The organism is Methylocaldum gracile (assembly GCF_053646815.1).
The window spans coordinates 3,605,620-3,663,290 of record NZ_CM132196.1; the positions used below are offsets into that span (position 1 = coordinate 3,605,620).

The 57,671-nt window shown below is 57.7% G+C and carries 50 protein-coding genes (1 of these 50 running past the window's edge); 28 read left to right on the forward strand and 22 right to left on the reverse strand.

Features of this window, described 5'->3' with window-relative positions; genetic code table 11:
• The 5 genes from ACWJJK_RS15940 to ACWJJK_RS15960 form a co-directional block, all read left to right on the forward strand.
• Window positions 1–589, forward strand: the 3' portion of a protein-coding gene (locus tag ACWJJK_RS15940) for an enoyl-ACP reductase FabI (protein ID WP_077731210.1). 194 nt of this gene lie to the left of the window's left edge; the window shows 589 of its 783 coding nt (coding positions 195–783); its start codon lies off the left edge, out of view; it ends in the stop codon at window positions 587–589.
• 377 nt (window positions 590–966) lie between these two features.
• Window positions 967–2,343: a cytochrome B6 gene (locus ACWJJK_RS15945; RefSeq protein ID WP_454128282.1), complete on the forward strand. Its 1,377-nt coding sequence runs from the start codon at window positions 967–969 to the stop codon at window positions 2,341–2,343.
• 87 nt (window positions 2,344–2,430) lie between these two features.
• Window positions 2,431–3,042: a transcriptional repressor LexA gene (gene lexA / locus ACWJJK_RS15950; protein WP_077731208.1), complete on the forward strand. Its 612-nt coding sequence runs from the start codon at window positions 2,431–2,433 to the stop codon at window positions 3,040–3,042.
• Window positions 3,042–3,689 (forward strand): translesion DNA synthesis-associated protein ImuA, encoded by a 648-nt coding sequence (imuA, locus tag ACWJJK_RS15955; RefSeq protein WP_156879577.1) that lies wholly within the window; start codon window positions 3,042–3,044, stop codon window positions 3,687–3,689. Before lexA ends, imuA begins: the two co-directional genes overlap by 1 nt.
• Before the next feature lie 554 nt (window positions 3,690–4,243).
• Window positions 4,244–5,851, forward strand: a complete 1,608-nt coding sequence (locus ACWJJK_RS15960) for a Y-family DNA polymerase (RefSeq protein ID WP_454128283.1) — start codon at window positions 4,244–4,246, stop codon at window positions 5,849–5,851.
• Between the two features lie 13 nt (window positions 5,852–5,864).
• Here ACWJJK_RS15960 and ACWJJK_RS15965 read toward each other — a convergent pair whose 3' ends face one another.
• Both ACWJJK_RS15965 and mobA read right to left on the reverse strand, forming a co-directional pair.
• Complete coding sequence (locus ACWJJK_RS15965; protein ID WP_454128284.1) at window positions 5,865–6,608, reverse strand: flagellar brake protein; 744 nt, start codon at window positions 6,606–6,608, stop codon at window positions 5,865–5,867.
• An 86-nt stretch (window positions 6,609–6,694) separates the two neighbouring features.
• The gene (gene mobA / locus ACWJJK_RS15970; protein WP_086135298.1) at window positions 6,695–8,176 is read right to left on the reverse strand and encodes a molybdenum cofactor guanylyltransferase MobA; all 1,482 of its coding nucleotides are present in this window, start codon (window positions 8,174–8,176) and stop codon (window positions 6,695–6,697) included.
• 45 nt (window positions 8,177–8,221) lie between these two features.
• Here mobA and ACWJJK_RS15975 point away from each other — a divergent pair, with 45 nt between their 5' ends.
• The gene (locus ACWJJK_RS15975; RefSeq protein ID WP_077731203.1) at window positions 8,222–8,680 is read left to right on the forward strand and encodes a DUF302 domain-containing protein; all 459 of its coding nucleotides are present in this window, start codon (window positions 8,222–8,224) and stop codon (window positions 8,678–8,680) included.
• Window positions 8,681–8,758: 78 nt separating this feature from the next.
• A complete protein-coding gene (locus ACWJJK_RS15980; protein WP_077731202.1) occupies window positions 8,759–9,181 on the forward strand; it encodes a hypothetical protein in 423 nt (140 codons plus the stop codon).
• A gap of 116 nt (window positions 9,182–9,297) precedes the next feature.
• Here the strand turns inward: ACWJJK_RS15980 and gloB are convergent, their stop codons facing one another.
• Entirely contained in the window at window positions 9,298–10,062 is a 765-nt protein-coding gene (gloB, locus tag ACWJJK_RS15985; RefSeq protein ID WP_156879574.1) for a hydroxyacylglutathione hydrolase, read from the reverse strand.
• A 9-nt stretch (window positions 10,063–10,071) separates the two neighbouring features.
• On the reverse strand, window positions 10,072–11,670 hold the full coding sequence (locus ACWJJK_RS15990; RefSeq protein ID WP_077731200.1) for a MutS-related protein: 1,599 nt from the start codon (window positions 11,668–11,670) through the stop codon (window positions 10,072–10,074).
• Window positions 11,671–11,917: 247 nt separating this feature from the next.
• On the opposite strand from ACWJJK_RS15990, the gene ACWJJK_RS15995 reads away from it, so the two are divergent.
• Together ACWJJK_RS15995 and ACWJJK_RS16000 are read left to right on the forward strand one after the other, a co-directional pair.
• The gene (locus ACWJJK_RS15995; RefSeq protein ID WP_086135296.1) at window positions 11,918–15,631 is read left to right on the forward strand and encodes an FAD-dependent oxidoreductase; all 3,714 of its coding nucleotides are present in this window, start codon (window positions 11,918–11,920) and stop codon (window positions 15,629–15,631) included.
• Between the two features lie 234 nt (window positions 15,632–15,865).
• Complete coding sequence (locus tag ACWJJK_RS16000) at window positions 15,866–16,228, forward strand: hypothetical protein (protein WP_077731198.1); 363 nt, start codon at window positions 15,866–15,868, stop codon at window positions 16,226–16,228.
• An 85-nt stretch (window positions 16,229–16,313) separates the two neighbouring features.
• On the opposite strand, the gene icd is transcribed toward ACWJJK_RS16000, so the two are convergent.
• The 3 genes from icd to ACWJJK_RS16015 all read right to left on the reverse strand — a co-directional run bounded on the left by icd (window position 16,314) and on the right by ACWJJK_RS16015 (window position 20,029).
• Window positions 16,314–17,558, reverse strand: coding sequence for an isocitrate dehydrogenase (NADP(+)) (gene icd, locus ACWJJK_RS16005; protein WP_086135295.1), 1,245 nt, complete (start codon window positions 17,556–17,558; stop codon window positions 16,314–16,316).
• A gap of 399 nt (window positions 17,559–17,957) precedes the next feature.
• The gene (gene gshA / locus ACWJJK_RS16010; protein ID WP_156879573.1) at window positions 17,958–19,535 is read right to left on the reverse strand and encodes a glutamate--cysteine ligase; all 1,578 of its coding nucleotides are present in this window, start codon (window positions 19,533–19,535) and stop codon (window positions 17,958–17,960) included.
• A 164-nt stretch (window positions 19,536–19,699) separates the two neighbouring features.
• Entirely contained in the window at window positions 19,700–20,029 is a 330-nt protein-coding gene (locus ACWJJK_RS16015; protein WP_077731195.1) for a DUF2782 domain-containing protein, read from the reverse strand.
• Window positions 20,030–20,324: 295 nt separating this feature from the next.
• Between ACWJJK_RS16015 and ACWJJK_RS16020 the strand changes: the two genes are divergently transcribed.
• From ACWJJK_RS16020 to pqqE, 7 genes are all read left to right on the forward strand, one after another.
• Window positions 20,325–20,930 (forward strand): TetR/AcrR family transcriptional regulator, encoded by a 606-nt coding sequence (locus tag ACWJJK_RS16020; RefSeq protein ID WP_086135292.1) that lies wholly within the window; start codon window positions 20,325–20,327, stop codon window positions 20,928–20,930.
• Between the two features lie 135 nt (window positions 20,931–21,065).
• Window positions 21,066–21,815, forward strand: a complete 750-nt coding sequence (locus tag ACWJJK_RS16025) for a HesA/MoeB/ThiF family protein (protein ID WP_077731193.1) — start codon at window positions 21,066–21,068, stop codon at window positions 21,813–21,815.
• Between the two features lie 148 nt (window positions 21,816–21,963).
• Entirely contained in the window at window positions 21,964–22,038 is a 75-nt protein-coding gene (gene pqqA / locus ACWJJK_RS16030) for a pyrroloquinoline quinone precursor peptide PqqA (protein WP_077731218.1), read from the forward strand.
• A 100-nt stretch (window positions 22,039–22,138) separates the two neighbouring features.
• The gene (gene pqqB / locus ACWJJK_RS16035) at window positions 22,139–23,053 is read left to right on the forward strand and encodes a pyrroloquinoline quinone biosynthesis protein PqqB (protein ID WP_133716623.1); all 915 of its coding nucleotides are present in this window, start codon (window positions 22,139–22,141) and stop codon (window positions 23,051–23,053) included.
• Window positions 23,054–23,061: 8 nt separating this feature from the next.
• Entirely contained in the window at window positions 23,062–23,787 is a 726-nt protein-coding gene (pqqC, locus tag ACWJJK_RS16040; RefSeq protein WP_077731191.1) for a pyrroloquinoline-quinone synthase PqqC, read from the forward strand.
• Between the two features lie 4 nt (window positions 23,788–23,791).
• A complete protein-coding gene (gene pqqD, locus ACWJJK_RS16045; protein ID WP_133716621.1) occupies window positions 23,792–24,073 on the forward strand; it encodes a pyrroloquinoline quinone biosynthesis peptide chaperone PqqD in 282 nt (93 codons plus the stop codon).
• The gene (gene pqqE / locus ACWJJK_RS16050) at window positions 24,042–25,172 is read left to right on the forward strand and encodes a pyrroloquinoline quinone biosynthesis protein PqqE (RefSeq protein ID WP_156879572.1); all 1,131 of its coding nucleotides are present in this window, start codon (window positions 24,042–24,044) and stop codon (window positions 25,170–25,172) included. The genes pqqD and pqqE overlap by 32 nt, the downstream gene beginning before the upstream one ends.
• A gap of 70 nt (window positions 25,173–25,242) precedes the next feature.
• Here the strand turns inward: pqqE and ACWJJK_RS16055 are convergent, their stop codons facing one another.
• From ACWJJK_RS16055 to ACWJJK_RS16075, 5 genes are all read right to left on the reverse strand, one after another.
• Complete coding sequence (locus ACWJJK_RS16055) at window positions 25,243–25,602, reverse strand: hypothetical protein (protein ID WP_077731188.1); 360 nt, start codon at window positions 25,600–25,602, stop codon at window positions 25,243–25,245.
• 141 nt (window positions 25,603–25,743) lie between these two features.
• The gene (locus tag ACWJJK_RS16060; protein WP_156879571.1) at window positions 25,744–26,442 is read right to left on the reverse strand and encodes a hypothetical protein; all 699 of its coding nucleotides are present in this window, start codon (window positions 26,440–26,442) and stop codon (window positions 25,744–25,746) included.
• Between the two features lie 129 nt (window positions 26,443–26,571).
• Entirely contained in the window at window positions 26,572–27,156 is a 585-nt protein-coding gene (locus tag ACWJJK_RS16065; RefSeq protein WP_077731186.1) for a UbiX family flavin prenyltransferase, read from the reverse strand.
• The gene (pip, locus tag ACWJJK_RS16070) at window positions 27,153–28,103 is read right to left on the reverse strand and encodes a prolyl aminopeptidase (protein ID WP_454128285.1); all 951 of its coding nucleotides are present in this window, start codon (window positions 28,101–28,103) and stop codon (window positions 27,153–27,155) included. The genes ACWJJK_RS16065 and pip overlap by 4 nt, the downstream gene beginning before the upstream one ends.
• A gap of 254 nt (window positions 28,104–28,357) precedes the next feature.
• Window positions 28,358–29,224, reverse strand: coding sequence for a hypothetical protein (locus ACWJJK_RS16075; protein ID WP_434111927.1), 867 nt, complete (start codon window positions 29,222–29,224; stop codon window positions 28,358–28,360).
• Window positions 29,225–29,674: 450 nt separating this feature from the next.
• Here ACWJJK_RS16075 and ACWJJK_RS16080 point away from each other — a divergent pair, with 450 nt between their 5' ends.
• The 5 genes from ACWJJK_RS16080 (at window position 29,675) to dtd (ending at window position 33,729) form a co-directional block, all read left to right on the forward strand.
• A complete protein-coding gene (locus ACWJJK_RS16080) occupies window positions 29,675–30,640 on the forward strand; it encodes an HpcH/HpaI aldolase/citrate lyase family protein (protein WP_077731183.1) in 966 nt (321 codons plus the stop codon).
• 105 nt (window positions 30,641–30,745) lie between these two features.
• Window positions 30,746–31,915 carry an ADP-forming succinate--CoA ligase subunit beta gene (gene sucC, locus ACWJJK_RS16085; protein ID WP_077731182.1) on the forward strand — a complete coding sequence of 390 codons (1,170 nt, stop codon included), beginning with the start codon at window positions 30,746–30,748 and terminating at the stop codon, window positions 31,913–31,915.
• A 6-nt stretch (window positions 31,916–31,921) separates the two neighbouring features.
• The gene (sucD, locus tag ACWJJK_RS16090; RefSeq protein WP_077731181.1) at window positions 31,922–32,812 is read left to right on the forward strand and encodes a succinate--CoA ligase subunit alpha; all 891 of its coding nucleotides are present in this window, start codon (window positions 31,922–31,924) and stop codon (window positions 32,810–32,812) included.
• Window positions 32,813–32,947: 135 nt separating this feature from the next.
• Window positions 32,948–33,271 carry a rhodanese-like domain-containing protein gene (locus ACWJJK_RS16095; protein ID WP_245245445.1) on the forward strand — a complete coding sequence of 108 codons (324 nt, stop codon included), beginning with the start codon at window positions 32,948–32,950 and terminating at the stop codon, window positions 33,269–33,271.
• A 2-nt stretch (window positions 33,272–33,273) separates the two neighbouring features.
• Window positions 33,274–33,729, forward strand: coding sequence for a D-aminoacyl-tRNA deacylase (dtd, locus tag ACWJJK_RS16100; RefSeq protein ID WP_454128286.1), 456 nt, complete (start codon window positions 33,274–33,276; stop codon window positions 33,727–33,729).
• Window positions 33,730–33,923: 194 nt separating this feature from the next.
• Here dtd and ACWJJK_RS16105 read toward each other — a convergent pair whose 3' ends face one another.
• From ACWJJK_RS16105 to cysM, 3 genes are read right to left on the reverse strand one after another with little or no spacing between them, the layout of a single operon-like run.
• Complete coding sequence (locus tag ACWJJK_RS16105) at window positions 33,924–34,427, reverse strand: L,D-transpeptidase family protein (protein ID WP_086135284.1); 504 nt, start codon at window positions 34,425–34,427, stop codon at window positions 33,924–33,926.
• 7 nt (window positions 34,428–34,434) lie between these two features.
• Entirely contained in the window at window positions 34,435–35,769 is a 1,335-nt protein-coding gene (gene rlmD / locus ACWJJK_RS16110; protein ID WP_156879566.1) for a 23S rRNA (uracil(1939)-C(5))-methyltransferase RlmD, read from the reverse strand.
• Between the two features lie 2 nt (window positions 35,770–35,771).
• Window positions 35,772–36,662, reverse strand: a complete 891-nt coding sequence (cysM, locus tag ACWJJK_RS16115) for a cysteine synthase CysM (protein WP_156879565.1) — start codon at window positions 36,660–36,662, stop codon at window positions 35,772–35,774.
• A gap of 92 nt (window positions 36,663–36,754) precedes the next feature.
• Here cysM and trhP point away from each other — a divergent pair, with 92 nt between their 5' ends.
• From trhP to ACWJJK_RS16140, 5 genes are all read left to right on the forward strand, one after another.
• Window positions 36,755–38,101, forward strand: a complete 1,347-nt coding sequence (gene trhP / locus ACWJJK_RS16120; protein ID WP_086135282.1) for a prephenate-dependent tRNA uridine(34) hydroxylase TrhP — start codon at window positions 36,755–36,757, stop codon at window positions 38,099–38,101.
• Between the two features lie 103 nt (window positions 38,102–38,204).
• Complete coding sequence (gene rraA, locus ACWJJK_RS16125; protein ID WP_077731177.1) at window positions 38,205–38,690, forward strand: ribonuclease E activity regulator RraA; 486 nt, start codon at window positions 38,205–38,207, stop codon at window positions 38,688–38,690.
• Window positions 38,691–38,692: 2 nt separating this feature from the next.
• On the forward strand, window positions 38,693–39,259 hold the full coding sequence (locus ACWJJK_RS16130; RefSeq protein WP_156879564.1) for a cob(I)yrinic acid a,c-diamide adenosyltransferase: 567 nt from the start codon (window positions 38,693–38,695) through the stop codon (window positions 39,257–39,259).
• A gap of 61 nt (window positions 39,260–39,320) precedes the next feature.
• Window positions 39,321–40,259, forward strand: coding sequence for a 4-hydroxy-3-methylbut-2-enyl diphosphate reductase (ispH, locus tag ACWJJK_RS16135; RefSeq protein ID WP_077731175.1), 939 nt, complete (start codon window positions 39,321–39,323; stop codon window positions 40,257–40,259).
• A 335-nt stretch (window positions 40,260–40,594) separates the two neighbouring features.
• Complete coding sequence (locus tag ACWJJK_RS16140) at window positions 40,595–42,496, forward strand: diguanylate cyclase (protein ID WP_139841148.1); 1,902 nt, start codon at window positions 40,595–40,597, stop codon at window positions 42,494–42,496.
• Window positions 42,497–42,721: 225 nt separating this feature from the next.
• Here the strand turns inward: ACWJJK_RS16140 and ACWJJK_RS16145 are convergent, their stop codons facing one another.
• The 6 genes from ACWJJK_RS16145 to ACWJJK_RS16170 all read right to left on the reverse strand — a co-directional run bounded on the left by ACWJJK_RS16145 (window position 42,722) and on the right by ACWJJK_RS16170 (window position 52,513).
• The gene (locus tag ACWJJK_RS16145) at window positions 42,722–43,996 is read right to left on the reverse strand and encodes an ATP-binding response regulator (RefSeq protein ID WP_156879563.1); all 1,275 of its coding nucleotides are present in this window, start codon (window positions 43,994–43,996) and stop codon (window positions 42,722–42,724) included.
• Between the two features lie 8 nt (window positions 43,997–44,004).
• Window positions 44,005–44,433: a response regulator gene (locus ACWJJK_RS16150; protein ID WP_077731172.1), complete on the reverse strand. Its 429-nt coding sequence runs from the start codon at window positions 44,431–44,433 to the stop codon at window positions 44,005–44,007.
• The gene (locus ACWJJK_RS16155; protein ID WP_077731171.1) at window positions 44,430–45,944 is read right to left on the reverse strand and encodes a PAS domain S-box protein; all 1,515 of its coding nucleotides are present in this window, start codon (window positions 45,942–45,944) and stop codon (window positions 44,430–44,432) included. The genes ACWJJK_RS16150 and ACWJJK_RS16155 overlap by 4 nt, the downstream gene beginning before the upstream one ends.
• A 619-nt stretch (window positions 45,945–46,563) precedes the next feature.
• A complete protein-coding gene (gene cysI / locus ACWJJK_RS16160; RefSeq protein ID WP_454128287.1) occupies window positions 46,564–48,321 on the reverse strand; it encodes an assimilatory sulfite reductase (NADPH) hemoprotein subunit in 1,758 nt (585 codons plus the stop codon).
• The gene (locus ACWJJK_RS16165) at window positions 48,272–50,059 is read right to left on the reverse strand and encodes an assimilatory sulfite reductase (NADPH) flavoprotein subunit (protein WP_454128288.1); all 1,788 of its coding nucleotides are present in this window, start codon (window positions 50,057–50,059) and stop codon (window positions 48,272–48,274) included. The genes cysI and ACWJJK_RS16165 overlap by 50 nt, the downstream gene beginning before the upstream one ends.
• Window positions 50,060–50,431: 372 nt before the next feature.
• Complete coding sequence (locus ACWJJK_RS16170; RefSeq protein WP_086135280.1) at window positions 50,432–52,513, reverse strand: carbon starvation CstA family protein; 2,082 nt, start codon at window positions 52,511–52,513, stop codon at window positions 50,432–50,434.
• A 300-nt stretch (window positions 52,514–52,813) separates the two neighbouring features.
• Between ACWJJK_RS16170 and ACWJJK_RS16175 the strand changes: the two genes are divergently transcribed.
• A complete protein-coding gene (locus tag ACWJJK_RS16175; RefSeq protein ID WP_454128289.1) occupies window positions 52,814–54,430 on the forward strand; it encodes a methyl-accepting chemotaxis protein in 1,617 nt (538 codons plus the stop codon).
• A 127-nt stretch (window positions 54,431–54,557) separates the two neighbouring features.
• A complete protein-coding gene (locus ACWJJK_RS16180) occupies window positions 54,558–56,378 on the forward strand; it encodes an EAL domain-containing protein (protein ID WP_086135278.1) in 1,821 nt (606 codons plus the stop codon).
• A gap of 22 nt (window positions 56,379–56,400) precedes the next feature.
• On the opposite strand, the gene ACWJJK_RS16185 is transcribed toward ACWJJK_RS16180, so the two are convergent.
• Window positions 56,401–57,579 carry a pyridoxal phosphate-dependent aminotransferase gene (locus ACWJJK_RS16185; protein ID WP_454128290.1) on the reverse strand — a complete coding sequence of 393 codons (1,179 nt, stop codon included), beginning with the start codon at window positions 57,577–57,579 and terminating at the stop codon, window positions 56,401–56,403.
• Window positions 57,580–57,671: the final 92 nt, after the last annotated feature.

Consider the following 57,671-nt stretch of genomic DNA (forward strand, 5'->3'; position numbering starts at 1 on the left):
GGCGAGCGATGAGCAGATCGACGCGCTTTTCGACGAATTGGGCAAACGCTGGGACGGGCTCGATTGCATCGTCCATTCCGTCGCCTTCGCCCCTCGCGAAGCCCTGGAAGGCTCTTATCTCGACGCGGTAACCCGCGAAAATTTCCGTATCGCCCACGACATCAGTTCCTACAGCTTCGCCGCGCTCGCGAAAGCCGGCCGCAAGCTGATGGCGGGACGCAAGGGTTCGTTGCTGACGCTGAGCTATCTCGGTGCCGAACGGGCCATTCCGAATTACAACGTGATGGGCGTCGCCAAAGCCAGCCTCGAAGCCAATGTCCGTTATCTGGCGGCTTCCCTCGGCCCCGAAGGGATCCGCGTCAATGCCGTCTCCGCCGGAGCCATCCGTACCCTCGCCGCCTCCGGCATCGCCAATTTCCGCGAGATGCTGGCCAAAGGCGAACAAGCGGCTCCCTTGCGCAAGAACGTCACCATCGAGGAAGTGGGCAACGCCGCCGCGTTTCTATGCTCCGATCTCGCATCCGGCATCACCGGGGAAATCCTGTACGTGGACGCCGGCTACAACATCGTCGGCCTCTCCGGGATCTGATCTTCGTCATCGGCGGGCCGGGACGATCGTCCCGGCTTGCCCCTCGCCCCTTCACCGCGGCTTCTTGCGGGTCTCCGACCGCCCTGCTTGCCCTGGAATCGAACTCATTCCATTGGGCATTCGAGTGACCATTATGTAGGGTGGGTTAGCGGAGCGTAACCCACCGATTCGAGGTCGCTCGGCGGGTTACGGCCTCGCGGCCTAACCCACCCTACAAAAATTAATTCCTCATCGAAAGCGACTTTGAATGGGTCCGTATTCGTACGGCTATCGCTATCGAGATGACTGCCATTTAATTAAACATTTCGTCTACGGACTTCAACCATCGCGGCTTTCGAGGCTGCATTCAGCAAAGTGCCGATAGGGAGGAACGGACGATGCCAGAAAAAGCACTCGAAACGGTTCTGCGTGGATTCGCAATCCTGGGCCTGACCTTCACCGGCCTCGCGATGTGTCCCGCTCCGGCGAGGAGCGCCGAGGAATTTCAGCAGTTCATGGCGCGCATGAAGACCGCAAAGCTGGATGCCATGGAGCGCCATTTGAAGGCTCTCGACGAACGTTACGATCTCAGCGACAACCCCTCCAAAACAGTGACGATGACCCATGGCAAACCCATTCAGGAAGGCGTGCGGGTCAAACTGCGGGAGGTCATAACCTGGGAAGAATTAGTGGAAATGTCCCCTGAGGACATTCGAAAGCAAGACTTGTTTCCGAAGGGGTTCATGCCTCTGCCCCACCCCAATCCCGCCGAGGGCGGCATCGTGTTCAGCAAAAATTTCATAGAAGCCGTCGAGGAGCAAGAAGGCCGGGATCTCACCCGTTTCGACGTGGGCTTCGACATTCCGGATCGCTTCCAACCGGAACTCCCGTCTCCGCTCTTTCTCAAGACACGGCCGGACCTGGGCGATGTCTCTCGAAGCCGCTTGATAACGCTATCCAACTACCGCGAACTTTTCGACGGCATCATCAATGCGGAACAGCTGGAAGGGCTGCGGCTCTTGCTCACACCTTTTCCCCAGCAGCAGTTCAACGCCACCGATGACCGCCGTACCGAAGATCCTTCTCCCGGCATTGCCTGTTTCGACTGCCATGTCAACGGCCACACCGGCGCGGCCATACAGACGGCATCGAGCACCCGGCCGCGGGAACCCGGCCGTCGCATCGACACGCGGAGCCTCAGGGGCGTCGACGTCCAGCAGTTGTTCGACACCCAGGGCCGACTGAAAAGCATCGAGGACCGCTCGGAATTCGAACTGGAGACGGCTTATTTCGACGGAGACGCTGAAGCCGCCAAAAGAAAGGAAGCCCACATGGTCGAACGAGCCGACGAAGTGCGCCTCATGGCCGAGTTTCAAAAACTCATCGATTTTCCGCCGGCGCCCAGGCTCGATACGTCGGGCAAGCTGGACCCGCAAAAAAACAACGACGAGGCCGCGCTCCGAGGGCAGGAACTTTTTTTCGGCAAAGCCCGGTGCGCGACTTGCCACACACCGCCCCACTATACCGACAACCAGACCCATGACCTGAAGGTGGAACGGTTTTACCGACCCGGAATCACCACCAGCCAAACGACTTCGACGGACGGTTCCGTCAAGACTCCTCCTCTGCGCGGCATCAAGGATTCGCCGCCCTATCTGCACGACGGCCGCTTGCTGACGCTGGAAGACACGGTGGAATTCTTCAACCTGGTACTCGGACTGAAACTCACCAAGTCCGAGAAAGAGGATTTGCTCGCGTTTCTGCTAACGCTGTAAAGCATTCGTCGCATCCTCCATATCGATGCTTGCGCATTTCTCGAAAGCCCAACTATACTGCTTATAAAAGCACTGCTTTTATAAGCCATGAAGAACACGACTCCGCGCCAACAGGAAATACTCGACCATATCCGCCAAACCCTGCGCCAGAGCGGCGTACCGCCGACCATCGCGGAAATTGCCGATGCGCTGGGTCTCAAATCCACGAATGCCGTGCGCGGCCATCTTCAGGCATTGGCCCGAAAAGGTCTGATCGAGCTCATGCCCTCTCTGGCGCGGGGTATCCGGCTGCTGGAATACCAGGCTCCGGCCGACGCCCTGCCCGTCATCGGCAGAGTCGCCGCCGGCCGGCCGGTACTGACAGAAGCCCATATCGAGAAATATTGCCGCCTCGGCCCGGAATTGTTCCAGGGCAAAGCGGATTACCTGCTCCGCGTGCGCGGTCTCAGCATGCGCGATGCGGGCATTCTGGAAGGCGATCTTCTGGCGGTGCAGCGCACCGACCAGACCCGCAGCGGCCAAATCGTGATCGCCCGCATCGGCGACGAAGTCACGGTAAAACGGCTGCGGCTCGAAGGCTCCGTGGCCTATCTGGAACCGGCCAATCCCGACTTCGAAACCCTGGCGGTCGACCTAGAGCGCCAGGAGTTGTGCATCGAAGGCGTGGTAGTCGGCGTCATCCGCAGCGAGTGGGTGTGATGAACAGCCCAAATGGACTTGATGAACTGCTCCGCACGACGCCGCTTCTGTGGCGCGGCCGCCGGCCTCAACCTGCCGAGAATGCTGCGATTCCCACCGGCTTTCAGGAATTGGACCGCGCATTACCGGAAGTAGGCTGGCCTTTTGCGGCATTGATGGAAGTTTCCGTTCCCGCCTGGGGCATCGGCGAACTGCATCTCTTGCTTCCCGCCATGCGGCACGTGCAAGGATCGGGAAAACGCCTGGCCTGGATCGCGCCGCCTTATCTGCCATATGCACCGGCCCTGGCGGATGCCGGCATCGATTTGGGCCGCCTGCTCCTGCTGGACAAGCTCTCGAACGACAAGGACATCTGGTGGAGCGCGGAAAAACTGTTGCGCAGCACCGCCTGCGGCATGGTCCTGGCCTGGCCCCGCAAACCGTCTCCTTTTCCGGTATTGCGCCGCTTGCAACTGGCGGCGACGGAAGGCCATTGCCTCGGTGTACTGCTTTTGTCCGACCTGCCCGCCGGCACCCCGGCCGCCCTGCGTCTTCGCCTCGAAGCGGGAGAGCAAGGGCTTTGGGTTCACATTCTCAAGACGCGCGGCATGCCGGTCGTGAATGCCGTACTGATTGGCGGGGCGGACGATATGTTTCCCAATTATTAATCAGGCCCGTAAATACCCTCCTGGTATTTCGGGCCGCCGCCCAGGCCGGTACACGCCCGGCCTGGGCTCACGCGGCTTGTCGCCGCGCCGGGGCATCCCTGCCCCGGATTAACCCGGCCTATATTTATAGGCCGGGTTAATAGGCAGCATGCAGAAGCAGCCACGTAAGTCGGGAATCCTTTCCCGACGCAGCCGGATGTAGGCCAGGATAAGCCTGTCCTGAGCGAAGTCGAAGGGGCGGTAGCCGTTCCCGGCACAATGTTATGTCCCACTGAGTTTTGCCGGACCAAGCGGCCGGGAGCCGATTGGCATGCGCAGCGCCCACAGGGGACGGCACACGGTGTGCCGTATGAAACGCTTTGCTTATTCCGGCCTACAACTCAAACGAAGCTATCGCGCAACGATTCCTTCTTTGATCGACTTATGTAGATACCTCTGCCCGGAAAGAAGGAGCAAATTGGGCAAGAGCATTTTCAGTTCGAATTTATGGTGTAGGGGCGAATGAATTCGCCCCTACACCCGATATAAAAATGCCCTAAACATTGGAACACCCCATGGCTTTGCAGGCTTTTCCGACAGTTCCGGCAGCCCAGCTCACATTGTCGGCCACGCAAGTCTCCGCTACTTCGCAGCCGGCGCCGGCGGCACTTTGGCTGTGCTGTTATCTGCCGCGTTTGCCGCTGGAGGTCTTCAAGCTCGAAGACGACTGTCCCGCCGCCGTATGGGTGGACAGCGGCGGGCGTTCCCTTATTTCTGCCGCCACCCCTGCCGCCGGGGCTTTCGGCATCCATCCCGGCTTACCTACGAACGCGGCCCTGGCCTTATGCGCCGGTCTGCAACTGCATCGCCGCGACGAACGGATGGAACGCGAAGCGCTGGAAAAGTTGGCGGAAGCCGGGCTCGGCTTCACGCCTTGGGTGAGCCTCGATTATCCGGCCGCCCTGGTCCTTGAAATCCGCGGCAGCCTGACCCTGTTCGGCGGCTTGAATGCCTTGACGCAGCGGCTGCGTGCCAAGCTCGAAAACCTGGGCCATTGCAACATTCTCGCGGCGGCACCGGCACCTTTTCCGGCCTGGCTCATGGCCTCCTCCGGGCTGGAGCGGACGGTGGAGAACCCGGCGGCACTCCGCTCCGGGCTCGGCGATCTGGCCATCGCCCGCTTGCCCCTGGAACGGAATACGGCGAACCGGCTCGCCAAGGCCGGTCTCCACACCCTGCGCGATCTCTGGCGTTTGCCGCGGGACGGCCTAGCTCGGCGTTACGGTCTTGCCGTGCTACGCCAACTCGACCGAGCCGCAGGGCGGGAAAAGGAAATGCCCGGGCTCTTCCGAACGCCGCCTGTCTTTCAAGCTTATCGGGAACTCGCCGCGGAAACCGAGAACCTGGCTCACCTGCGCCCCGTGTGCGCGGTTCTGCTGGAAAATTTGGCTGCCTTTTTGCGCCAGCACGACGCCACCACGGACCGGCTGGAACTGGAGCTTTTCCACTTCCGCCGGCCAGCCACGCGCCTGGAACTGAAGCTTCGCTACGCCAGCCGCGATCCGGAGAGAATTTCGATGCTGCTGAACGAGCGTCTGGAGCGAACGCCCCTGCCTGACGCCGTTACCGCCCTTCGCCTGCGTTGCGGCGCGCTACAACCCTATCGGGCGCACGAGGCGGATCTATTCGCTGCCAAAACTCCGGGCGTTTTGGACTGGGAGACCTTGCTGGAACAATTGCAGCAGCGCCTGGGACGCGATGCCTTGCGCTTTCTGGACACTCCGGCCGATCACCGCCCTGAGCTCGCCTGGAAGGGGGTCTCCGGCGCCCCCGAAGACGCCGTTTGCGATTGGAAGGGCGGCTTCGGCGCTCCCGAAGACGCCGTTTGCGATTGGAAGGGCGGCTTCGGTGCTCCCGGAGACGCCGTTTGCGATTGGACGCGGAACGAATCGCCCATCGGCAAGGAACGCCGGCCGTTGTGGCTGCTGCCCAAGCCTCGACCGTGCGATCCGACCCGTTACCGATTGCTGCCGGAGCGGGAGCGCATCGAGAGCGGCTGGTGGGACGGCGCTTCGATCCGGCGGGATTACCGCGTGGCGGTGAGCCCGGAAGGCGTCCGCGCCTGGATATACCGGGAACTCGATGGGAACGGCGGGTGGTACCTCCATGGTTTCTTTGCTTAGGACTTGGTCGCCCTCAGCGCGATACGCTTTCCTGCCGCTTTTTCTGCAGTTCGATTTCGTAAATGAATTTCTGAAGGCTGATTTCGAAATTTCGGCTGGCGCCACGAAAAACACACCCCACCCGCTGACCGACCGGCGGGTTAGCCCAGGTCATCGCGACTTTATTGCGCACTTCGAGACCCAGCATCATTTCGCCATGGCCGGGCAGGATCAGCCTGCATTCTTCGAGAATATGCCCTATGGCGAACAAATCTCCTAACTGATTAGTCTTGTCGATCAGGGCCAAGCCCGAAAGACTGATGTCGGCAATACCGAACTCTGCGGGCTTGTCGTCGAGCCTGACCACGCATTTGGCCGGCATGGCTACCGGAATCGCCACCCGGTAGAACGTCCGCTGCTGCCGCCAGTACAAGGAATCCGGAATCGGGGCCGCAAGCACGGTTTGCCCGTTCAAGGTCGCCTCGGTAAGTTTGGTCAGGGCGAAGCGGCACTGGATGCCGTCGACTTGTCCGCGAAATGCGACTTGCTGCGCCGCCAGCAACTGCCGATTGACGCTGGCGTTCTCGCTCAAATCCATGACCACCAATCCTTTTTCCGCCATCACCTGCACGACCGTGGTCACGAAACTCAGGCCACTACCGTCCGGCAGAGTGCTTAAAAGACACTTCTTCGTCTGCATGAGCTTGAGCTTTTCGATGATTTCGCCCCGGCTTTTCAGAACGTATCCGCCTTGACTTTCACTGGTATCGGCTGGCATAGGTCGCAATAGAACTAAGGATCACTTGACATTAAAGCTTAGCAGGGCAACGCACCGAAAAACGTGATCGGAATTGCCTGCGGTTGTTAATCATCCGTCGTTTCGGGCGAAGGCCGCTTCGGCAAAGGCACGTCGAAAACGATATTTTCGCCGCCATTGAGAACCAGGAAGTGCCGTCCCTTCGCGCGGGCGAGCATGGTCACGCCCGCCTGCCGCGCCAGCTCGAATCCCATGTGGGTGGCCCCCGAACGCGACAGCAGCACCGGGATCCCCATTTGCGTGACCTTGATCACCATTTCCGAGGTGAGGCGTCCGGTGGTATAGAAAATCTTGTCCCCGCCTTCCATGCCGGTGAGCCACATGTAGCCGGCGATCGCATCCACGGCATTATGGCGTCCGACATCTTCGACGAAGATTTCGATCTTGCCGTCTTTGCACAGCGCGCAGCCATGCACCGCCCCGGCCCGCTTGTATACCTCGTTGTAATCCCTGAGCGCATTGAAAACGCCGTAGATCTCCGATTGGCGGACGGTCACCTTGGGTACGCGAATTTCGCGGAGCTGGTCCATCAACCGGCCGAACACCGTGCCCTGACCGCACCCCGTGGTGACGGTACGGCTGCCCAGCCTTTCGAGAAAGGCGTGTTCGGTGAGCCGGGTAGTCACCGCGACCGCCTCGGTCTCCCAATCGACCTGCACCGACCGGATGTCGGCGATGTTCTCGATGAATCCCTGGTTGCGGAGATAACCGAGCGTCAAAAGTTCCGGATGGGTTCCGATCGTCATCAAGGTGACGATTTCGTACTTGTCCACATAGACGGTCAGAGCGCGTTCGCCCACCAGTTCCAATTCGCGGCGTTCACCGTACTCGTCGAGCGCGGTGGCGGCATAGCAGGAGGCGCGTCCCGCATTCGTCATTCGGATATCGTAAGGATTGGCCTGAAGATCGATCGGAGCCGCTGCCGTTGCATCCGCCGTTTCCATGCCCTCCAGCGCCGCCAACTCCCCCGGCGTGTTGACGTTGGCGAACAGCTCGGGATGATCGCTGAAATCGACCAAGGCCAGCCTGTGCTGCTCGAGCCAGAGGTCGATCTTCCGCTGACCGCCGGCCAGATAACGTTCCAGGCTGTCCGCCAGGCGGCGTTCAGCCAGCAGGAAAACCGGGTGCAAACGCTCGCCGTCGTGGGCGGCGCAAAGCTCGGCTCCGGTCTCCTGCATCACCCGGCACAGTCTTTCCAGAAGACGCCCCGTCACCAGCGGCGAATCGCATGGCACGGTTAGGACATAGGGCGTTTCCGCGGCACGCATGGCGCTGAGCAGCCCGGCCAGAGGCCCGTCGAAAGTGTCGGTCTGATCGGATATCACGGGATAACCGAAACGCGCGTATGCGTCCCGATTCCGGTTGGCGTTGATCAGAATGTGCGCGGCGACCGAATCCAGGGCTTCCAGAGCGTAGCTCGCCAGTGGTCTGCCTTTGAAGCGAATCAGCCCTTTGTCTTCGCCGCCCATCCGTCGTGCGCGTCCGCCGGCCAGAATCACGCCGGTTATTTTTGCCCTCTCTAAAATCATGGTGATAAGCTAAAAATCGAGTTTCGATATGTTTCTATTTAGTGTATGCGCTTATTTCTTGGTTCGATTGTCGCACTGCTGCTGATTATCCTGCCAGGGTGCTCCGCTCCAAAGAATCCCGAACCGCTCTACTATCAAGCCGAGACTACCAAACCTTATCAGGACGTTCTGTCCGAGTTGGAGCTCGCGATCACCGAGCGGAATTTCCGCATCACCGGCCACAACAAGATCGGCAGCGTGATCCGGGAGCGCGAGAACATCAGCTTCCCCGATTACGACACCATTCAGTTCTGCAATCTCACGCTGGCCCGCGAGATGCTGGAAATTTCGCCGGAATCCGTCATCTACATGCCCTGCAATGTGGCCGTCCGTTCCGAGAACGGCAAAGTTATCGTGACCACGCATTTGCTGCCGACCCGTTCGCCTAACCCGAAAATGAACGAATTCGCTCGGCAAATGAACGAAAAGCTCAAACAAATCGTGGACTTTGCGGTCGAAAACTGAATTTCACAAATTGCGCCTTCCGCTTTCGCTGCACTATCATGTAGCGATTTTGAGACAGGCTTACGAGAACGATTGAGCATGAAAATACCCGCTTTTCCCTTGAATATCCGGTGGCCCGCAACGGCCGCCGTTCTGATCCTGGCAGCCGGCTGCACGTCCGCTCCGCCCTCCCCCGAAACAGAAGCAAAGGAAACCAACGATTTTCCCACGCTGGCCAGGGTCGAATATGTCCTGCAATGCATGCAGGAGCATGGCGGCCAGAATTACAACAATCTCTATCACTGCACGTGCAGCGTCGACAAGATCGCGAGCCGGATGAGCCACGATGAATTCGTCCAGGCGCAGACTTTCACCTACGGATTCAGCATGGCCGGCGAGCGCGGCGCGGAATTCCGCGATCCGCCGGAATCCGCGAAACTGCGCGAGAAGTACAAGGAAGCGAAGAAATACGCTCAGGAAGCTTGCTTTCCGGCGGGTGCGGATAAGGACGTGAAGAAATAAGGGGGACAACAAACTCCGTTTCGGTGGGTTACGCCCTTCGGCTTCGCTAACGCTACGCTCAGGGCTAACCCACCCTACCAAGTCGTAGGTCGGCAATCCTTTGCCGACAAGGACTCTTAAAACATATCCTTCCGCCGGCGCGTTTCCGCAAACACCTCCAAGGGGTCGGCGTTCATCATTCCCAAGTTGCTCCGGATTTCCTCGCTTTCGGGGCGGAGGAACGGATTGGTCGCCAATTCCTCTTTCAACGTCGAAGGAACCGTAGGCGTGTTCTGCCGCCGCAGATCATCGACTTGCGCCATCCGTTGCTGAAGCGCCACATTACCGGGCTCTACCGTCAAGGCGAATCGGCCGTTCGCCTGGGTGTATTCGTGGGCGCAGTAAACCCTGGTCTCGGGAGGCAAGGCGCGCAGCTTCGAGAGCGAGCGCCACATTTCTTCCGGCGTGCCTTCGAACAACCGTCCGCATCCCAGGGCGAACAGCGTATCACCGCAAAATAGCGCATCGGCCCCGGCGAACCAGAACGCGATGTGCGCACGCGTGTGTCCCGGAACATCGAGCACGCGAGCCTCGGAGCTTCCAACTTTCAAAACCGTCGTCTCGCCCACGGCTATATCGATACCTGGAATGCGCTTGAGGTCCCGCTCCGAACCCACTATCCGACAGCCCGTCCGCCGCTTGAGCTCAAGGTTGCCGCCCACGTGATCGCCGTGATGATGGGTGTTCAGGACATGAGTCAGCGTCCATCCGTAAGCGGCGAGCGCCTCCAAAACCGGATCGGCCTCGGCGGGATCGACCGCCGCCGTCTCGCCGGTTTGGCTGTCGTGGATCAGGTAAACGTAGTTGTCCTTGAGTACGGGGATTTGAAGGATTTCCAGCATAATGCGTCCTTATCTGCCACCGGATAAATACCGGGCGATATCCTCTTTCGAAAAACCGATCTTGCGAGCCACCCGATCCGCGTGGCTGACCCTCGAAATGCCTTCGACCACCCGGTAAGTCGGCTGCTCGTTCTTGAACTCGACCTGCCTCGCCAATCCGATTTCTTTCTGCTGATAAGCATCGACCAGTTCGTGGTTGTGGGTGATCAAAATGGTGTTGCTGCCTTTCTGATAGAACCCGTCCAGGATATTCATGGAAATCTCGATCTTTTCCTCGTGGGTCGTGCCTTCCGAGAGTTCGTCCATGATCACCAGGCTTTTCGGCGTCGTTGCGAGGAAAATGTCCTTGGTCCGCTTGAGTTCGGTGCCGAAGCGCCCTTCACCGTCGGCGAGGTGGCTGATTTCGGGGACCTGGTAAAAGATGCGGTCCGCGACGGTCAGTTCCGCTTCCTGAGCCGGCACATAGCATCCGATTTGCGCGAGCAACTGGCTCTGCGCCAGGGTTTTACAGAACGCCGTCTTGCCGCCGCTGTTCGGTCCGGTGATGAAGGTCAGCCGCGTGTTTTTCAGGCTGATGTCGTTGGGCACGTAGTCGGGATTGTCCTTGCTCAGCACCGGATTCCGCACGCCTTTGAGCACCAGCGAATGGCGCTCGGCCTCGACGATCTTGGGCAAGACCACGGAGTGGTGGAAGGATTCCTTGAGGCGGACGAAGCTCAAGAGCTCGTCCAGCTTGCCCAGCGAATCCAGCGTGTTTTGCACGTCCTCGGACCGTTTGAAGATGTCGCGGAGCGGATAGATGCAGCCATCGCGATCGAAACCGCCGACGATGGGGATGTAAACGAAGCTGATGGGAAGCAGGAACAGCCAAAATACCGGCGCGATCGAAACCGCCAGATCGAGCAGCAACGGCACGAATTCCAAAGTCAGCACCAGGAGGATGGCCGCGACCGCGAGCCCCACCGGCTTGAACAGTGACGGCCGAAAGCGGATCGCCGGGGTATACCAGGGTTTCTCCGCCTTGGAGCGGACATCTTTCTCGGTCCGGTACACCGGCCCCTTCATCAGGGCATAGGCGCGCGAATGGGCAAAGCGCCGCAAGTCGTCGATCAATAGGCCCAGGTACTCGCTGTTCGGCTTCGGAAACCGGTTTGCCGCCTCCACCAGATTGAGCATGAACCGAGTGCCTTTTTTATAGGTCTCATAACCGTAGCCCTCGATTTCCAGCTTGTGCGCGGGCGAACTCATGAGCCCCATGAACGTGCCGAATAATAAACCGTAAAAGTCATCTTCCAGCGACTTCGCCTGTTTGATCAGGGTTTCCAACGAGTCTCGAAGCGCCTTGTCGGATTCGATTTCCCGAACCGCGTCCTGCTTGGCCCGGATAAGGTCCGCCGACGCCAGCGGCTGGACCAGCGAGCGATAAAGGGTTGCCTGACCGGTGATCGTGGCGGCGTGATTGATGCTGTCGAACAGCTTATCGACTTCGATGGCCTGAAACGTCGAAACATCGATGACACCCTCTCCGGTTGCGCCCGGCGCGGCGGAACGAACGACCGGCGGTTCCTTGGAATCGGATTGCAGAAGAGTCTGGTATAGGGAATTCATGGAGCGAGGACCTGGCAATGATAGTTCGGCGCCTAACCTACACCTTAGCGGCGCCCGCTTCAACCTGGAAGGAAACGGGGGCGATACCTATGTTTCTTAATGACCCTGTAATGTCTCGAACAGTGCCCATGATCGACTCGACCATCGATTCAGCATAAAATTTCACACATTTTTCACGAAAATCCGTCCGTCTTCTGGCAACGCTGACGAAAAAGAAGTTTCATCAACCCACGCGATCTCGACAATCATGACCGATCACTCCGTTCGCTCCGATACGGGCCTAAGCGCCGCATCCGTTTTGACCCTAGGCATATCCGGCTTTAACTATGCTGATTTGTACGAACCGGAACGGCTCAAGGACTTGTCAGACGTCTTCGACGCAACGGTCCGCAACCACGATCCGGCCCTATTCGCCGAATTCGAGCGTTATCGCGCATGCCAAGGCGAAGGCATGCCGCCCGAAAAGATTTCGGATGTCCTGGTCAAAATGGCGCCCTATGTCGGTACTTTCGTGGCGCGGCTGTTCGGCGTATCGTCCGAACGGGACACGCAAATACAGGCGATCCGCGACGAGTTCGACAGCATCTTCCTGTACCGCAACGAGATCGTCGGGAAGGTCGCGGGACTGTTCAAGAATCAGGCGCTGGAAAGCTGGAATATCGCCGGTATCCAGGCGGACTTCGAGTCCTTGCTCCGAATCGCCGAACCCGTGTTGATCGAATCGGACCGGGAAAAAGCGGTTGCCGTCTTAGGCGCACGCTTGCACCGCTGGCATCAAGATGCGTCGGTGAGCGGAAGGGAAATCGCCGAATTGCGCCGTACTCTTGCCACCGATCCGGATACCGAGGCGCGCTTTGCCGGTCTGCTGGGCAAGAGCGACGAAGACCTGGTGAAGGCGCTGCTGGATCTGGTCCAACGCTGGACCTATGCAGCTACGCAAATTCCCGAGCTCAAAGCCCAAGTCCAAGGGTGGGCCAGCTTCAAGTTCCCGGCCAAGACCGATTTCAATCATCTGGTTCATCACGAGACGCGCTCGGCGGACGGCTACAGCGTATGGGCGGCCCCCGAGGAACACCACAGGAGGCGCGAAGGATTCGGCCTTACCGATCCACGTTTTCCCGAACGGCGCGTGTTGTACGAAGTCGACCACTGCATTTATTGCCACGACCGGGATACCGACTCGTGCTCCAAGGGCATGCGCAACAAGAAGGACGGCACGTACAAGACCAATCCGCTCGGCGTGACCATTACCGGCTGCCCGCTGGAGGAAAAGATTTCCGAGATGCACGTCGTCAAGCGTCAAGGCGACAACATCGGCGCGCTGGCGTTGATCACCATCGACAACCCGCTCTGCCCCGGCACCGGCCACCGCATCTGCAACGACTGCATGAAGGGCTGCATCTATCAGAAAACCGAGCCGGTCAATATTCCGCAGATCGAGACCAACGTCCTCACCGACGTTTTGTTCATGCCGTGGGGCTTCGAGATTTACAGCCTCCTGACCCGCTGGAATCCGCTCAACGTCAAGCGGCCGTACGCCCTTCCCTACAACGGCAAGAACGTGCTGGTGGCCGGCATGGGGCCCGCCGGCTACACGCTGGCTCATTATTTGACCAACGAAGGCTTCGGCGTGGTCGGTATCGACGGCCTCAAGATCGAACCGCTGCCCAAAGACATCGTCGGAGACGAGACCCATCCGCCCCGCCCCATCCATGATTTCCGAGAGTTGTACGAGGATTTGGACAAACGCATCATGCTGGGCTTCGGCGGCGTGGCCGAATACGGCATCACGGTGCGCTGGGACAAGAACTTCCTGAAAGTCATTTATCTGACCCTGTTGCGGCGTCACAGCTTCCGCTGCTACGGCGGCGTGCGCTTCGGCGGCACTCTCACGATCAACGAAGCCTGGGATCTCGGTTTCGACCACATTGCCATCGCTTCGGGCGCCGGCAAACCCACGCTCATCGACATCAAGAACAATTTGATTCGCGGCATCCGCAAGGCGTCGGACTTCTTGATGGCGCTGCAATTGACCGGGGCCGCCAAGGAGTCGTCGCTGGCCAATCTGCAAGTGCGCCTCCCGGCCGGCGTGATCGGCGGCGGCTTGACCGCCATCGACACCGCCACCGAGCTTTTGGCCTACTATCCGGTGCAGGTCGAAAAGATCATGCAACGCTACGAAAAGCTGTGCGCCGCCTTCGGCGAGGAAACCGTACGCGCCCGCTACGACGAGGAAGAATTGCTGATCCTCGACGAGTTTTTGGGTCATGCCAAGGCCGTGCAGGCAGAACGCCAAAGGGCACAAGCCGCCGGGGAAAAGCCCGATTTCCTCCCCTTGCTGAATGCCTGGGGAGGCGTCACGCTGTTCTACCGCAAGGGCATGAAGGATTCACCCGCTTACCGGCAGAATCACGAGGAAATCAAGGAAGCCATGGACGAAGGCATTCTGCTGGCCGAGGGCATGAACCCGCTCGAGGCCCTGGAGGACAAATACGGACATCTCCGCGCCGTGCGCTTCGAAAAACTGGAGGAACAGGATGGCCGCTGGCAAAAGGCCGGCAACCTCGAAGTCCCGTTGCGCAGCCTGTTCGTCGCCGCGGGAACCTCGCCCAATACCATCTACGAATCCGAGCATCCGGATTCCTTCGAGATGGACCAGAAGTTCTATCAGCGCTACGAACCCAATTGGCTGAGCGAAATTCCGGAGCTGGAACCGGTCAAAGACACCGCCGTTCCCAAGATCGGCAAGCCTGCGCCGTTCACCTCGTACCGCCGCCACGGCAAGTTCATCACGTTCTACGGCGACAACCACCCGGTCTATGCCGGCAACGTGGTGAAAGCCATGGCCAGCGCCAAGGACGGATATCCTTACATCGTCAAACTGTACGAAAAGGAGCTCGCCGCGCTCGATCGAGCCCAGCAGCCCCAGCGCCTTGCGAATCTGCGAGAGTTCCAGCACAGGCTCGACGACATGCTGCTGGCGCGTATCGTAGAAATCAATCGGGTCACCCCGAACATCGTCGAAGTCATCGTAAGGGCTCCGCTGGCCGCGAAGCACTTCTGCCCGGGCCAGTTCTACCGCGTTCAAAACTTCGAAGCGCTCGCACCCGTCGTGGACGATACGGTGCTGGTCGCCGAAGGCCTGGCATTGACCGGCGCCTGGGTCGACAAGGAACAAGGCCTCATATCCCTGATCGCTCTGGAAATGGGTTCGTCGTCCAAGCTCTGCGCGATGTGGAAGCCCGGCGACCCCATCGTGGTGATGGGGGTCACCGGCGCCCCCACTGAAATTCACGCCGGGCAAACGGTCCTCCTCGCCGGCGGCGGCCTGGGCAATGCGGTGCTGTTCTCCATCGGCAAAGCGCTGCGCGCGGCGGGCAGCCATGTCATCTATTTCGCCGGCTATCGGAAGCGCGAAGACGTGTTCAAGATTCGGGAAATCGAAGCGGCCTCGGATGTGGTGGTCTGGTCGGTCGATAATCTCCCAGGAGCAGAGCCCATACCGCCGCTGCGCCCCCAGGACAAAACCTTCGTCGGCAACATCGTCGAAGCGATGCTGGCTTACGCGAAGGGCGAACTGGGTCCGACTCCGATCCACATGGACGACGTCGACCACATGATCGTCATCGGCTCCGACCGCATGATGGCGGCGGTCAAAGCAGCCCGTTACGGCGTCCTCCAGCCGTATCTCAAGGCTCATCACTCCGCCATTGGCTCGATCAACTCGCCGATGCAGTGCATGATGAAGGGCGTCTGCGCGCAGTGTCTGTGCAAGCATGTGGAACCGGACAGCGGCAAGGAGTATTTCGTGTACTCCTGCTACAACCAGGATCAAGACCTGGACCGGGTCGATTTTCCCAACTTGTACGCACGCCTGCGCCAGAACTCGGTACAGGAGAAACTGTCGACGATGTGGCTGGACTATCTACTTTCGAAAAACGGCGATCGACGGGTAGGCTGAAAAATTTCCAAAGACGAAAGCATGACAATATCCGGAAAGTCTTTTACCATTGACGCCCGTTGACTGCATGGACGGCTTTACGCCTTTCCTCGATCGACGCCATCGCAGGAGCTCGCGACCTGGAAGCTTCCGCGAAACGCGGTATGGCAATGGCGGCGTATGCATCAGCACTCAATAAGCAATCGTGACATTTGTTTGGTTATTCCAGGAATAGCCAGAGGAGAACGCAAGAGAATGAAAATGAACAAAACCTTAGTTCTGGGCGCTTTGTTGTTGACCGGCACGATGGGTAGCGCCATTGCCGCCGAAAACGCCGCTGGCGTAAAGGAATTCATGGTCAAGACCGTCCAGACCACCAAGGAAGCCCAGGCCGCTGCAACCGCTGGCGACAAGGACGGCTGCCTGTCTGCCATCAAGCAGACCAAGCAGAACTATAAGGAAATCACCGGCGACGCGGCTGGCAAGCCCTTGCAGGACGCCATGAAGAAGGTTCGGCAAGCCCAAGACCTTTGCGCAGCCGGAAACACGTCCGAAGCCGCACCGCTCTTGAGCGAAGCCGCCGCCGCCATGGAAAAGGTCAACGCCGGCATCAAATAAGATGCCTGCAACCTGTCTGTCTTGAGACAGGCTGGAAGTATAAAAGCAGGGCGGCAACCGCCCTGCTTTTTTTTGTGCCCGGCACTCAACCCATCGCCCCTACTAAGGCTTCGGCGAACTCGCTGGTTTTCACCTCGCGTGCGCCTTCCATCTGCCGTGCAAAGTCGTAAGTGACGATCTTCTGGCCGACAACGGCACTATAAGCGTTTTCTACCGTTTTCGCGGCTTCGTGCCATCCCAGGTATTCAAGCAACATTACCCCGCTGAAGAGCAGTGAGCCGGGATTAGCTTTGTCCTGGCCGGCGTATTTGGGCGCGGAACCATGGGTTGCTTCGAATACGGCGATGAAATCGCCGATGTTGCCTCCCGGCGCAATACCAACACCTCCTACTTCCGCCGCGACCGCATCCGAAAGATAATCGCCGTTCAAGTTGAGCGTAGCGATGACGTCAAACTCTTCGGGACGAAGCAGCATCTGCTGGAACATGATATCGGCGATGCGGTCCTTGATGACGATCTTGCCATCCGGCTGTTTGCCGCCATGGAATCTGTTCAATTCCTCTTCGGTGATGGTCTGACCGGCGAACTCCGTACGAGCGAGTTCGTAACCCCAGTTCCGGAACGCGCCCTCGGTGAATTTCATGATATTGCCTTTGTGCATCAAGGCAACGCTCTTCCGCCCGTGATCGAGCGCATAGCGGATGGCTTTGCGGATCAGCCGCTTGCTTCCGAATTCGCTCACCGGTTTCACCCCGAGAGCACTGCCCTCATGGAAATCTGCCTTGAGCTCTTGTTTCAGAAAACGCTCGAGTTTAAAGGCTTCGGGCGATCCCGCCGGATATTCGACGCCTGCGTAAACATCCTCGGTGTTTTCCCGAAAGATGACCACATCCACCGCTTCGGGATGACGCAGGGGCGACGGCACTCCCGGAAAATGGCGTACCGGGCGAACGCATGCGTAAAGATCAAGGGTTTGTCGAAGGGACACGTTGATGGACCGCATTCCCCCACCCACAGGGGTCGTCAAAGGACCTTTGATGGATACGACCAAGTCCTTTAGCGCGTGCACCGCTTCGTCGGGAAAAGCGTTGCCGTAGAGTGCAGCGGCTTTTTCTCCGAGAAAGAGCTCGCACCAATGGATTTTGCGCGCCCCGCCGTATGCTTTGGCGACCGCTGCGTTCCAAACGCGGAGGGATGCGCGCGTAATATCCGGGCCGATGCCGTCGCCTTCGACGTAGCCGACGACGGGCTCGTCAGGAACACGAAGCTTGCCGTCCCGAACGCTGATTTTTTCGCCGCCGGCAGGAAGCCGAATGTGCTGGTAATCCATGGCGACCTCCATGAAATAGCGTAGAGAACTGAGATACTGACCGACGCAGAAATCCGCGACGATCTAGCCCTTAGAAGCAGTCTTCAAACGTCACGAGCGACGTCAAGGAAAGGCGCGAAAGGGCGACCCGAAGCCGCCAGCAGGCCCGTGGAGGGAACAGCCGTTAGCCTGGCCCGCAGGGCGAACCGCAAGGATCGGGCGAGTCAAAACCGGAGTGTACCGAGGAGTACATGACCATTTCTCCGGGAGAGAAATGGGACGCACGATAGCGCGCCCGGTAGGGTGAAAAACAGAGATGTTTTTCATCAGCATCTTGAACCCTTGAACAACGCCGGCATGACGGCGCGCAGCAGTTTGAAGACAGCTTCTCAGGCGGAATAGGCTCCGATCTCGGGCCTATTATGCTTGGGCAAAATAGTGGTGTAAAAATTCGTCGAAAGAGAGTTTGTCGCCAGCTTCCATTTGCTGCTGTTCCTCGAGCGATTCGTCGGTCAGCCGGCGAAAGAATTCGGCTCGCTCGGCGGATAGGAAGCGATCACGGAACACCCTCGCATGCTCCTTCGATATCCGCAGCGCATATTCCTCGAACGATTCTCCACTCGCCCTCATTTCGGCCAGCATGCGGGCGGAAGGCGTCAGTTCGGGATCGAAAAACTTGGCGGCCTGTTCCTCCAGGCTTCGCGTGTAGGGTTTAGACACGTCTTCCGCATCGAGAATTTCTGCGATGCCGCGCATGGCCTCAAGTATTTCCGCCGCCCAGTCCTTCAACAAAACCTCTCGGCCTTTGCGCCGAAGCTTGAACCCGGGCGTACGGCCGCAACACGCGACCGCCATGCCGTTCTGGCTGACTTCTCTCTTCTCCGCGGAATCGAGTGGGGGACTTTGTTCCAAAAGGCAAAAAAGCAGAAAGATTTCCAGAAAGCGCAGCTGATCCAGGTTTGCCCCGGCAGGACTGAAGCACTCCAAGTCCAGCGATCTAAGCTCCAAATAACGCACTCCGCGCCGCTTTAGGGCAAGCGTAGGCTTTTCACCGGACTCGGCGATTTGTTTGGGACGGATGACGCTGTAATACTCGTTTTCGATCTGGAGAATGTTGCCGTTCAGCTGACGGTAATCTCCATTCACCTTCACGCCGATCTTCTCGTAAAGCGGATAAGGCGTCGCTATGGCCTTGCCGAGAGTCGCCACGTAGTCGTCGAGATTATTAAAAGAGATATCGAGCCCGGCCTGGCTGTCGTTCTTGTACCCGATATCGCTCATGCGCAGCGAAGTCGCATAGGGGCGAAAAAGCGTTCGGGCGTCGAACTCCGAAAATCTGGACGCAAGATGCTCTCGTCCGTTGAAAAACGACTTGGCGAATGCCGGAGAGGCGCCGAACAAATAGATTGTTAACCACCCGTAGCGATGAACGTTGCGCACCATGCCGAAATAGTTGCCTGCGATAAAGCTGGACAAGGAGTCCGCCCCGCCTTCCAACTCGCACAGGACCGGCCATAACGCTTCGTTGACCGAATAATTGAAATGAACGCCGGCAATGGCCTGCATCATCCGCCCGTAGCGATAGGCGAGTCCGCGCCGGTAAATGTGTTTCATCCGACCGATATTGGAGGTTCCGTATTCGGCAATGGGGATGCTTTCGTCACCGGTCACGCCGCAGGGCATGGAAGTCGCGAGTAAGATCTCGTCTCCCAGATTGCGGTATATGAAGGTATGCAGGTCTTTAAGAAACCGCAGCGCTTCCGCCGGGTCGGCATAGGGTGGCGTAATCAGCTCGATCAGCGCCTCGGAATAATCCGTAGTGACATAAGGATGAGTCAGCGCCGATCCTACTCCCATCGGATGCGGCGTATGCGCGATGACGCCGTCGGCCGCAAGCCGGAGGCTTTCCTTCTCCAGCCCTTTGAGGCCGTTCCTCAGCAGATGTTGTTGGCCGGTATGAATAAGCTGGTTAAGCCGGGAGTCTATGCTTTGGCTCAAGCGCGAATAATCCTTGGTGTTGTTCTTAAAGGCGGGATGACTCGTGAAATCGCGGAATGGAAATCCGGATTCGACGGACTACAAAACACCCGAATCCATTTTCATTCTATCAGAGAAGCGCGATCGGCCTGTACAGTAAACCGCTATCTCGGTTTAAAGGAGCCTCACCAACTGAACAGCACCCATTGCGGAATCCGCATGTCATCCTCCAAATCGCTGCGCCGTACGTCCATATTACCGTCGCCATCGGTGTCGAGCAGATAATAGGCCGGACCGATCGCTGGCTTGATCTTTACCATGTAAAGCCGATTATTGATCCGGTATTCTTCGATAGTGTCCTTGCCCCGCCGGATAATCGTGACATCCGGCTCCAAGGGCTCACCGCTCTCGACCTGCGGCGGAATATCCGGCGGCTCGGGCACCGGAGCGAGTTCACCCTGCGCTTGGGCGGAGGCTGCGACAACCAAAAGACAAAGCGAAATAATCCGTAGCATGATGAATCCTGCTGAAAGGACTGGGTTTTGAGATTTGCCAATGATAGTACATATCGGATCGAGAAATCCGATTACATGGCCAGACGTCCTGCCGATAATCGAACGATCGAGAGCTCGGTTAATCCCATGGCTCAAGAAACTACCTGGCACATCACATGTTCGCGATGATAATCGTCAACTCTGCATACCGTTCCATCCGCACCGAGTTAGGCTGGGATGGAGTCAATCAGCTGTCCTCATCTAAGGGACCGACGCGGTTTGGCTAAATTCCCGGAATCGAGCAAGGATATTCGCCATGGCCAGACGAAGCGATCATAGCCGCGACGAAATTCGCGAAATGGCTTTAAAAGCAGCGGAAGCCATCGTCGAGCGGGAAGGCGCGGCAGGTCTCAGCACACGCAAGATCGCGAACGAAATCGGCTATACCGCAGGCAGCCTCTATTTGATTTTCGAGAACCTGGACGACTTGATTTTCCGGGTGAACGCCCGGACCTTGGCCGAATTAGCCCTCGAACTCGACCAAGCTACGGCTGAGAAAAACGATACCGAAGCTGTACTGGTGGAACTGGGCCGCATTTATCTCCGCTTCGCCGCGTCACACAGGGGACGCTGGGACCTGATTTTCGGACGCGGATCGCCCACGGCAACCGCTTCGCCCGGCTGGTACCGCAACCATGTTCTCGCCCTGTTCGATCGGGTCGAAAAATGTCTCGCCCGACTCGGTCCGGCCCGAAATCCGACGGAAGTCGCACTGGCCGCTCGAGCGCTTTGGGGAGGCGTGCACGGCGTCTGCACCTTGGCGCTTACCGATAAGCTGGACATCGCCGGTCTTCCCGATGCCGAGAAACTGACGACTTCGCTGATCCGAAACTTTTTATCCGGCTGGATGCGGCAAAATTAGTTCACGGACTCTAGAACGCTGATCGGCAAGCCCCCCCCGATCGCAAGACTAATTCGTTTTATCCTCGCCCCATGCGGCGAAGGATTTTTGCCGGTAAACTGGTTTACTTTTCCGAATAGTCTCTACCGCCGAACGATGAACGACAATCAACTTTTGCGTTATAGCCGACAGATACTGCTGCCTCAGATCGACGTCGAGGGCCAGGAAAAGCTGCTGGATTCCAGGGCATTGATTATCGGTCTCGGCGGTCTCGGCTCGCCCGCCGCCATGTATTTGGCCGCCGCCGGGGTCGGCAGCCTGGCGCTGAACGACTACGATGTCGTGGAAATATCCAACCTTCAGCGCCAGATCGCGCACGGCACGGAGAACATCGGAGAACCTAAGGCGGTTTCGGCGCGTAAAGCCCTCGAACGGCTAAACCCCGATGTGAGAGTCACCGAACTCACATCCCGCTTGGAGGGGGCACAATTGGAGCAGGAAATCGCTCGGGCCGACGTGGTGCTGGATTGCTCGGATAACTTCACCACCCGTTTCGCCGTCAACGCCGCTTGCGTAAGAACGCGAACGCCGCTGGTTTCCGGAGCGGTGATCCGCTTCGAGGGACAACTGGCCGTATTCACTCCGGGCGTCGGAAACAACCCCTGTTACAACTGCTTGTACGCCGATCACGGCGAACTTGCGGAAAGCTGCGTGCAAACCGGCGTGCTTGCCCCTCTGCCCGGAATCATCGGCAGCCTCCAGGCCCTGGAGGCCATCAAGCTCCTCACGGGCGTCGGCGAACCCTTGGTGGGACGACTTTTATTGCTCGATGCGCTGAGCATGGAGTGGAATCAAATGATCTTGAAAAGAAATCCCAGATGCCCGACTTGCGCTGGATCGGCTTGAGCAATCCAGCGGGCTTCTACTGATTTCCCTTCGAGAAATAGGAATAACTCCCGTTGCTTTCCAAAAATCGGATACGTATACTTTGCCGCGAGCTTTACAAGCCATTCCAAACTAAAGCAATAAATCACTTTTTTGGAGGTAATCCGAAATGAGATGGGAAAAACCGAGCTACAAAGACCTGCGCTTTGGCTTCGAAGTCACGATGTACATCTACAACCGCTAATTCGCCGGTTGAATCCCTGAACGGGGCTCCGCAGCAATGTAGAGCCCCGTTTTTCATTTAAAGGGCTCATCGGAAGCTCTTTTGCTTAGCAAAGATCGAAATGAAAGTCCGAGTGTTGGGCGCCGGCGCGGGCGGCGGTTTCCCGCAGTGGAACTGTAACTGTCACAACTGCTCCAGGCTTCGCCAAGGCCAAGTCAAGGCCAAATCGCGCACTCAGTCGTCGATTGCCGTCAGCAGCGACAACGAGAATTGGGTGCTTTTCAATGCGTCGCCCGACATCCGCACTCAACTGGAAGCCTTTCAGGCCGTCCATCCAAGGCACGGCATCCGTGACAGCGGTATCAAGGCCATCGTCCTGATCGACAGCCAAATCGATCACACCACGGGACTGTTGATGCTGCGCGAGTCCACTCGACCTTTGGACATTTATTGCAGCGAGATGGTGAAACAGGACCTGTCGACGGGATTCCCTGTATTTAAGATGCTGGAGCACTACTGCGGAGTCAACCACCATAGCACGCCTCTGGACGGTAGCGGCTTCGCGATTCCCGGGATTCACGACCTGAAGTTCTACACCCATTCGCTGAAAAGCAAGGCACCGCCCTATTCGCCTCATCGGCACGATCCGCACGAAGGCGACAACATCGGGGTCATCATCGAGCAGATATCTTCGGGCAAGAAACTTTATTACGCGCCGGGACTCGGAGAAATAGAACCTCACGTGTTCGCGGCCATGCAGCAGGCCGACTGCATGCTGGTCGACGGCACGTTCTGGCAGGAGGATGAGATGGGCCGTGCCGGAATTTGCGATAAGCTTGCCCGCGACATGGGACATTTACCCCAATCAGGTTCGGACGGCATGATCGAAGTGCTGAAAAATGCACCCAAAGCACGGAAGATTTTGATTCACATCAATAATACCAACCCGATCTTGGACGAAGATTCGCCGGAGCGAAAAACCCTTACCGAAGCGGGCATCGAAGTTGCCTGCGACGGCATGGAAATCGACCTGTGAGAAACACCATGAGCGAACCGACACCTTGGACCCGAGAAGAATTCGAAGCCAAATTGCGCGAGAAAGAGGCGTATTATCATATTAACCATCCCTACCATGTGCTCATGGCTGACGGCAAGCTCAGCAAAGAGCAAATTCAAGGGTGGGTTGCGAATCGCTTCTATTACCAAATCAAGATCCCGGTCAAAGACTCCGCCATTCTGGCGAATTGCCCCGATCGCGAAACCCGACGCCAGTGGATTCAGCGGATACACGATCACGACGGCTGGGGCGACGATGCCGGCGGCATCGAAGCCTGGACGCGACTCGGTATTGCTGTAGGCATCCCCCGAGACGAACTCTGGTCGCTAAAGCACGTATTGCCCGGCGTCCGCTTTGCCGTGGACGCTTATGTCAATTTCGCCCGCCAGGCATCCTGGCAGGAAGCGGCCTGTTCGTCACTGACCGAGCTGTTCGCGCCGACCATTCACAAGCAGCGCTTGTCCGGCTGGCCCGACCTGTATCCGTGGATCGACCAGGATGGACTCGCCTATTTCCGGAAACGGGTGAGTCAGGCCAGCCGCGATGTGGAACACGGCCTCGCCATCACACTGGACTATTTCAAGACTCGCGAGCAACAGGAGCGCGCCCTGGAAATCCTCCAGCTCAAGCTGGACATTCTGTGGAGCATGCTTGACGCGATGTACTTGGCCTATATCGAAAACAAGCCGCCCTACTTCAATATCAAGCCTTGAAACCATGGCCTTAGACGCCCAAAGCCTTTTTGCCTTCTCGCCCCTGCATCGACTGCAATGGGAAGAAGCCCAACAGCGTTACGTGATCCTTTATCCCGAGGGCCTGGTCGAGTTAAACCTGCCCGCCGCCGAAATCCTCAAGCTGTGCGACGGCACACGCGATTTGGACGCAATCGTTTCCGAACTTGAGACGAAATTCGAAACCACCGGTCTAAGGGACGACATTTCCGAACTCCTGCAATCTGCCTTGGATAATGGTTGGATCAGACAAATTCCCCGTCAGTAGTCCGCGCTGGCTATTAGCCGAACTGACCTACACCTGCCCGCTACAGTGCCCGTATTGTTCCAATCCCGTCGACTTCGCGAGACATAAGGACGAACTCGACACCGAAGACTGGCTGAGAGTATTTTCCGAAGCCCGCGAAATGGGCGCGGTGCAACTCGGCTTGTCGGGTGGCGAACCGCTGGTGCGCCAGGACTTGCCTATCCTGGTCAGACACGCCCGAGAGCTGGGCTATTACGTCAACCTGATTACCTCCGGCTATAAGCTCAACGAGGACAGGATCGCCGAGCTGAAGAATGCCGGACTGGATCACGTTCAGGTCAGTATTCAGGCGCCCGAAAAGACGCTGAACAACTATCTGGCCGGCACCGAATCGTTCGAGCAAAAGAAAGAGGTGGCCCGACTGGTCAAGAAGCACGGCTACCCCATGGTTCTGTGCGTCGTGATCCACCGCCAGAACATCCACCTGATGCGCGAAATTCTCGAGATGGCCGTCGAACTGGAAGCCGATTATCTTGAACTGGCCAATACCCAGTATTACGGCTGGGCGCATCTCAATCGCGATCAGCTGCTGCCGACCCGCGAGCAGTTCCAGGAAGCCGAGGCCATTGCCCAGGACTATAAGGAAAAGCTCAAGGGAAAGATGAAGATTTACTACGTGGTGCCGGACTACTACGAAGATCGGCCGAAGGCCTGCATGAACGGCTGGGGGACGACGTTTCTGACCATCGCTCCGGACGGTCTTGCCCTCCCCTGCCACGAAGCCCGGTCGCTGCCGGGACTCGACTGCCCCAACGTACGCGATATGAGCGTACGCGACATTTGGCTACACTCCGATGCCTTCAACAAATTTCGCGGATACGATTGGATGAAGGAGCCTTGCCGGTCTTGCCCGGAAAAGACCCGAGACTTCGGCGGCTGTCGCTGCCAGGCCTATCTTTTCACCGGCGATATGACCGCCGCCGATCCGGTGTGCAGCAAATCTCCCCATAGGCATGCCGTATTCGAAGCGATCGCCAGTGCGCGCTCGGCAGCGGAAACCGGCGAAACGAAACCGATGGTGTTCCGCAACACCAAGAACTCTAAGTCTTTTAGCGGCTAAGTCTGATTACTCTCAAACGGGCGGACCGCCACGCTCGTTCGAATCCGAGCACATAAACCGTCCGGAAGCATTATCGGCTTTCCGCCGCCAACTGGCGATGATATTCGGCCAAACGACGGCTTTCTTGGGCTGCCATTTCCAGATCCCGGATCATGGCTTCGGCACGCGCTTTCAAATCCAGAATCTGCTTGCCGTACTTGTGTGGATTAGCCTGATACTGGATCAGCATCTCGCGCTCTTCATCCGCATCGGCCTGCATCGTCTGCGCGATTTCATCATAGTGATTCGCGAGCCGTTCGTGCGCTTCCCGTGTGTCCGCCGTCTGCACGGCATACGCCCAATTGGGCGGACGTGGCCCTTCCTGCGTCGCGCATCCCCCTAGCACGACCAGCAGCGCGGGAACAATGACCTGGACAATCCTTATCCTCATAACACCTCCTTCCGGTCAAGATCGTTAATCCATCAAGACTCCGATAGCAGACCAGTACCGGCAATACCTATCCGTGCAGAATCGCCTTGCGGATACGTTGAAACCACTTTTCACGGCCGTCTCGACGTTTTTGCCGATTCGTCAGGATACCTCGTAGAGGCGATTCATTTCCGGGATTTTCAGCACCCCGCCCGATCCGAAATCCCGGTGATCGAACCTGGCCGAATCCTCCGCCGACCGTCGCGCCGCCAGAAGGGCTTCCAGAGTACCGAACCATATGAGGTAATAGCCGAACAATTCCAGGCTTTCCTCGATGATTTGCTTATATCCGGTCTTAAAATCGCTTCCCATGACCAGTTTCAGCAGCTCGGCGTGACCTACCAACTGGGCCAGCACCGCCACGGCCAGAAATCCTGACCAAAGAAAACCGAAAGGCGCCGAGTGAATCAAAGTACAAATCTGTTCCGGTAAGACTTTTCGGTTACGCCAGCCAATCATTAGCAACACGAAAAGCGAAATGCCTGCCGGCAATTGCCTATCCCACCAATAGTCCCACTCACGTATCGAAGCGATCACGGCGAACATTCCGAGCATCAGAAACAAAGGCCGACGGTGCTTCAAGCGCCAAGCACCGAAAAAATAGAGAGACATGATCACCATGATCAGGCCATATTGCAGCCACTCGACAAAATACCCTTCGCTGAAAACGTTTTCCGCATCGGCTCGGCTCGACCTCGCCAGGTAATCGTAAGTAACGAAAATTGCGAGGAAATAAAAAATCAACCTTATCGAGCCGAATACGATAGCAGTTCTATTTTTATGATCGATTTTTTCCGCCATTGGTTGCATACCCCTTCAAATGCCTCATCCATCAACCCGCGGCAATGGAGGAACCGATTGGAATCTCGTTTAGTCGTTCATTTTTATTTCCTTCCCTGAACATGCTAGCCGTAGGCGTGCGGTCACACACTATGATTTGCCCAGACCTTCCCACGGCTCATACAGAGCATCGGTTTCGATCTCGAACAACCCGAGAATCCGTCCCACTGTCTCGTCGATAAGCGCCGCCAACGTTTTCGCCCTGCCGTAAAACGCCGGCAACGGGGGGAAGATGATGCCCCCCATTTCCGTAACGGCGGCCATGTTGCGGATGTGCGCCAAATTCAACGGCGTTTCGCGCGGCACCACGACCAATCGACGACGCTCCTTAAGTGTTACGTCGGCCGCGCGCGAGATCAGGTTGTCGGAAAATCCGTGCGCCACTGCCGCCAAGGTTTTCATCGAGCACGGCGCGATAATCATGCCGCGGGTCTTGAACGCACCACTCGCGATGCTGGCTCCGACATCGTTGACATCGTGAACGACATCGGCAAACGCGCACACCTCGGCGCGCTTCATGCCCAATTCATGATGGATATTGAGCACACCCGCCGAGGAAACGATCAGGTGCGTTTCCCATCCCCCGATGTCGCGCAGCACCTGAAGCAGGCGCAAGCCGTATACGGCACCGGTCGCGCCGGTCATTGCAATGATCAGGCGTTTATTTCCGTTCATGACCCGAACCGCTCGGCCATTTCATCCGCGGCCGTAACCAAGGCATCGATCATTTCATCGCCGGCAGCGATATGGCCGGCATTCGGCAAAACGCGCAGCTCGGAGTTCGGCAGGCGCTTGTAAAGACTGAACGACGATTCGACGGGGCAAACCAAATCCCGACGGCCATGGATCAAAATTACCGGCAAATGACGAATCCTGTCACACTGCTCCAAAATCGCATCCTCCGGGATGAAATATCTGTTCACGGCATAATGGAGTTCGATCCGAGCTTGGTTGACCGCCTCGGACGATACATGCTCGTTCAACTCCGATGAGTCGAACTCGTTGCCGACAATGACCTGGCCGCTCCACAGCGCCCATGCGCGGGCGGCACGCCGCTGGGCCAATTCATCATCGCCGGTCAGGCATGAATACAAGTAAGACAAAGAATGGGGCCGCTCAGGCTCCGGGATATTTTCCATAAATCGTTCCCACGCCTCCGGATAAACTCGGTCCGCGCCCGAACCGACGAACCATTCGATATCGCGCTGGCGGGCCAGAAACGCCGCCCTAAGCACCAGTCCGGCGATCCTGGACGAATGGCGCTGCGCATAAACGAGCGCCAGGGTCGCGCCCCAGGAGCCCCCGAAAACCGACCAGCGATCGATTCGAAGCGCATGGCGGATATACTCCAAATCACGGATCAAGTCGGACGTAGTGTTGCCGTGGAGCTCTCCATGGGGAAGCGAACGCCCAGCGCCTCGCTGATCTATAAGAATAATCCGGTACTTGTTGGGATTGAAAAAAGAGCGGTGATAAGCCCTGCAGCCGGAACCCGGTCCACCGTGCAAGAACACGACGGGCATTCCGGAGGGATTCCCGCATTCTTCCACATAGATCTGATGCTTATTCCGTTTGAATTGATGGGCTGCGTAGGGTTCGATTTCGGGGTAGAGAATTCTCATGACAGGCTCAGGTCGGGCAGGAATTTGGACCTGGCGTAACGGAATAATGAACCAGCGGAGAACCTAACTGCCAATCCGGAACGCGGACAAAACCGCCATCGATTGATGGCAGCATTTCAGAGCAATATTCATATCGTGTTTCGATGCGGACGATGTCGAAAAATTCTACACCTGCATCGGACAATCGGACGTATTTTCTCGGCAAGAAAAAAGGGGGATTCTCATCCCCCTTTTCTTTTCGGCTTGAAAGGCTCTTAGAAGCCGAAACCGAGATAAGCGCCGGCGGTAAGGCCGTCGGTGTCTACGCCCTTGAGCACACCACTGTCGCTTTTGATGTCCAAGTCATCGCCAGTGAAGTGATAACGGAAATCAAGACCCGCCCACAGGTCGCCCCAGATCTTGTATTCGGCACCGGCGCCCAGCATCAGGCCGGGATTGAGCACGGTTACGCCGCTGGACGGCGGACTGATGACGTGGATGCCCAGACCGAACGGAATGATCCACGGCCTGAAGTTGCCCATATTGTTGAACTTGATTTTCGGCGCGGCCGTCAGAGTGAACTGGGTGATCTTGTTTTCGATACGGCCTAAATTACCGAGATCGGTCTGTGCTATGGCAACTAGAGTGTTCGTACCGGTGCCGAAGTTCTTGTATTCGAACATGACCTCGCCGTCTAGCGAGGCGATATCGGTCAGACCCCAGAAATCGTCGGTCAACTGATGGTCGAAACCGGCGCCGACGTACCAGCCATCATTGTCGTTCGGCTCCGTATTAACTAGCAGCGTTTCCGGAGAGCTGGTCTTATAGCCACGACCATGCTCCATTTTGGCATAACCGCCGCGGAAGAAGAGCAGATCATGATGCTCTTTCTCATGCTCCTCGGCTTCGGCAAGTTGCTGTTCGACCTTCTGCTGCTGTGCGTCCATCCGTTCCGCATTGGCCTTGGCATCGGAACGCGCCTTCGCCAATTCCGAACGCAACGCGCGCATCTCGTCTTCCATCATCTGCAAACGTCTTTCGATATCGGCCTGAGCAGACGTACCTTTGTAGTGGCTCTCCGCCATAGCCTGCTGCGGCGCCAAGCCGGCCACCGCGACAGCGGCAGTAACCATTGCTGCCATACCAGTCGATTTCTTGATCATTCTTATTCCCCCTCGTGCGAGTTGAACCTAAATCCGTTGCATGCCAGCAACAAAAAGTTGCATGTCGGCACGATCCTAACAAAAAAATCTCCATACAACAATTAGTCTATTTCATTATTTTTGCTAATTGTGGCTATTTGGACCGTTGCTTTTCTTGGGCTAGCCGAAACATACAGCCTTGCGGTTATAATGGCGAGTTAGGCTGCAACAGACAGTTTGTGGGGCCACGGCTCAGGCTATCGCCGCGTGATATCGCTGAGCACGAGGACGACCGCCTGGATATCAAGCGAATGCCTGGCCCTCCCTTGCTCCTTGCCCGCGGCGAATCAATCCATAAGAATTTAAGACATTGCCTGTTTTAATCGGGATATGACGGATATTCGCCCGGATGCAACATTCACTGGTCCAAAATAAATACAGAGACACGACATGGCCGTAAAAAATCGATTACACCGTAGCGAGTTGGCTGTTCCGGGCAGCAACAAGCGTATGTTGGAAAAAGCGCCCGAATCCGGCGCCGACGTAGTCTTTCTCGACCTGGAAGATGCAGTCGCTCCGGACGATAAAGAGCAGGCGCGGGCCAACATCATCGAGGCCTTGAACACCTATGACTGGTCGAAATGCGCCGTTTCCATCCGAATCAACGGACTCGACACCCATTACGCCTACCGCGATCTCGTAGAAGTGGCCGAAGCCTGCGGCGACAAACTCGACACCATTCTGATCCCCAAAGTGGGCAGCGCCGCCGACGTGTATTTCGTCGCCACCATGCTGTCCCAAATCGAGGCTTATAAAGGCTTCAAGCCCATCAACATCCACGTATTGATCGAAACCGCAATGGGCATGGCGAACGTGGAAGAGATTGCGAAAAGCTGCCCCGAGCGCATGGAAGCCATGGTGTTCGGCGTGGCCGACTACGCCGCCTCCGTGCGCGCCCGCACCACGCAGATCGGCGGAGCCAATCCCGAGTATGGCATGCTCACCGATCCCGACGAAAACGGCCAGCGTTATTTCCATTGGGGCGATCAGTGGCATTTCGGCATTTCCCGCATGGTCGCTGCCTGCCGCGCCTACGGGCTGCGGCCCATCGACGGTCCGTTCGGCGATTTCGGCGACCCTGAAGGCTACAAGGTCGCCGCGCGCCGTGCCGCCGCTCTCGGTTGCGAAGGCAAGTGGGCCATTCACCCGTCCCAGATCGCCCTGGCGAACGAAGTCTTTACCCCTACCGAAAAGGAAGTGAATCGCGCCCGCCGCATCTTGGTCGAAATGGAAAAGGCGGCGAAGGAAGGCAAGGGCGCCGTGTCCCTGGACGGCCGCCTGATCGATGCTGCTTCGATCCGCATGGCCGAAAATGTGGTCAGACAGATCGAACAAATAGAGGCCCGCCAGTCGTAGGGGATTTCCGTCGGTCGGGTTACCGAATCGTAACCCGACATTCCTATCGTCGGGTTACGGTCTGCCGGCCCAGCCTGACCTACATTGAAGAGAGGAAAGCAATCAGTGAACATCCATGAATATCAAGCGAAGGAACTGCTGAAATCATACGGTGTGCCGGTTCCGGTTGGCGGCGTCGCCTACTCCGACCAGCAGGCGGCTCAGGTGGCCGAGGAAATCGGCGGCAATAAGTGGGTCGTCAAAGCACAGATTCATGCCGGCGGCCGCGGCAAGGCGGGCGGGGTGAAGGTCGTCGACTCCATCGCCGAGGTGCAAAAAACCGCCGATGCCATGATCGGCACCCACCTGGTCACCCATCAGACCGGCCCCGAAGGCTCCATCGTCCAGCGTGTCTGGATCGAGCAAGCCAGCGACATCAAAAAGGAATTCTACCTAGGCTTCGTGATCGACCGCGGCTCTCAGCGCATCACCATCATCGCATCCAGCGAAGGCGGCATGGAAATCGAAGAGGTCGCCAAAGCGACCCCCGAAAAGATCGTCAAGGAAGTCATCGACCCCGCAATCGGCCTTCTGGACTTTCAGTGCCGTAAAGTCGCCACCGCCATCGGCCTCAAGGGCAAGCTGATGCCGCAAGCCGTCAAGCTGATGAAATCCATCTACCGCTGCATGCGCGACAAGGACGCCCTGCAGGCCGAAATCAATCCCCTAGCCATCGTCGGGAACGGTGACGACAAACTGATGGTGCTCGACGCCAAGTTCAGCTTCGACGACAACGCCCTCTATCGCCAGAAAGCCGTCACGGAAATGCGCGACCTGGCCGAGGAAGACCCGAAAGAGGTCGAAGCCTCCGGTCACGGCCTCAACTACATCGCGCTCGACGGCAACATCGGCTGCATCGTTAATGGTGCCGGTCTCGCCATGGCTTCTTTGGACGCCATCACCCTGCACGGCGGACGTCCGGCCAATTTCCTCGATGTCGGCGGCGGCGCCTCTCCCGAAAAAGTCACCAACGCTTGCCGTATCGTGCTGGAAGATCCTAACGTCAAGTGTATCCTGGTGAACATTTTCGCCGGCATCAACCGCTGCGACTGGATCGCCAAAGGTTTGATCCAAGCCTGCAACAGCCTCCAGATCAAGGTTCCGCTGATCGTGCGCCTGGCCGGCACCAATGTGGAAGAAGGCCGCAAGATCCTGGCGGAATCCGGCCTCTCCTTCATTACCGCCGAAAATCTGGACGACGCAGCGGCCAAAGCGGTCAAAACGGTGAGAGGGTAAGCATCAATGAGCGTATTCGTTAACAAAAACTCCAAGGTCATCTTCCAAGGCTTCACCGGCGAACACGCCACCTTCCATGCCGAAGACGCAATGAAAATCGGCACCAATGTCGTCGGCGGCGTTACGCCCGGCAAGGGCGGCACCACTCATTTGGGTCTACCGGTATTCGACACCGTGGCGGAAGCCGTGGCCGCCACCGGCGCCGATGTTTCCGCCGTATTCGTGCCCCCGCCGTTCAGCGCCGACGCCTTGATGGAAGCCGTCGATGCAGGAATCAAAGTGGCGGTGACCATCGCCGACGGCGTTCCGGTGCACGACATGATCCGACTCCAGCGCTACCGCACCGGCAAGAATACGATCATCGTCGGCCCCAACACTCCCGGCATCATCACGCCGAGCGAATGCAAGGTGGGCATCATGCCCTCGCACATCTACAAAAAGGGCAACATCGGCATCGTCTCCCGCTCGGGAACGCTCAACTACGAAGCCACCGAGCAAATGGCAGCCCTGGGACTCGGCATCACCACGTCGGTGGGCATCGGCGGCGACCCCATCAACGGCACTGACTTCATGACCGTGCTGCGCGCCTTCGAAGCCGATCCCGAAACCGAAATTGTGGTCATGATCGGCGAGATTGGCGGCCCCCAGGAAGTGGCGGCAGCTCGTTGGGCGAAGGAAAATATGAAAAAGCCCGTCGTCGGCTTCGTAGCCGGCATCGCCGCCCCCACCGGCCGGCGCATGGGGCATGCCGGCGCCATCATTTCCAACGAAGACGACACGGCCAGCGCCAAAATGGACGCCATGGAAGCCTTAGGGCTGTATGTCTCGCGAAACCCGGCCCACATCGGCCAAACCGTGCTGAGGGCGATGAAGGAAAATGGCATCGCCGTTAAATAATCGGATCGTGACCTAGTGCAGGTCGGGAATCCTTTCCCGACACAGCGGGTCGGCAAGGGATTGCCGACCTACGAGACATAGGGTGCGGCGAGGTAAGAACCGCACCGATTCGCTTTTTTCATACGTATGGAAATCATGATGCGCGATATCTCGCCCTTGGAACTTAGAAGCTATCTCGAGACCGCCAACCCCAAACCTCTCCTGCTCGACGTGCGCGAACCACAGGAATACGCCCACTGCCATATCGAAAGCAGCATACACATTCCCATGAACGATATTCCCTACCGGCTCGCCGAACTCGATCCGGCGCAGGAAATTGTCGTCATCTGCCATCACGGCATGCGCAGCCGCATGGTGGGCGATTATCTGGAGCGCCAAGGATTCAGCGATATCGCCAACCTACGGGGCGGCATCGACGCCTGGGCTAGGGAAGTCGCACCCGATATGCCGCGGTATTGATCGTGATCGCCGTCATTCAGCGGGTGACGCGGGCCGAAGTGACCGTGGCCGGCGAAAGCGTCGGAAAAATAGACCGGGGGATACTCGCTTTGATCGCCATCGAAAAGGGCGATACGGAAGCTCAAGCCGTCCGTCTGGCCGAGCGGATTCTGGGTTACCGGATTTTCGGAGATGCCGAGGACAAGATGAATCTCAATGTAACGGACGTGAGCGGCGGGGTCTTGCTGGTCTCCCAGTTCACTCTGGCAGCCGATACCCGAAAGGGGATGCGCCCGAGCTTCACTCCCGCCGCCGATCCTGAGACCGGAAAACGTCTGTTCGACTATTTCGTGGAAAAGGTGCGGGCCCGGCACTCGCCCGTAGAAACCGGACGGTTCGGCGCCAATATGCAGATCGAACTCGTCAATGACGGACCGGTGACTTTCACTCTAAACGTACCACCGGCCGCAGCCGACTGATGGCCGCTTTGTAGCTTCGTAGGGTGGGTTAGACGCGCATACCCGTCGTGCCGTCAACCTGCTCCAAGCTTGACGCGCGTCGTAACCCACCGGAGCGGCATCGATGCCCCATTTCGGTGGGTTACGGTGCGCTTCCAACTCAGCGGCAAATGGAAAAGTGCTCCTCATGCGCACCTAACCCACCCCTCTACCTTCTACGGTTCAATCAACACCCGCATTCCCACTTCCACCCGCTCGAATAAATCGGCCACGTCCGAACTCTTCATGCGGATGCAACCGTGGGAGGCCGGGGTTCCGTTGACGCCTTCGTCGGGGCTGCCGTGGACATAGATGTAACGCCAGGTGGTGTCGACTGCCCCGTAGCGGTTGAAGCCGGGTTCCAGACCGCCGAGCCAGAGGATGCGGGTCAAAATCCAGTCCCTTTCCGGAAATCGGGCGGCGAGAACCGCATCGTAAATCTCCCCGGTCGGCCGGCGTCCGACGAATACGGTATTGGGCGGCAACCCCGTTCCGATCTTGGCCCGGATGCTATGCCAGCCGCGCGGAGTGCAGCCGCTGCCCATGCGTTCGCCGGGACCGTTCTTGGCGGTGGAAACGGGCCAGGTGCGGATCACCTCGCCGTTCTCGACAAGATCGAGCTCCTGGCGGGGAATACTGACCCGAAGGTAGAACGGCGGTTCAGGCCGGTCGTCGCCCACGGTGCCTCTACGCCTTCTCGAAGAGCGCGATGGATTCCACGTGTGCCGTCTGCGGAAACATATCCATAACGCCCGCGCGAATCAGACGGTAGCCGTGCTGGTGAACCAGGATGCCGGCATCCCTCGCCAACGTGGAGGGATTGCACGAAACGTAGACGATACGGCGCGCCCCCCAGCGCGGCACATAGGACAAAACCTCTTCGGCACCCGCTCGGGAGGGATCGAGCAATATCTTGTCGTAACGCCGAGTCGCCCATTCGGCATCGTTCAGGGCTTGGCTCAGATCGGCGACATGAAACTCGACATTGCCGAGACCATTGGCTTCCGCATTCTGGCGGGCGCGTTTCACCGATTCGGAACTGCCTTCGACACCGACGACCCGGCTCGCACGCTTGGCGATCGGCAAGGTGAAGTTGCCGATTCCGCAAAAAAGGTCGAGCACCGATTCGCCGGGCGCCGGATCGAGCACTGCCATCACGCGATCGACCATCTTGCGGTTGATGTCGATGTTGACCTGGGTGAACTCGGTGGGCTTGAACCGGAACTCAATGCCCTGATTCAGCAGCGAATAGCTCAGCATCGGCGGATGCTCCGGATAAAGCGGGACGATCGAATCGGGACCCTGCCGCTGTACATAAACGTCGAACTCGAAGCGCGCGCCGAACGCCTTCAGCCGTTCCAAATCGTCCGTGGAAGCATCCTCGAGGATGCGAAACACCAGCGCGGTACGCTCATCACCCACGGCGACCTCGATCTGCGGAAGCCTATCCTTGATACTCAGCGAACCGATCAATTCCGACAGTTCTCGGAGGCGCTCGCCGACCTTTGGATGCAGCACGGGGCAGGATTCCAAATCGGCGATGAAGGGGCTGGAGCGTTCGCGAAATCCGACCAGCACCCGCCCTTTCTTCGGCACGTATTTCACGCCGAGACGGGCCTTGTGGCGATAACCCCAGTGGGGGCCGGTCAACGGCGGCCACAGCGGCACCTCGTCGATTTTGCCGATGCGCCGGAACTGATCCGCCAAAAGCTTTTGCTTTTCTTCGATCTGCGCCGCGTCGGTCAGATGTTGAAAGCTACAACCGCCGCAGACGCCAAAGCTAGGACAACGGGGTTGAACCCGTCCCGGTGCCGGCGTTATGACCTCCTCGACCTTGCCTTCGGCATAATCGCGGCGAACGGACGTATAGACGAAGGTCACGTCCTCGCCCGGCAGCGCGCCGTCGATGAAAACGGCCTTGCCTTCGACGCGGGCGACGCCCCGTCCGTCATGAGCGAAGGAATCGATGTGCGCCCGGAAAGCTTCCTGGGGAAGGTTTTTTTTGCGTGCTCGTGCGGCCATGGTCAGTCCGGAAATACGCCGGTGGACAAATAGCGGTCGCCGCGATCGCAGATGATAACGACGATCACCGCGTTTTCGACTTCTTTAGACAGGCGCAGGGCCGCCGACACCGCGCCGCCGGACGAGATGCCGGCAAAAATGCCTTCGCGCGCCGCCAGTTGGCGAGTCGTTTCCTCCGCCTCTTCTTGCGTTACGTCCATGATGCGATCGACTCGGCTGAAATCGCAGATTTTCGGCAGGTATTCCTTGGGCCAGCGGCGTATGCCGGGAATCTTGGCCTGGTCCTTGGGCTGAACGCCGATGATCTGCACCGCCGGATTTTTCTCTTTCAAAAACGTCGACGTACCCATAATGGTGCCGGTGGTTCCCATCGAGCTGACGAAGTGGGTCACCGTGCCCTGCGTGTCGCGCCAAATCTCCGGGCCGGTACCTTCGTAGTGAGCGCGCGGATTATCCGGATTGGAGAACTGATCGAGGATTCGACCTTCACCCTTTCGCTCCATGTCCCGGGCCAGATCGATGGCCGCTTCCATGCTGCCTTCGGCGGGAGTCAAGATGATTTCGGCGCCGAACGCTTTCATCACGGCGCGCCGTTCCGCGCTCATGTTTTCCGGCATGATCAGAGTCATCCGATAACCTTTGATGGCCGCCGCCATCGCCAGGGCAATGCCGGTGTTGCCGCTGGTCGCTTCGATCAGCCGATCGCCCGGCTTGATCTCGCCGCGTTCTTCGGCACGCTTGATCATGCTGATCGCCGGCCGGTCCTTCACCGATCCCGCGGGATTATCGCCTTCCAGCTTAGCCAGGATGATGTTGCTAGTCTCGCCCGGAAGACGTTGCAATCTGGCCAGTGGCGTATTTCCGACAAAGGATTCTATGGTGGGGAAAATCATGGCCGTTCTCGAGAGGTTGATATTCCTGAGCGATACGCTCAACTATGGGATAATAGGAAAAGTTCAAATTTTACCATTTCACGTTTTGTGCCATGCAAAAAGTCGAATTGCTGTCTCCGGCAGGCACCCTCAAAAACATGCGCTATGCCTTCGCTTACGGCGCCGATGCGGTCTACGCCGGCCTGCCGCGCTACAGCCTGCGGGTTCGGAACAACGATTTCCTGGAAAGGAATCTCGCAATGGGCATATCCGAGGCTCATGAACAGGGCAAATCCTTCTATCTCGCGACCAACGTCCTCCCGCACAACGCCAAGGTGAAAACCTTCATCAAGGATTTGACGCCGATCGTCGCCATGGGGCCGGATGCCCTCATCATGGCCGATCCCGGCTTGATCATGCTGGCCCGGGAGGCATGGCCGGACATGCCTATCCATCTCTCGGTCCAGGCCAATACGCTCAACTACGCGGCGGTGCGCTTCTGGAAATCGGTCGGGATCGAGCGGATCATTCTGTCGCGCGAGCTTTCTCTGGATGAAATCGGAGAAATCCGGCAACAGTGCCCGGACATGGAGCTCGAAGTGTTCGTGCACGGCGCCCTATGTATTGCCTACTCGGGACGCTGCCTGCTGTCCGGTTATTTCAATCACCGCGACCCGAACCAGGGCACCTGCACCAACGCCTGCCGCTGGAAGTACGATTTGGCGCCGGCGGAAGAAAACGCCGAAGGCGATTACATTCCCGGACAACTCCGCCTGTCGTTGTCCGACCTCAATCAAAATCTCTCGGCTTGCGGCGATCAGGCCCGCCATCCCTTGGCCGACCAGGTCTATTTTCTCGAAGAAGAAACGCGGCCGGGCGAACTCATGCCGGTCATGGAGGACGAGCACGGCACCTATATTCTCAACTCGAAGGACCTGCGCGCCGTGGAGCACGTGCAGCGCCTGGTGGCGTTGGGCGTCGACAGCTTCAAGATCGAAGGGCGCACCAAATCCTACTATTACGTGGCGCGCACCGCGCAGGTCTACCGGCAAGCGATCGACGACGCCCTGGCCGGGCGGAAATTCGATCCCACGCTGCTGGGCGTGCTGGAAAACCTGGCACAGCGCGGCTATACCGACGGCTTTTACGTGCGCCACCACACCCAAGACTATCAAAACTACATCCGCGGCCATTCGGAAAGCCACCGCCAGCAATTCGTGGGGGAAATCGCCGATTTCGACGAGAACTCCGGACTCGCGGCCGTCTTGGTGAAAAACAAATTTGCCGTGGGCGACCGGCTCGAACTGATTCTGCCGCAGGGCAACCGCGACATCGTGTTGCAGCACATGGAAGACGAACGCGGCAACCCCATGCAGGAAGCACCGGGCGGCGGCTATAACGTCAGGATACCGGTGCCGGTCGGCGATTGCCGGAACGGATTGATCGCCCGGTATCTGTAAGCTTCCTGTAAGCTTCGGAAAGGCGGCCTCCTCGAATGGTCCACCCGCGAAGCTCGGTCGGGTATCATAACGCCTCCTGAATCTTACCGTGCGGAGACTGCTTATGACGTTTACCACCCCCGATCTTTGCGATCGATACTCCGGCACTCATCATTTGCAGATCGCCGAACCGATGTTTCGCCCTTTCGGCGGCAAGAGCGCATTCAGCGGTCGCGTCACGACGCTCAAGATCTTCGAAGATAATATCCTGCTTCGAGCGGTGCTCGAAGAGAAAGTCGAGGACCGGGTTCTCGTCGTCGACGGAGGCGGTTCCCACCGCTGCGCCTTGCTTGGGAGCAATCTAGCCAGGCTCGCCTGCGACAACGGCTGGCAGGGCATCATCGTCTACGGCTGTATCCGGGACTCGGTGGAAGTCAACCGGCTACCCATCGGCATCCGGGCGCTGCATACCCATCCTTTGAAAAGCCACAAAAAAGGCGGCGGTGATCGGGACATTCTCGTCACTTTTGCCGGCATCAATTTCAGGACCGGTTATTACGTCTACGCCGACGAAGACGGCATCGTCGTGACCGAGGATCAGTTGGCCTGACCATGGGACACCGACTCACCAAGATCTATACGCGGACCGGCGACAAGGGCACTACCGGGCTCGGCGACGGAACCCGCGTCGGCAAGGATGCCCCGCGCGTCGAGGCCTATGGCGCGCTCGACGAACTCAACAGTCATATCGGATTGGTCCTAGCTTATACCGCACCGCCCAAGGTGGCGGACTGCCTGACCGAAGTTCAACAAGTTCTATTCGACCTCGGCGGAGACTTGTGCATTCCCGGACGCCGCTCCATCGACCAAAGTCATATCGACTGGCTGGAACAGTGGTTGGATCATTTCAATAACCAACTGCCTTGGTTGCAGAATTTCATATTGCCCGGCGGAAATCCGCCCGCGGCACATTGCCATGTCGCCCGTGCCGTTTGCCGCCGGGCCGAACGGGTGCTGGTTTCGCTGGGAAAAGCAGAGCCTGTAGATACGTTTGCCCTCGCCTATCTCAACCGTCTATCGGACTTCTTGTTCGTGGTCGCGCGTATCTTGGCTCGGCAGGGCGACCGAACGGAAACGCTGTGGCAGCCTCGTCGTCCCGCTCCGCAGCCGCCACATTGATTCGGCTTGCCTAAAATGTAAGAATCTCCCACCCTCTTAGTCAGAAATTACCCACACGCCTATGGAAATCATACTCGCCAATCCCCGCGGTTTTTGCGCTGGCGTCGACCGCGCCATCGAAATCGTCGAACGCGCCATCGAGGTTTTCGGAGCTCCGATTTACGTACGGCACGAAGTGGTCCATAACCGCTATGTCGTCGACGGCTTGCGCGATCGGGGAGCGGTATTCGTGGAAGAGCTTTCGGAAGTTCCGGAAAACTCCACCGTGATTTTCAGCGCACATGGAGTTTCCAAGGCCATTCAGGAGGAAGCTCAGGAACGCGGTCTCCAGGTGTTCGACGCCACCTGTCCCTTGGTCACCAAAGTGCATATCGAAGTACATCAACACGCGAACGAAGGGCGGGAAATCATATTCATCGGCCACGCCGGACACCCCGAAGTGGAAGGCACCATGGGACAGTACGTCAATCCGAACGGCGGGATTTATCTCGTGGAATCGCCGGAAGATGTCGACACGCTTCAAGTCACGAATCCGGACAATCTGGCCTATGTTACCCAAACCACCCTCTCCATTGACGACACTCAAGCCGTCGTGGATACCTTGAAAAAGCGCTTCCCGAATATCATCGGCCCAAGAAAAGACGATATCTGCTACGCCACGCAAAACCGCCAGGATGCGGTGAAGAAGCTCGCCACCCATTGCGACGTCATTCTAGTGGTCGGCTCCCCGAATAGCTCCAATTCCAACAGGCTGAGAGAAATCGCCGAGAAGCTCGGGCGTGCGGCCTACTTGATCGATGATGCCGATCAGCTTCAACGAAATTGGATAGACGGCGCTCAGAAAATCGGCGTTACAGCCGGCGCTTCGGCTCCTGAAATTCTCGTAACCAAAGTCATCTCCAAGCTTAAGGAATGGGGCGGACGGACGGTAATGGAGACCCGAGGCATCGAGGAAAAAGTCGTATTTTCTCTGCCCAAAGATCTTCGGCGCACGGCCTAAGAATCGTTATCCGCCGGTAAATCGCGTCGCAAGACCGGCGGATAAAACTCCTTTAGCACCTTCTGATCCGCGGCGGACCAGAAGGTGCACCTCCTCTCCCCGCGTCCCGCCTGACTCGTACCTCACTCTAACAATCGAGTTGGCACCGCCTCAGCAATCTATTCACTGCAATTCAACACTGGGAAGCTAGACTTACTTCTAGAGTGCCTCCATCTTGGTGTAGAGTCGCTCATTCGACCGGATTCCGGTCGAGACCGTTGAGACTACAGGAAGTCGGAACCGAAAATGCTCTTTTTGGAGCTTTTCAAGCATGCGGAATCGGGATTGAGCGCCAGATGTTAAGAGCCCAGGAAAATCGTTTCGAAGAACTGAAGACCACAGGGAAGCTGCCTTCCCCTTTCGGCGTCGCACTCGAAATCATGCGCCTGACCCACAAGAAAGACGCAACCGCACAGGAAATCGCCCAACTCGTGCAAATCGATCCGGCCTTGACGGGCAGAGTGATCCAATTTGCGAACTCGGCACACATCGGTGCACGTCGGCCGGTTGTAGCGGTCGTCGATGCCATTGGGCTTTTGGGCACGAATACCGTACGTCAGTTCGCGCTTAGCCTTTCAGTAATCCAAGGGAATCTGAGAGGGGCCTGCGGATCATTCGATTACCGGGTTTTCTGGTCCGATTCTTTAGCCCGGGCCCTATCCATCCAAGCCATAGCGACACGTGATCGTACTTTCGCTCCGGAAGAAGCGTTTACTTGCGCTCTTTTGTCCGAGATCGGCCAACTGGCATTGGCCAGCGTGTACCCGGATGAATACGCTCAGTGCCTAGCCGCATGCAGGCCCGGAGATGACGATGGGTTAATCGAGTCGGAACAGGAACGATTTTCCATAGACCATCGCCAAATCACGCTCGGTTTATTGAAAGAGTGGGGCTTCCCTGCCGTTATGCTCGAAGCGTTAGCGCTTAGTAATACCGACGCGGGGCCATTGACATCAGAGAGCACCAGAGCCGAGCGCTTTGCGGCGCAATTGCGGCTGGCGACTTTGCTCGGCCGCTGTTGCGATGTGGATGCGGACGCTAGAAACGCGCTGCTCCCGCAAATCATCGCCATGGCACAGACACTCGGCCTGGACGAATCCGATTTGGAGGAGCTTTGGGATCAAGTCACTCAACAGTGGCAGATAACGAGCCGTTTCCTGAGCATTCCGGTCGGCGAACTGCCGCTGATAAAACCGCCCGACACCGATCAAATCGGCATCGATCCAAAACCGGCTGGCCTCAAAATTCTCTTGCTGGATAGCGGTTACGAGCGCATATCCGATCTTGAAAAGCTATTAGACGCCGATGGCCACGAAGTGCTCACGACGAGCAACGCCGATGAGGGCATACAGATCACTGTCACGGAAAAGCCGCAGCTTATTATTGCAGCCTCCGACAAATGCCCCATCGACAGCATACAGTTCTGCAAAGCGCTTCGAGCCTCCGAGCTCGGGCGTCAAATCTATTTGATCGTTCTGACCTCCGCGCCGGACAACGAGTTCTTGGTGCAAGCTTTCGACGCGGGAGCCGACGATTTCATCGTAACCCCGGTCCACGACAGGGTGCTTATCGCTCGAGTGCGCGGCGGACAACGCATCATACAACTGCAGGAAGAAATGGCCCGCGAGCAGCAGGAAATCAGCCGATATGCCCGCGAACTGGCGATCGCAAAGCGAAAAATGGAAGTCATGGCGATGACGGACTCATTGACCAAGGTTCCTAATCGCCGCTACGCATTCGCCAGGCTCGACGAAGAATGGTCTGTTTGGCGCCGCACAGGCAGGCCCTTAACCATCATGCTCCTGGACCTGGACCATTTTAAGCAGATCAACGATATCTTCGGGCATCAAGCCGGCGACCAAGTATTGGTACACACAGCCAAAATCATACGCTCCATGCTGCGCTCCACCGATGTCGTGTGTCGATTGGGCGGGGAAGAATTTATCGTAATAGCGCCGAACACCGATGTAGCCGTTGCGAAAACCTTAAGCGAAAGGCTGCGAGGCGATGTCGAAAAGCATCAGATTCAGACGGTAAAGTTGACCAGACTGGTGACGATAAGTATCGGTGTCGCGGTTTCGACGGACCAGACGGTCAATGAGAACGACTTGCTTCACCGCGCGGATCAGGCCCTCTATCGCGCGAAGCACGCCGGACGCAACGCCGTTCGGTTCTACTCGCCGCAGCGAGCCGCTTAGAGATGTCGTAGCAAATCAGGAATTCATTTTCGTAGGGTAGGTTAGGCGCACATCAGCACTGACCAACCGCCGATCACTGCGCTTCGCGTGCGCCGTAACCCACCGAACGACCTAACTCACTCTACATAATGTTCACTCGAATGCCGAACGGAATTAGACTCGGCTTCAAAGAGGGTGAACGGAGGATAATACTTGCACCAGCCTGTCTGGCGCTTCCGCGAGCGATCAGCGAGAAGTACCGGCAATCTTTAATCGACGGACTCGTTTGGAATACTTCGAAAACGGTTTGAGCGCCTTGCGATCTGATGGCATGGAAAAATGATGATCGAACCTCGTTTCACGTGTCTTCCCGGGTTCGTTTGTATCTCCAGCCCCCTGCGGCGGCGGAATTTCTTCAGATGAATTCGTATCCACCAAGGGCAACCGCACCACGAATTCGCTACCCGCGCCAGTGCCGGCACTGTAGGCTTCCACTTCTCCGCCATGCATCTCTACCAATCGCTTGACCAGGCTTAAACCGATGCCAAGACCGCCTTGTGCCCGATCAAGGGAACGCGGCTCCTGGGTAAACAAGTCGAAGATGTGCGGGAGACTCGAAGGCGATATGCCCATCCCGTTATCCTGCACCCGTATCACCGCCTTTTGCTCCTCCGCCTCGACCAGCAACTGGATAACACCGCCCTCGTCCGTATATTTCGCCGCATTATCCAAAAGATTGGAAAATACCTGCGTCAATCGAGCGAAATCGGCTTCCACCCAAAGCGGCGCGGACGGTAATTGTATGCACAACTCATGCTGACTGGCGTCGATAAGCGGACGACTTGCTTCGACGGCTTGCAGAACAGGCGTCGTGAGCTCCAGGACTTGAGGCTTGAGCGTTACCTTGCCACAGGTGAGGCGCGACATGTCCAGCAGATCGTCGACCAAGCGCGTAAGCTGGCTCAACTGGCGATCGATGATGCCCTGCGCCCAATCCACGTGAAACGGCGTAACATTCGGTTGTTTCAAGACTTCGACCGCATTGCGGATGGGCGCGAGCGGATTGCGCAACTCGTGGGACAGCATGGCGAGAAATTCGTCCTTGCGGCGGTCGGCCTCTTTCAGCGCCTCCTCGATTCGCTTGCGTTCTATGGCATAACGAATGGACCGGATGAGCAGGTTACCCTGAAACTGCCCCTTAATGACAAAATCCTGAGCCCCTTCCTGGATCAGGCGAAATCCGACAGCCTCATTGTCCAGACCGGTGAAGACGACGATGGGAACCGAACCCGCCATATCGCGGATCTTCAACAGCGTATCGACGCCCTCGGCATCGGGTAGATTGAGATCCAAAAGGATCACATCGAACCGCTGCCGCCTTAGGATTTCCTTCGCTTCGCTGAGCCGAGCCGCCCGTTCCAAATCGAAACACACCATGCCGACCTGGCCTAACGCATCTTCGACCAGGAAGGCATCGCTCGGGCTGTCCTCCACCAGGAGAACGTGGTAGTGCTGCTGCATAGGCTAAACTACCGGGTAGGAAGGCTCACCACCGTAAACCAGAAACTCTCGATGGCCTGAACCACTTTAACAAAACTGTCGAAATGGACCGGCTTGGTGATGTAGCAGTTGGCATGCAATCCGTACGCCCGAAGAATGTCCTCCTCCGCCTTGGATACCGTCATCACCACTACCGGAATCATTTTTAGATTCGCATCGCTCTTGATTTCGGCGAGAACCTCGCGGCCGTCCTTCTTCGGCAGATTAAGATCGAGAAGAATTAGGTCCGGACGTGGCGCATCAGCGTATTTACCCTCCCGCCGGAGAAACGAGGTGGCTTCCACGCCGTCCTCCACGATAAACAGCTCGGTGAGCAGCTTTGCGGATTCGAGCGCTTCTTGGGTGAGAAGCACATCGGTGGGGCTATCTTCAACCAGCAGGATATTGACGGGTCTCATCGGATCGCTCTGAGCTTGGTAGGAAAAGTAAAAAAGAAGGTCGTACCGCGGCCGGGCTCGGATTCCACCCAAATCCGCCCGCCATGTCGCTCCACGACTCTCTTACAAATCGCGAGTCCGATCCCGGTGCCGGGATAGTCGTTCCGCGCGTGCAATCGCTGAAAAATCCTGAATATCCGTTCGAAATAAGGGGATTCTATACCGATGCCATTGTCGGCGACCGCAAATACCCACTCGTTGTTTTGTTTTTTTACGCCGATATGAATCTGTGGTGTTCGGTCACCGCGGAATTTGACGGCGTTGCTGATCAAATTCTGAAACAGTTGGATGAGTTGGCCGGAATCCGCGGAAATCGTGGGCAGGTGGTCATGGGTTATCTTGGCTCCGCTTTCGCTGATGGGGACTTCGAGATTGGCCAAGACTGTGTTTAAGATCGCTTGACAGTCCGTCGGTTCAAAAGGTTGATCCCGTGAGCCGATACGCGAATATGCCAATAGATCATTGATGAGGTTTTGCATGCGTGCGGCGCCGTCCACCGCATGCGAAATCACCTCATCCGCCCGCACGTCCAGCTTTCCCTGGTATCGCCGCCGAATGATTTCCACGCAACCCGCCACTGCCCGTAACGGCTCCTGTAGATCATGGGAAGCCACATAAGCGAATTCCTGCAATTCGGCATTGGAGCGCGCCAGCTCCTGCGCTTGCGCGGCAAGTTGCTCCTCCGCCGTCTTGCGTTCGGTCACATCGAGCATGATACCGATCATGCGGACGGGACGACCGTACCGACCGTACAAGACTTGGCCTCGATCGTTGACCCACCGAATGCTGCCGTCGGTGTGCAAGACGCGATATTCCAGATTGAACGCATCCTGCTTCCTTTGCGTCATAAACCGTTTGATCACCGAATCCACAGCCTCTTTTACGACGGCTCGATCATCGGGATGCACTCTTTCGAGCCAATTCTTGGCGGACGCCTCGCACTCTCCCGGCTTGAGCCCAAGCAGATGATAAGAGCCATCCGACCACATCACTTTGTCCTGAAGTATGTCCCAGTCCCAGGTTCCCGCCCTTGCAGCGCTCAAAGCCAAATTCAAACGCGCTTCGCTTTGCCGCACAATCTCTTCGGCCTGCTTGCGCTGAGTGATGTCGGCTATGGCTGCCAACACATAGTTTTTCTTATCGACATGTATCGGATTCAGAGCGATTTCGACGGGAATTTCCTCGCCGTTCTTGCACAAACCGTAAAGGTCCCGCCCCATGCCCATGGGTTTTCGCTCGGGATCCTTGTTAAAGCTTTGGCGATATGCCTCGTGCCCGATTCTAAACCGCTCGGGAATGAAAACGTCGATCGAGCATCCAAGCAATTCGTCTCTTGAATAACCGAACAACTGCTCCAAATACGCATTGACTAAAACGATCCTGCCGTCATGGTCGACCAGCACCAGCGCATATGGCGCACTCTCCGTAATCATACGGAAGAAGGATTCTGGTCTGTTGCCTGCTTCATCCATGAGGAGAAACGAGAAGTGAGAATTTAAAGCGTCACAGATTGCGGGACTTACGTTGCCCCAAGCCCGGTCGAAAGCGCATCGACCATCAATAACAAGTGACCTGTTAGGGAATCAAATTTTTGTCCAAAGGTCAACCAGATGTTACGAATGATAGAAAACAAATTTGCATGCGTTTCTGATCATTATGCGCTGACAATTTATTTTCATTCGCGTTCCGGGAACGCATGGAAAATCTCGAGCCAGCGCTCTTTCAATTCGGGTGTAAAGGCAATCGAGTCGTCCCTGTACGTGCATTTAATTCCAAATCGCTTTCAATCAGGAATTAATTTTTGTAGGGTGGGTTAGGCGCACATCAGCACTGATCGACCGCCAATCACTGCGCTTCGCGTGCGCCGTAACCCACCGAGCGACCTCGGACCGGTGGGTTACGCTGCGCTAACCCACCCTACGATTAACGTGCATTCGAATGCCGAATGGAATAACACCGGATGTTGTTAACGCGGAATGAAAATGGTTTAGCGGGGCTGTTGCCCCGGCGTGGTCATAGTTGCAGGATTGTGGGCGCGATTGTGCACGCCGGTTGAAGATTGCAATGATGGCAGCAGCGGAATTCAGCCGTCTAGGTCCGCTGAAATTCGCGTCCTGCCTTGACTTCAAGTACATAGCCCGCCCGGATAACGAAATCGCCGAAAGACTCTCCCGTCCGACGCTCGTGCGCATAGTGCGCGATGATAGGACCCAGTGCATCCACAATTTCGTCTTCCGAAAGCCCTTCCCGGTACAGGGCGTTCAAGCGGCTGCCGTCGGAGCCCGCCCCCAGATAAAGGTTGTACTTTCCCAAACTCTTGCCGACCAGTCCGATTTCGCCGAGATACGGACGCGCGCAGCCGTTGGGACAGCCGGTGACCCGGAGAGTAATGGCGTCTCTTTCCAATCCGGCCTTTTTCAGCAGCGGCTCGAGCCGCGCGAGAAGCGCCGGCAACCAGCGTTCGCTCTCGGCCATGGCCAATCCACAGGTGGGCAAGGCCACGCACGACAAGGCTTGCCGCCGCAAGCCGCTCCAGCGCTCGGCGTCCGGAATTCGATACCGGTCGAGCAAGGCTTCGATCTTAGGTCTAGCGGATTCGCCGATCTTGGCGATGATCAGATTCTGGTTGGCGGTCAAGCGGAAGTCGCCCTCATGGAACTCGGCGATTTCGCGCAGACCCGTCAGCCAGGCGGCCTCGGGCGTATCTCTCAGACGCCCGCTGAGGATGCCGAGCGTCAGGTGCCACTGCCCCCGGCCGTCCCGCACCCAGCCGAAGCGGTCGCCGGTGCTTTCGAAACGAAACGGCCGCGCCGATTCGAGCCGCCAGCCGAGCCGCGTTTCCAGCTCGGCCTTGAACCATTCCGTGCCTCGGTCGTCCAGGGTGTACTTCAGCCGGGCATGTTTGCGGTTACTCCGGTCGCCGAAGTCGCGTTGCACCTTGAGTACGTTTTCGGCGACTTCGATGAGACGATCGGGCCGGCAAAAACCGATGCCTTCGGCGAGACGCGGGTAAGTCAAAGGCTCGTTATGGCTCATGCCCATGCCGCCGCCCACAGCGACATTGAAACCGAGCAACTCTCCGCGTTCGGCGATGGCAATGAATCCCAAGTCCTGGGCAAAGACATCGATATCGTTGTGGGGAGGCAACGTAATGCCGATCTTGAACTTCCGCGGCAGATAATGCTTGCCGTACAAGGGCTCTTCCTCGGCCGGCGTCCCGGCGACGCGCTCGCCGTCCAGCCAGATTTCGTGGTAGGCCCGCATCTTCGGGAGCAGGTGCGCGCCAAGGCGTTTGCTCCAGTCGTAAAGTTCTTCGTGCAGCGGGGAAAGATAGGGGTTGTTGTGGCAAACCACGTTGCGGTTAACATCCCCGCAGGCAGCGATGGTATCCAGCAAGGCGTGATTGATGCCGGCGATAGTCGCCTTGAGGTGCCGTTTCAAGACGCCATGAAACTGGAAGGTCTGGCGGGTCGTGATGCGCAGCGAACCGTAGCCGTAACGGCGCGCCAGTTCGTCCAGTTGCAGCCATTGCCGAGGCGTGCAGACGCCGCCCGGCATCCGCACCCGGACCATGAAGCCGTAGGCCGGCTCCAGCTTCTGCCGCTGGCGCTCGTTGCGGAGATCCCGGTCGTCCTGCTGATAGGTGCCGTGGAACTTGAGCAGCTTGGCGTCTTCCGGGGATACGGCGCCGGTCGCCCGATCGGCCAGGCTTTCCTCGATTGTTCCCCGCAAATAGAGGCTGCGCGCCTTGAGGTCTTCGTCTTCGCTGGCTTGCATGCGTTCTTCCATCATCGCCTCCTCAATACACGTCACGCTGGTAGCGCTTCGAGGACTGCAAGTTCCGGACATATCGCTCGGCCCGTTCACGGTCGATGCCCCCTTCTTTTGCCACGACGGCGATCAAAGCCTCGTGAACGTCGGGGGCCATACGCTTAGCGTCGCCGCAGACATAGAAATACGCCCCCTCTTCCAGCCACGCATACAGTTGACGGCTTTGTTCGAACATCCTGTGCTGCACATAGACCTTATTGTCGTCATCACGCGAAAACGCCACATCGATCCGGCTCAAGAGACCGTTCTTCCGATGAGCTAACCACTCCCGCTGATACAGAAAATCGGTGTGGAAATTTCGGTCGCCGAAAAACAGCCAGCTCTTGCCCCTGGCCCCCGCGATCTCGCGCTCCGCCAGAAAGGCGCGAAAAGGCGCCACGCCCGTTCCCGGTCCGACCATGATGATCGGAGCGTCAGGGTCCTCGGGCAGCCGGAAATTGGTGTTGCTATCGACGTATACCGGCACCTGCCTCTCCTCCGCCACCCGATCGGCGAGAAATGTGGACGCGACGCCATGACGGTCCATCCCGTGACTCTCGTAGCGCACGACGCCGACGGTGAGATGCACTTCGTCGGGATTGGCGTTAAGGCTCGATGCGATGGAATAAAGCCGGGGCGGAAGTTTACGCAGCATGGCGACGAACCGATCGGCCGTAATGCCGGTGACCGGATAGCACCGGACCACATCGATGATTTCCCGACCGCCGAGAAAATCCCGAAAACGCGACCGGTTTTCGTCCTTGAGCAATTCGGCCAATTCGGCGGAACCGGACAGCTCTGCATACTTCTCCAAAAACGGACGGGTAAGCGTCGTAATTTCAAAATGATGCAGAAGCGCGTCTTCCAACGTGGTTTCGACGCCGTCGGAGCCGGAAACGGCTGCGCTTGGATCGAGCCCGATGCTCTCCATAAGATCGGCCGCCTGTTCCGGCCGGTTCGAGGGAACCACGCCCAGAGCATCGCCCGGCTCGTAGCGCAATCCGGAGCCCTCGATGGACAGTTCGATATGCCGCACGTCCTTGGTGGAGCCTCGTCCCGTCAATCGGACGTTTTCCACCAGGGTAGCCGGGAACGGCTGTTTCTTAGAGTACGCGGATACCTGATCCGACGCGGCCGGGGTCGATACCTCCACCCGCGGCTCCCGAGATCGGGCCAACGCCGCCAGTACGCCCTCCATCCAGCCTTCCGCCGTTTCCTCGTAATCGACGTCGCAATCCGCACGGGGATGAAGGCGGGTCGCGCCCAAGTCTTCCAACCGGCTGTCGAAATCGCGCCCGGTTTTGCAGAAATATTCGTAGCTGGTATCGCCAAGGGCCAGGACGGAAAACCGCAAACCCTCCAGCTTGGGCGCTTTCTTCCCGTGCAGGAACTCATAAAACGGGCGGGCATTGTCCGGCGGCTCGCCCTCGCCGTGGGTGCTCGCGATCACGAGGAGGCAACGGTCGCGTCTGAGTTGGGCGCTCTGGTAGCTGCCCATGTCCTCCAGCCGCGCCGCGATGCCGCTTTGCTGCAATCGAGCATGCAGCGCTTTGGCGATCTTTTCGGCGTTCCCGGTTTGCGAGCCGAAAAGCACGGTTACCCCCGCGGACGCCTCCGAAGATCGAAGCGGAGGTGATGGAATGCGTTTCTGCTCGGCATCGCCGAATCCCGCCAGATAACCGCTGGCCCAAACTCTCTGCTCGTGGGAAAGCCCTTCTGCCAAGCGTCTCAAGATATCCCATTGTTGTGGGTTCAAGGGGCCGCTGAGTGTGCTCACTGAATAGTCTCTTGAAGAAGTTGCTGCCGAACAGGCGATTAGACCGGTCCACATGGCCTGCTACGCCACGATCATGGACCTAAAGCCGGCGGCCTTGCCGCATCGCGGTCGGATTCGAATCGCCACTAAACGCCATGCCACAGGAAACCTGAGGATCCAACGCCCTACAAGACAAACGAAAGCCAGTGACCCGCACGGACGCACTGGCTTTCGGCCACCCTGTCGGCATGGCTTGAATACATTGGGAAAAAATATATCAAAAATGCATGAATAACGATAAAGAATATTAATTCATTTCATTAAACCATTTCGGAATAAAAAGATACCGCAGAACCCGGGGGTGCGCTCTAATCCTTCCCGGCAGACCGAGTATCAATCCCTCACCCAATCCTCGATCAGCCGGCTCGGTATGTGAGGCGATTCGCTGAGCGGCGGATGGGGTTTCCGGGCCAGAATCAGCCCGCACACCCGCAAGGTGTCACCGGCCAGGATCCAGGAAACGGCCAGGAACAGCGCAGTCAACCCGGCGTCGAGATAATCGTTGAAGATGAGCTGTGACGCCTTGGCGGCTTGATCCTCGGGCAGCAGCCCCGCCGCCAGCTTGTCGCTTAAATCCCGTGCATGCGCCAGAAACCCGATGCGAAGCTCCGGGCTGAACAGCTTTTCCCATGCCGCCGAAGTGGTGATGATCAGAAGCCACGCGAGCGGCACGCCGGTTACCCAAGCGAAACGAAGCTTCCCCGTTTTGACCAGGATGGTGGTGGCCACGCAGAGAGCAATTCCCGCCAGCATCTGGTTGGCGATACCGAACAAAGGCCACAGGCTGTTGATACCGCCCAAGGGATCTATGGTGCCGATGTAGAGGAGATACCCCCAGCCGGCCACCACTAATCCGGACGTCAGAATCACGCCGGGATACCAGGAGGTCCGCCCAAGCGCGGGCATCCAGTTACCCAACACGTCCTGTAGCATGAAGCGGGCAACGCGGGTACCGGCATCCAGGGTGGTCAAAATGAACAGCGCTTCGAACATGATGGCGAAGTGATACCAGAGCGAGAGCAAGCCCTGCCCGAAAGCGCTGGCAAAAAGAGATGCCATGCCCACCGCCAGCGATGGCGCTCCGCCGGTGCGGGCGAACAGGGTAGATTCGCCCATTTGCTGAGCCAGCGCATACATCTGCCCGACGGTTACCGGAAATCCCCAGGCGGAAATCTTCGCTACCGCTTCCGCCGCATCTTTGCCCACCACGCCCGCGGGGCTGTTGATGGCGAAATAAACACCCGGATCAAGGACGGTCGCCGCCACCATGGCCATGATGGCTACGAACGACTCCATCATCATCGCGCCGTAGCCGATGAATCGGGCGTCGGCTTCATTGGCCAAAAGCTTGGGCGTAGTCCCCGACGAAATCAGGGAATGGAAGCCGGAGATGGCGCCGCAGGCGATGGTGATAAAGACGAACGGAAACAGCTTGCCGCCGAAAATGGGTCCGCTGCCGTCAACGAACCGGGTCAGGGCCGGCATCTTCACTTCAGGGTGAAGGATGACGATGGCCACCGCCAAGGCTGCTATCGTTCCCAGTTTCATGAATGTGGACAGGTAATCGCGCGGAGCCAGAAGCAGCCATACCGGCAGCACGGCCGCTGCAAAGCCGTAAGCGATAACCATGAGCGCCAACTGCGGTCCCTCGTAGTCGAACCAGCCACGGAGGCCCGCCACCTCGTCGATGGCGCCGCCGCCCCAAACCGCCAGCAGCAGCAGGCTAACGCCAAGCACCGTCGCTTCGATCACTCGTCCCGGCCTGAGATGCCGCATGTAGATACCGACCACCATGGCGATGGGAATGGTTGCCGCCACCGTGGATGTAGCCCAGGGGCTGTGTTTCATGGCGTTCACCACCACCAGGCCCAGCACCGCGATAAGGATGATCATGATGCACATGACGCCCAGCAACGCCGCGTTACCGCCGATGGGACCGAGCTCGTCGCGCGCCATCTGGCCTAAGGAGCGCCCGTCGCGCCGGATCGAACAGAACAGGATCACGAAGTCCTGCACGCAGCCGCCGATGACGGCTCCGATCAGTATCCACAAGGTGCCGGGCAGATAGCCGAACTGCGCCGCGAGGGTCGGACCGATCAAGGGTCCTGGGCCGGCGATGGCGGCAAAATGATGGCCGAATACGACCCAGCGATTGGTCGGCACGAAATCGCGCCCGTCGTTGAAACGCTCAGCCGGCGTCGCCCGCGTGCCGTCCAGACCCAGAACCTTGGCCGCAACGAAGGCGCTGTAGAAACGGTAGCCCAGAGCGTAGACGCAAACCGCCGCGGTCACGAACCAAAGGCTGTTGACGCTCTCCCCCCGATTCAAGGCGATCCCGCCGAACGCTGCCGCTCCGATCAGAGCCACCAAGAACCAAATCGCCAATTTTTGAATACTCGAACCCTGTTCTCTCATTTCTTGCGCTCTTTTCCGAAATAGCCGAGGCAAACGTCGTCAAAATGCGCCATAGGATAAAGCCAAATCCAGCCAAAGCGTGAATTTGGGATATGCCTGTTCCTGAAAGCTTTCCGCTATGTTTGAGTCCGGCGCTCATTTACTAGCGGTCATACAACCCATCGGCACCTGACAAAATTTGCAATCAACATGATCAGAACGCTGTGCTCGGCCTTGTCCTCAAAACTGTCATATTTCTGTGACATCTTCGTCACAAAATTCTTAGCTCTAGCAACACTGTTTCAAGCAGACGTCTCACTCATGACTTTCAAACAAAAAATTTTTCTCTCTGCCGTAATTGGCTTTTCCTGTGTCGGTCTGATTACCGGGCTCGCCTGCTGGGGGCTGTTTGCGCAGTCCGAAAGCGTCACCAAGTTGCACTTGAAAGTTCAAGCGCTGAAAAGCAGCGCCGAAGCGGATCGGTTGCATCACGGCTTGTTCGGCGCAGTCAGCCGCGCGTTGTTGCTGCACCCGGACGCTGCTTCGGAAGAACGTGAGGAAATTCGAGGCGTGTTGCGGGACACCAGCGAACGACTGCGGCAATCCATCTCATCGCTCAGCACCTACAATCTTCCCGAAGCGGCATTGCACGAACTGGACGTGGTCAAGCCGCTGATCGAGATCTACGAGTTCGACGCCAATGTACTGGTTTCGAGGGCCTTGTCGGACGGAGAAACGTCCCGTGATCTTCCTCCCGATTTCCTGGGCACGTTCCGGGACATCGAGACCAAGCTCTCGTCCTTGTCCAGCATGATCGAAAATACCGCCGACGAGGCCAGTGCCGAAGCCGACCGTTCCAAGGAAAAAGCGCTGGCGATGCTACTCTCCTTCGGACTCGTGACCTTGACCTTATCAATGCTTTCCTGTGTTTACCTGTACCAAGGTGTTTATCTTCCCCTACGGAAGGTCGCCGACCATTTCTCGACCATCAGCCAAGGTACCAGCGACTTGACGATTCGCCTGAACGATCAAGGCCGCAACGAAGTCGCGTCGATTGCCGGCAGCTTCAACCGCTTCGCGGCCAAGCTCCAGGACACCTTGCATCAGCTGCTGGCCTGCAGCGAAAGGATCAACCAGGAATCAAAACACTTGCTGAACGTCAGCGATTCCGCAAGTCAGGGCGTCCAGCAGCAGCAAAACGGAATACACCAACTGGTTGCGGCCGTGGAGCAGATGACGGTCGCGATTCAAGACGTTGCCCGTACGGCACATGCCACAGCCGAAGCGGTTCAGGCGACTAATCGGGAAACGCAGAACGCCAAACGGATCGTAGACAAGGCAACGGAAGCTATCGACGTCTTGGCGATCGATATGGGCAAAGCCACCGAGGTCGTCGGCATTCTGGAAAAGCAGACCGAACGCATCGGCGCTGTCTTGGATGTGATACGCAATATCGCCGATCAAACCAACTTGCTGGCCTTGAACGCCGCCATCGAGGCCGCGCGGGCCGGCGAATCGGGACGCGGCTTCGCGGTCGTCGCCGAAGAAGTCCGCAGTCTGGCGAGCAAGACCCAGCAATCGACCGCCGAGATTCAAGCCACTATCGAACAGCTTCAAGCGGAAGCGAAATCCGCGGTCCAAGCTATGGAAGACGGCCGCAATCAAATGAAAGCGACCATAACCGAGGCCGGCAAAGCGGGCGAAGCCCTTGCGCGCATCACCCAGATGATCGGCCAGCTCACCGACATGAACACGCAAGTCGCAAGCGCCGCCGAGCAGCAAACGGCGGTCGTGGGCGACATCAATCGCAACATCGTTGCCATCGGACGCATCTGCAATTCGACCGCAGACGGCGCGACCCGGTCCGCCCAGGCCGCCCGCGATTTATCGCTGACCGCCGATTCGATGAACCGCGTGACGGCGTTGTTCAAGGTCTAAAACTTCCGACGGATGCTCAGCTTCGGAGTCGCCACCCAGAATGCTCCAAAGTTGTAAGCCTTTGGCAGCTTCTCGGGGCAACTGAGATCCGAAGCCATCTTGCATCCATCTTCAGCGAGATAATCCCATGCGTCCAATGCATCCCTTTCCGGCAGTACACAAATATTTGGAGCAGAAATTTCCGGACATGGACGTCTCTGAGGTCATTCACCAAGGGACGGTGGCGCGCCTCTTGAAATACGTACCTCCTCTTTCGCGGAATACCGGCTGCCTTGATGTTTTGAGCTTGTTCATCAAGGATCAGGAGCTTTATTCGGCTGCCATAACGGACGAAAACCTCGTGCCGATCGGCATCGTCGATCGCCATTCCCTGGTCGAAATCTTTATTCAGCCCTTTGCACGCGACCTGAACTACAAGAAAACGATCGACGAGTTCATGGACCCCAGCCCCATCGTCGTCGAAGCGCATACTGGCATCGACGATCTGGCCAGCATCATCGTCGACGCTGGAATGCGGCACATGGTTAACGGCTATATCGTTACCAAAAACGGCATCTATGCCGGCATGGGCACCGGACACGACCTGCTCGACGAGATTACTCGAAGAAAACAGGCTCACCTCTATTATCTCGCCCACTTCGATCAACTCACCGGACTTCCGAATCGCTTGCTCTTCGAAGATCGACTGCAACGGGCATGTCTCAATGCGCAAAGACACGGCAGCAAGGTTGCGCTGCTCTTCATCGATCTGGACCGGTTCAAATTCATCAATGACACCTTCGGACACGCCAGCGGAGACTTGCTGTTAAAGGGCGTGGCCGAACGGCTCGTTGCCTGCGTCAGAAAAAGCGACACAGTGGCCCGGCTGAGCGGCGACGAATTCACCGTCATCCTCGAGAACCTTCACAACGCCTCCGATGCCGTCTTGGTGGCCGAATCGATAACGGCTGCCTTGGCCAGGCCTTTTTCCGTATTGACCAATGACTTGCATATCACTTCTAGCATCGGCGTCTCGCTTTTCCCCGACCATGATCTAACTACCGACGGATTGATGCGCAAGTCGGATGCCGCCATGTATAAGGCGAAGGAAAACTACGGAGGACAGTGCCTTGTTTATGACGAGCACATGGAAAACGGGGTGCTGGAACGGTTGACCATCGAAAAAGGGCTACGTACGGCACTCGACGACAAGGAATTCAGACTCCATTACCAGCCTCAATGCAATGCAGTCACGGGCGAAGTCTTGGGGGTGGAAGTCCTCCTACGCTGGCATCACCCACGGTTAGGGCTGGTCTCCCCAGCCAAATTCATCCCGATTGCCGAGGAAACCGGACTCATTGTCCCCATCGGCGAATGGGTGCTGCGTGAAGCGTGCCGACAGCATATGGCCTGGCAAGGCGAGGGACTGCCCCCAATCCGCATAGCGGTTAACATTTCGGCCGTGCAGTTCCGCCAGAGGGATTTTCATGGCCTGGTGAAAGGCATCATCGAGGAGAGCGGCATCAAGCCCGAATACCTCGAACTTGAACTTACCGAAGGCGTGGTCATGGGCGATGCGCCAACTACGATCGATTCTCTGGCCCAACTCAGGCGGTTGGGAGTGAGGCTTGCCATCGACGATTTCGGTACGGGGTATTCAAGTCTTAGTTACTTGCGGGAGTTTCCTCTGGATCGACTCAAGATCGACCAGTCGTTCATCCGCAATATCGACAAGGTTCCGGCGAACCTTGCCATCGTGCGCGCCATCGTGGCGCTCGGAAAAAATCTGGGGCTGGAAATCATCGCCGAAGGCATCGAAACCAACTCAGAGTTGGCCTTGGTTGCGGCGAACGATTGTGCCGAGGTGCAGGGTTACCACATTTCCAAACCCGTGCCGCCCGATCATTTCGCCGCATGGTTTCTAAGCCGCCCCGATTGCCGAATGAACTTCGAATCCGGCATCGTCTAGCCCAGATGCTGCTCATCCAGACTCACGCATCGACAACGGCGCGCAATCCCCCCACGAGCCGCCGAGTTCCCTCGGCGGCCGTCTCGGGCTCCAGAGCACCGTAGGCAACCCGCAGATAACAGCCCGTTTCCAGCCCGAAAGCCTTGCCCGGAATGACGGCCACCTTGTGCTCCCGGATCAGGCGTTCCGCGACCATCATTGAGTCGAGCTCGGTATCGAGCTTTAGCAGAAGATAGAAAGCGCCCTGGGCTTCCGGAACCCGGCAGATATCGGCCAGATTCCGCAGTCCGTCCAAAACGATCTCGCGAACCCGGCCGATGGTCTCCAGTTTCTCGCGGCAATAGCCGGAACCTGTCTCGAGCGCTCCGACCGCTGCGTGCTGCGAAATCGAGGGCGCGCAGATGAGATTGGTGTCCTGGGCTTTCAGCACCGCCTCGTACAAATGCTCCGGAATCACCATGTAACCGATGCGCCAGCTCGCGAATCCGTAAGCCTTGGAAAGCGAGAACAGCGATATGGTGTGCGGCTCGGAATTTTGCACGGAGGCCGGCGAAAAATGCTTCGCGCCGTAGGTGAAATATTCGTAAGCCTCGTCGCTGATATGGTATATCCCGTGTTCTCGGCAAATCGCGCTGACCGTCCGCAAGGCGTCTTCCGAATAAACCGCTCCGCTGGGATTGTTCGGCGAGATGGTGACGATTGCCCGGGTCCGATCGTTAACGGCGGCCCGGATGAGATCGGTCCGAAGTTGATAGTTCTCGTCCGTCGGCACGAACACCGGCGTGCAGTTGAGCATCCGGATCGCCATTTCCTGGTTGAAATAGTACGGAAGCGGCAGGATGATTTCGTCGCCCGGATCGGCGATGGCGAACAGAGCATTGAGAAAACCCATGTTTCCGCCGGCCGTTACTACGATGCGTCGCTCTGCGCCAACGCGGATACCGTTCTCTGCCGCCAGTTTTCGCTCGATCAACTCGAGCAGCCGAGACATGCCCTGGACGGGGCCGTACTTCTGATTTTCCGGTTTCGCGAAGAAACCGCGGATCGCTTCGTGGGCAGCCGCTGGCGGACCGTAGAACACCACGCCCTGCCCCAGCGAAATCGTTCCGGGATGGCTTCGGATCAACTCGGCAATTACCGGAATGATGGGGGCTTGCACGGCGCTCATGCGCCGGCTGACCTTCGGTCGATGCTTCGTCATGTCACACTGCCAAAAACGCGAATTGTAAGGCGCTTTCCCGCATCGGTTAAAATGCCTCTCGCTCGGCGCAGGATGCACAAGCCGGACGCCCC

Bases quoted from the DNA above. Each gene is read 5' to 3' on its own strand.
- ACWJJK_RS15945 (WP_454128282.1), top strand. From the start codon at position 967: ATGCCAGAAAAAGCACTCGAAACGGTTCTGCGTGGATTCGCAATCCTG.
- lexA (WP_077731208.1), top strand. From the start codon at position 2,431: ATGAAGAACACGACTCCGCGCCAACAGGAAATACTCGACCATATCCGC.
- imuA (WP_156879577.1), top strand. From the start codon at position 3,042: ATGAACAGCCCAAATGGACTTGATGAACTGCTCCGCACGACGCCGCTT.
- ACWJJK_RS15960 (WP_454128283.1), top strand. From the start codon at position 4,244: ATGGCTTTGCAGGCTTTTCCGACAGTTCCGGCAGCCCAGCTCACATTG.
- ACWJJK_RS15965 (WP_454128284.1), bottom strand. From the start codon at position 6,608: ATGCCAGCCGATACCAGTGAAAGTCAAGGCGGATACGTTCTGAAAAGC.
- mobA (WP_086135298.1), bottom strand. From the start codon at position 8,176: ATGATTTTAGAGAGGGCAAAAATAACCGGCGTGATTCTGGCCGGCGGA.
- ACWJJK_RS15975 (WP_077731203.1), top strand. From the start codon at position 8,222: ATGCGCTTATTTCTTGGTTCGATTGTCGCACTGCTGCTGATTATCCTG.
- ACWJJK_RS15980 (WP_077731202.1), top strand. From the start codon at position 8,759: ATGAAAATACCCGCTTTTCCCTTGAATATCCGGTGGCCCGCAACGGCC.
- gloB (WP_156879574.1), bottom strand. From the start codon at position 10,062: ATGCTGGAAATCCTTCAAATCCCCGTACTCAAGGACAACTACGTTTAC.
- ACWJJK_RS15990 (WP_077731200.1), bottom strand. From the start codon at position 11,670: ATGAATTCCCTATACCAGACTCTTCTGCAATCCGATTCCAAGGAACCG.
- ACWJJK_RS15995 (WP_086135296.1), top strand. From the start codon at position 11,918: ATGACCGATCACTCCGTTCGCTCCGATACGGGCCTAAGCGCCGCATCC.
- ACWJJK_RS16000 (WP_077731198.1), top strand. From the start codon at position 15,866: ATGAAAATGAACAAAACCTTAGTTCTGGGCGCTTTGTTGTTGACCGGC.
- icd (WP_086135295.1), bottom strand. From the start codon at position 17,558: ATGGATTACCAGCACATTCGGCTTCCTGCCGGCGGCGAAAAAATCAGC.
- ACWJJK_RS16015 (WP_077731195.1), bottom strand. From the start codon at position 20,029: ATGCTACGGATTATTTCGCTTTGTCTTTTGGTTGTCGCAGCCTCCGCC.
- ACWJJK_RS16020 (WP_086135292.1), top strand. From the start codon at position 20,325: ATGGCCAGACGAAGCGATCATAGCCGCGACGAAATTCGCGAAATGGCT.
- ACWJJK_RS16025 (WP_077731193.1), top strand. From the start codon at position 21,066: ATGAACGACAATCAACTTTTGCGTTATAGCCGACAGATACTGCTGCCT.
- pqqB (WP_133716623.1), top strand. From the start codon at position 22,139: ATGAAAGTCCGAGTGTTGGGCGCCGGCGCGGGCGGCGGTTTCCCGCAG.
- pqqC (WP_077731191.1), top strand. From the start codon at position 23,062: ATGAGCGAACCGACACCTTGGACCCGAGAAGAATTCGAAGCCAAATTG.
- pqqD (WP_133716621.1), top strand. From the start codon at position 23,792: ATGGCCTTAGACGCCCAAAGCCTTTTTGCCTTCTCGCCCCTGCATCGA.
- pqqE (WP_156879572.1), top strand. From the start codon at position 24,042: ATGGTTGGATCAGACAAATTCCCCGTCAGTAGTCCGCGCTGGCTATTA.
- ACWJJK_RS16055 (WP_077731188.1), bottom strand. From the start codon at position 25,602: ATGAGGATAAGGATTGTCCAGGTCATTGTTCCCGCGCTGCTGGTCGTG.
- ACWJJK_RS16060 (WP_156879571.1), bottom strand. From the start codon at position 26,442: ATGGCGGAAAAAATCGATCATAAAAATAGAACTGCTATCGTATTCGGC.
- ACWJJK_RS16065 (WP_077731186.1), bottom strand. From the start codon at position 27,156: ATGAACGGAAATAAACGCCTGATCATTGCAATGACCGGCGCGACCGGT.
- pip (WP_454128285.1), bottom strand. From the start codon at position 28,103: ATGAGAATTCTCTACCCCGAAATCGAACCCTACGCAGCCCATCAATTC.
- ACWJJK_RS16075 (WP_434111927.1), bottom strand. From the start codon at position 29,224: ATGGCAGCAATGGTTACTGCCGCTGTCGCGGTGGCCGGCTTGGCGCCG.
- ACWJJK_RS16080 (WP_077731183.1), top strand. From the start codon at position 29,675: ATGGCCGTAAAAAATCGATTACACCGTAGCGAGTTGGCTGTTCCGGGC.
- sucD (WP_077731181.1), top strand. From the start codon at position 31,922: ATGAGCGTATTCGTTAACAAAAACTCCAAGGTCATCTTCCAAGGCTTC.
- ACWJJK_RS16095 (WP_245245445.1), top strand. From the start codon at position 32,948: ATGATGCGCGATATCTCGCCCTTGGAACTTAGAAGCTATCTCGAGACC.
- rlmD (WP_156879566.1), bottom strand. From the start codon at position 35,769: ATGGCCGCACGAGCACGCAAAAAAAACCTTCCCCAGGAAGCTTTCCGG.
- cysM (WP_156879565.1), bottom strand. From the start codon at position 36,662: ATGATTTTCCCCACCATAGAATCCTTTGTCGGAAATACGCCACTGGCC.
- trhP (WP_086135282.1), top strand. From the start codon at position 36,755: ATGCAAAAAGTCGAATTGCTGTCTCCGGCAGGCACCCTCAAAAACATG.
- rraA (WP_077731177.1), top strand. From the start codon at position 38,205: ATGACGTTTACCACCCCCGATCTTTGCGATCGATACTCCGGCACTCAT.
- ACWJJK_RS16130 (WP_156879564.1), top strand. From the start codon at position 38,693: ATGGGACACCGACTCACCAAGATCTATACGCGGACCGGCGACAAGGGC.
- ispH (WP_077731175.1), top strand. From the start codon at position 39,321: ATGGAAATCATACTCGCCAATCCCCGCGGTTTTTGCGCTGGCGTCGAC.
- ACWJJK_RS16140 (WP_139841148.1), top strand. From the start codon at position 40,595: ATGTTAAGAGCCCAGGAAAATCGTTTCGAAGAACTGAAGACCACAGGG.
- ACWJJK_RS16145 (WP_156879563.1), bottom strand. From the start codon at position 43,996: ATGCAGCAGCACTACCACGTTCTCCTGGTGGAGGACAGCCCGAGCGAT.
- ACWJJK_RS16150 (WP_077731172.1), bottom strand. From the start codon at position 44,433: ATGAGACCCGTCAATATCCTGCTGGTTGAAGATAGCCCCACCGATGTG.
- ACWJJK_RS16155 (WP_077731171.1), bottom strand. From the start codon at position 45,944: ATGGATGAAGCAGGCAACAGACCAGAATCCTTCTTCCGTATGATTACG.
- cysI (WP_454128287.1), bottom strand. From the start codon at position 48,321: ATGTCCGGAACTTGCAGTCCTCGAAGCGCTACCAGCGTGACGTGTATT.
- ACWJJK_RS16170 (WP_086135280.1), bottom strand. From the start codon at position 52,513: ATGAGAGAACAGGGTTCGAGTATTCAAAAATTGGCGATTTGGTTCTTG.
- ACWJJK_RS16175 (WP_454128289.1), top strand. From the start codon at position 52,814: ATGACTTTCAAACAAAAAATTTTTCTCTCTGCCGTAATTGGCTTTTCC.
- ACWJJK_RS16180 (WP_086135278.1), top strand. From the start codon at position 54,558: ATGCGTCCAATGCATCCCTTTCCGGCAGTACACAAATATTTGGAGCAG.
- ACWJJK_RS16185 (WP_454128290.1), bottom strand. From the start codon at position 57,579: ATGACGAAGCATCGACCGAAGGTCAGCCGGCGCATGAGCGCCGTGCAA.